This is a genomic window from Cryobacterium glucosi (genome assembly GCF_004402235.1).
Lineage (GTDB): Bacteria > Actinomycetota > Actinomycetes > Actinomycetales > Microbacteriaceae > Cryobacterium > Cryobacterium glucosi.
Genome location: NZ_SOFS01000021.1, coordinates 1 through 40807, shown reverse-complemented (window position 1 = coordinate 40807; position 40807 = coordinate 1). Strand labels below are relative to the sequence as shown.

Annotated in this window: 36 protein-coding genes, 2 tRNA genes and 1 pseudogene; 23 read left to right on the top strand and 16 right to left on the bottom strand. The window is 66.9% G+C overall.

Going from position 1 to position 40807, the window contains the following annotated elements; genetic code table 11:
- Positions 1–313: 313 nt before the first annotated feature.
- From E3O46_RS11285 to E3O46_RS11260, 6 genes are all read left to right on the top strand, one after another.
- Positions 314–1606: a glycosyltransferase gene (locus E3O46_RS11285; protein ID WP_134449682.1), complete on the top strand. Its 1293-nt coding sequence runs from the start codon at positions 314–316 to the stop codon at positions 1604–1606.
- A complete protein-coding gene (gene gmd, locus E3O46_RS11280) occupies positions 1603–2634 on the top strand; it encodes a GDP-mannose 4,6-dehydratase (protein WP_134561725.1) in 1032 nt (343 codons plus the stop codon). The genes E3O46_RS11285 and gmd overlap by 4 nt, the downstream gene beginning before the upstream one ends.
- 2 nt (positions 2635–2636) lie before the next feature.
- Complete coding sequence (locus tag E3O46_RS11275) at positions 2637–3620, top strand: GDP-L-fucose synthase family protein (protein ID WP_134449680.1); 984 nt, start codon at positions 2637–2639, stop codon at positions 3618–3620.
- 209 nt (positions 3621–3829) lie between these two features.
- Positions 3830–4366 carry a sortase gene (locus tag E3O46_RS11270; RefSeq protein WP_134449679.1) on the top strand — a complete coding sequence of 179 codons (537 nt, stop codon included), beginning with the start codon at positions 3830–3832 and terminating at the stop codon, positions 4364–4366.
- 195 nt (positions 4367–4561) lie between these two features.
- A complete protein-coding gene (locus E3O46_RS11265) occupies positions 4562–5875 on the top strand; it encodes a UDP-glucose dehydrogenase family protein (RefSeq protein ID WP_134449678.1) in 1314 nt (437 codons plus the stop codon).
- A gap of 51 nt (positions 5876–5926) precedes the next feature.
- Positions 5927–6700, top strand: a complete 774-nt coding sequence (locus tag E3O46_RS11260) for an HAD-IIB family hydrolase (RefSeq protein ID WP_134449677.1) — start codon at positions 5927–5929, stop codon at positions 6698–6700.
- A 7-nt stretch (positions 6701–6707) separates the two neighbouring features.
- Here E3O46_RS11260 and E3O46_RS11255 read toward each other — a convergent pair whose 3' ends face one another.
- The 4 genes from E3O46_RS11255 to galU all read right to left on the bottom strand — a co-directional run bounded on the left by E3O46_RS11255 (position 6708) and on the right by galU (position 10691).
- A complete protein-coding gene (locus E3O46_RS11255; protein WP_134449676.1) occupies positions 6708–7016 on the bottom strand; it encodes a hypothetical protein in 309 nt (102 codons plus the stop codon).
- A gap of 284 nt (positions 7017–7300) precedes the next feature.
- Positions 7301–8050 (bottom strand): ATP-binding protein, encoded by a 750-nt coding sequence (locus E3O46_RS11250; protein ID WP_134449675.1) that lies wholly within the window; start codon positions 8048–8050, stop codon positions 7301–7303.
- Entirely contained in the window at positions 8047–9597 is a 1551-nt protein-coding gene (gene istA, locus E3O46_RS11245; RefSeq protein WP_134561724.1) for an IS21 family transposase, read from the bottom strand. Before istA ends, E3O46_RS11250 begins: the two co-directional genes overlap by 4 nt.
- 200 nt (positions 9598–9797) lie before the next feature.
- The gene (galU, locus tag E3O46_RS11240; protein WP_134449673.1) at positions 9798–10691 is read right to left on the bottom strand and encodes a UTP--glucose-1-phosphate uridylyltransferase GalU; all 894 of its coding nucleotides are present in this window, start codon (positions 10689–10691) and stop codon (positions 9798–9800) included.
- Positions 10692–10908: 217 nt separating this feature from the next.
- On the opposite strand from galU, the gene E3O46_RS11235 reads away from it, so the two are divergent.
- Positions 10909–11919 (top strand): LCP family protein, encoded by a 1011-nt coding sequence (locus E3O46_RS11235; protein WP_134449672.1) that lies wholly within the window; start codon positions 10909–10911, stop codon positions 11917–11919.
- A gap of 425 nt (positions 11920–12344) precedes the next feature.
- A complete protein-coding gene (locus E3O46_RS11230) occupies positions 12345–13100 on the top strand; it encodes a GntR family transcriptional regulator (protein WP_134449671.1) in 756 nt (251 codons plus the stop codon).
- 36 nt (positions 13101–13136) lie between these two features.
- Here E3O46_RS11230 and E3O46_RS11225 read toward each other — a convergent pair whose 3' ends face one another.
- From E3O46_RS11225 to E3O46_RS11215, 3 genes are all read right to left on the bottom strand, one after another.
- Entirely contained in the window at positions 13137–13499 is a 363-nt protein-coding gene (locus tag E3O46_RS11225) for a hypothetical protein (protein ID WP_166787394.1), read from the bottom strand.
- Between the two features lie 171 nt (positions 13500–13670).
- Positions 13671–14180, bottom strand: coding sequence for a VanZ family protein (locus E3O46_RS11220; RefSeq protein WP_241975217.1), 510 nt, complete (start codon positions 14178–14180; stop codon positions 13671–13673).
- Between the two features lie 246 nt (positions 14181–14426).
- Complete coding sequence (locus tag E3O46_RS11215; protein WP_166788276.1) at positions 14427–15443, bottom strand: ATP-binding cassette domain-containing protein; 1017 nt, start codon at positions 15441–15443, stop codon at positions 14427–14429.
- A gap of 225 nt (positions 15444–15668) precedes the next feature.
- Here E3O46_RS11215 and E3O46_RS11210 point away from each other — a divergent pair, with 225 nt between their 5' ends.
- Positions 15669–16694, top strand: a complete 1026-nt coding sequence (locus E3O46_RS11210; RefSeq protein WP_134561723.1) for an LLM class flavin-dependent oxidoreductase — start codon at positions 15669–15671, stop codon at positions 16692–16694.
- 104 nt (positions 16695–16798) lie between these two features.
- Positions 16799–17770, top strand: coding sequence for a hypothetical protein (locus E3O46_RS18435; RefSeq protein WP_174774820.1), 972 nt, complete (start codon positions 16799–16801; stop codon positions 17768–17770).
- Positions 17771–17837: 67 nt separating this feature from the next.
- On the opposite strand, the gene E3O46_RS11200 is transcribed toward E3O46_RS18435, so the two are convergent.
- The 5 genes from E3O46_RS11200 to E3O46_RS11180 all read right to left on the bottom strand — a co-directional run bounded on the left by E3O46_RS11200 (position 17838) and on the right by E3O46_RS11180 (position 23741).
- A complete protein-coding gene (locus tag E3O46_RS11200; RefSeq protein ID WP_134449666.1) occupies positions 17838–19376 on the bottom strand; it encodes an MFS transporter in 1539 nt (512 codons plus the stop codon).
- Positions 19377–19378: 2 nt separating this feature from the next.
- Entirely contained in the window at positions 19379–19942 is a 564-nt protein-coding gene (locus E3O46_RS11195; protein ID WP_198413338.1) for a PadR family transcriptional regulator, read from the bottom strand.
- 135 nt (positions 19943–20077) lie between these two features.
- Positions 20078–20151: transfer RNA gene (locus E3O46_RS11190), tRNA-Pro, on the bottom strand.
- A gap of 81 nt (positions 20152–20232) precedes the next feature.
- Complete coding sequence (locus E3O46_RS11185; RefSeq protein ID WP_134449665.1) at positions 20233–21219, bottom strand: metallophosphoesterase; 987 nt, start codon at positions 21217–21219, stop codon at positions 20233–20235.
- Entirely contained in the window at positions 21216–23741 is a 2526-nt protein-coding gene (locus E3O46_RS11180; RefSeq protein WP_241987394.1) for a transglycosylase domain-containing protein, read from the bottom strand. Before E3O46_RS11180 ends, E3O46_RS11185 begins: the two co-directional genes overlap by 4 nt.
- A gap of 110 nt (positions 23742–23851) precedes the next feature.
- On the opposite strand from E3O46_RS11180, the gene E3O46_RS18285 reads away from it, so the two are divergent.
- Together E3O46_RS18285 and E3O46_RS11175 are read left to right on the top strand one after the other, a co-directional pair.
- Positions 23852–24013 (top strand): Sp36 family protein, encoded by a 162-nt coding sequence (locus tag E3O46_RS18285; RefSeq protein WP_166787392.1) that lies wholly within the window; start codon positions 23852–23854, stop codon positions 24011–24013.
- A gap of 2 nt (positions 24014–24015) precedes the next feature.
- Positions 24016–24486 (top strand): RidA family protein, encoded by a 471-nt coding sequence (locus E3O46_RS11175; protein ID WP_134449663.1) that lies wholly within the window; start codon positions 24016–24018, stop codon positions 24484–24486.
- Here E3O46_RS11175 and E3O46_RS11170 read toward each other — a convergent pair.
- Both E3O46_RS11170 and acs read right to left on the bottom strand, forming a co-directional pair.
- Entirely contained in the window at positions 24483–25754 is a 1272-nt protein-coding gene (locus E3O46_RS11170; RefSeq protein WP_134449662.1) for an acyltransferase family protein, read from the bottom strand. The genes E3O46_RS11175 and E3O46_RS11170 overlap by 4 nt on opposite strands.
- Before the next feature lie 63 nt (positions 25755–25817).
- Positions 25818–27773, bottom strand: a complete 1956-nt coding sequence (acs, locus tag E3O46_RS11165; RefSeq protein ID WP_134449661.1) for an acetate--CoA ligase — start codon at positions 27771–27773, stop codon at positions 25818–25820.
- Positions 27774–28242: 469 nt separating this feature from the next.
- Between acs and E3O46_RS11160 the strand changes: the two genes are divergently transcribed.
- The 5 genes and pseudogenes from E3O46_RS11160 to E3O46_RS19015 all read left to right on the top strand — a co-directional run.
- Complete coding sequence (locus tag E3O46_RS11160) at positions 28243–29325, top strand: TadA family conjugal transfer-associated ATPase (protein WP_134449660.1); 1083 nt, start codon at positions 28243–28245, stop codon at positions 29323–29325.
- A complete protein-coding gene (locus tag E3O46_RS11155; protein WP_134561721.1) occupies positions 29325–30467 on the top strand; it encodes a pilus assembly protein in 1143 nt (380 codons plus the stop codon). The genes E3O46_RS11160 and E3O46_RS11155 overlap by 1 nt, the downstream gene beginning before the upstream one ends.
- Before the next feature lie 567 nt (positions 30468–31034).
- Positions 31035–31241 carry a DUF4244 domain-containing protein gene (locus E3O46_RS11150; RefSeq protein WP_134449658.1) on the top strand — a complete coding sequence of 69 codons (207 nt, stop codon included), beginning with the start codon at positions 31035–31037 and terminating at the stop codon, positions 31239–31241.
- Positions 31222–31620: a TadE family type IV pilus minor pilin gene (locus E3O46_RS11145; protein ID WP_134449657.1), complete on the top strand. Its 399-nt coding sequence runs from the start codon at positions 31222–31224 to the stop codon at positions 31618–31620. Before E3O46_RS11150 ends, E3O46_RS11145 begins: the two co-directional genes overlap by 20 nt.
- A pseudogene (locus E3O46_RS19015) lies at positions 31617–31886 on the top strand (Rv3654c family TadE-like protein); the annotation flags it as partial. The gene E3O46_RS11145 and the pseudogene E3O46_RS19015, both read left to right, overlap by 4 nt.
- Before the next feature lie 126 nt (positions 31887–32012).
- Here E3O46_RS19015 and E3O46_RS11135 read toward each other — a convergent pair.
- Positions 32013–32255 (bottom strand): hypothetical protein, encoded by a 243-nt coding sequence (locus E3O46_RS11135; protein WP_134449656.1) that lies wholly within the window; start codon positions 32253–32255, stop codon positions 32013–32015.
- A gap of 141 nt (positions 32256–32396) precedes the next feature.
- Between E3O46_RS11135 and topA the strand changes: the two genes are divergently transcribed.
- From topA to E3O46_RS11105, 6 genes are all read left to right on the top strand, one after another.
- Positions 32397–35390, top strand: a complete 2994-nt coding sequence (gene topA / locus E3O46_RS11130; protein ID WP_134558207.1) for a type I DNA topoisomerase — start codon at positions 32397–32399, stop codon at positions 35388–35390.
- Positions 35387–36049, top strand: coding sequence for a dTMP kinase (gene tmk, locus E3O46_RS11125; RefSeq protein ID WP_241975214.1), 663 nt, complete (start codon positions 35387–35389; stop codon positions 36047–36049). The genes topA and tmk overlap by 4 nt, the downstream gene beginning before the upstream one ends.
- 50 nt (positions 36050–36099) lie before the next feature.
- Positions 36100–37359, top strand: a complete 1260-nt coding sequence (locus E3O46_RS11120) for a DNA polymerase III subunit delta' (protein WP_134449654.1) — start codon at positions 36100–36102, stop codon at positions 37357–37359.
- Between the two features lie 205 nt (positions 37360–37564).
- The gene (locus E3O46_RS11115) at positions 37565–39043 is read left to right on the top strand and encodes an alpha/beta hydrolase (protein WP_241987492.1); all 1479 of its coding nucleotides are present in this window, start codon (positions 37565–37567) and stop codon (positions 39041–39043) included.
- A 75-nt stretch (positions 39044–39118) separates the two neighbouring features.
- Positions 39119–39757 carry a TetR/AcrR family transcriptional regulator gene (locus E3O46_RS11110; protein ID WP_134449652.1) on the top strand — a complete coding sequence of 213 codons (639 nt, stop codon included), beginning with the start codon at positions 39119–39121 and terminating at the stop codon, positions 39755–39757.
- A 52-nt stretch (positions 39758–39809) separates the two neighbouring features.
- Positions 39810–39882: transfer RNA gene (locus E3O46_RS11105), tRNA-Thr, on the top strand.
- Positions 39883–39933: 51 nt separating this feature from the next.
- Here E3O46_RS11105 and E3O46_RS11100 read toward each other — a convergent pair.
- A complete protein-coding gene (locus E3O46_RS11100) occupies positions 39934–40506 on the bottom strand; it encodes a hypothetical protein (protein ID WP_134449651.1) in 573 nt (190 codons plus the stop codon).
- Between the last annotated feature and the right edge of the window lie 301 nt (positions 40507–40807).

The window sequence follows — 40807 nt, the reverse complement described above, 5'->3', positions numbered from 1 at the left end:
CGCCGAATCCTGGTGGGCAGATCTGTTGGCCATGAGTGGGCAGTTTTCATGGCCATCAGCGGGCATTTTCCGTGGCCGCCAGCGGGCAGTTCTTCATGGCCCTTGACAAACGGGTACGGAAGGTCGTTCGGATGATGCCCTTACGTCATGAGAATGAAATCAGGCTGTAACCCGAACGGGGGAGGCCCGAAACTGGACGACGCTAGGGTGTTAGTGGGTTGTGGAGCGCCTGTTTCGGGACCGGGCACACCTCCAGTTTTGATTAGTTGAACTGACTTTGAGCAAGTATCAAGAACCAGAAAGCAGATCGTCATTGACCAAGCAGACTCAGCTGAAGGTGCTCGTCATCGGCCTGAACTTCTCACCGGAGGTCACCGGGATAGCGCCATACACGAGTGGGCTTGTTCAGGGGCTTGTGGAACGCGGCTTCGCCGTCGATGTCATAACGGCACATCCTCACTACCCGGAGTGGAAAGTCCATGCCGGCTTTGGCGGTAGAAAGACGTCCGAATTTCTAGATGGCGTTCGCGTCACACGGTTGCCGCACTACGTTCCATCCAGCCCCGAAGGCCTAAAACGTTTGGCTTCTGAGATTTCCTTTGGAATAGGCGTCATGTTCGCGAAATGGGGTCGCCCAGACGTGATTGTGATGGTCTCGCCAGCGCTCTTTTCGACCGCCCTTGCGATGCTCAGAGCGCGGATGAGCCACCGAAAGCGCATTGTTAACATTTGGATACAGGACCTCTATAGCTTGGGGATGGCCGAAACTGGGACCGGTTCAGATTTCATCACCAGGGTAGTGACTTGGGTAGAGAAGGTCACGATCGCGGCAGCATCGGGCGTGGTTGTAATTCATTCCCGGTTCGCCGCCCACCTAGGTGAAAAGTTCGGCATCGGATCTGCGCAAATTGAGGTAATTCGAAACTGGACCCACCTCAAACCGACTCCGCCCTTCGATTTCACCGCCGTCCGTGCGACTCACGGCTGGAATCCAGATGAGACCGTTGTCCTACACGCTGGGAACATGGGGATTAAGCAGGCTCTCGGGAATGTGGTCGAAGCCGCACGACTTGCGGAAGCACAGGACCTCCCGGTCCGCTTCGTTTTATTGGGAAACGGAAGCCAACGAGACGCGCTCATGGCCCAGGGAAAAGGTATCTCTCGACTGCAGTTCATCGATTCTCTCGACGACTTTGGTTTCCAAAGGGCACTCGCATCTGCAGACATTTTGTTGGTCAACGAGAAGCTCGGTGTTTCCGAGATGGCCGTGCCCAGCAAACTGACGTCTTATTACAATGCAGGTCGGCCCGTGATCGCGGCAACCGATCGCAGAGGGGTGACTGCGGCCGAAATCGAGTCGGCGAGGGGTGGAGTCGTTGTGGACGCCGAAGACCCACAGGCAATAATCGATGAGGCAATTGGGCTCCGGGACGACCCAGCGCGGGCTGCTTTGTTCGGCGCGAATGGAATGCGCTACCGCGCAGACGTCCTAGGGCAAGAAGTGGCCATTGACCGATTTGCTCAATGGCTAAGGGGCTTGACGTCAATGCAGGACCATGTCGATGGTCACTCGCATTCGTTAGGCAAAGATGGAGGAAATTCATGACAAAGCGCGCTCTCATCACTGGAATTACCGGTCAGGATGGTTCGTACCTTGCCGAGCTCTTGCTCTCGAAGGGCTACGAGGTGCACGGGCTAGTTCGACGTGCTTCGACGTTCAATACGGCCCGAATTGATCACCTGTATGTTGACCCGCACGACCCCGAGGCCAAGTTGTTCCTTCACTATGGCGATCTCAGTGACGGCAGCCGCCTTGTCACTCTGCTCGCCGAGATTCAGCCGCACGAGGTCTACAACCTTGCTGCGCAATCGCATGTTCGTGTGTCCTTCGACGAGCCCGAGCACACCGGTGACACGACGGGTATGGGCACCATTCGCCTGCTCGAGGCCGTACGCATGTCTGGTATTGAGACACGCTTCTACCAGGCGTCAAGCTCGGAGATGTTTGGGGCTACTCCGCCACCTCAGAATGAGGAGACCCCGTTCTACCCCCGCTCGCCGTACGGCGCAGCCAAGGTTTACAGCTACTGGATCACTAAGAATTACCGCGAGGCATACGACATGTTTGCCGTGAACGGCATTCTCTTTAACCACGAATCTCCGCGCCGTGGCGAGACTTTTGTTACTCGAAAGATCACACGCGCCGTCGCAGCCATCAAGGCGGGTAGACAGGATCATGTCTACCTTGGCAACCTCGATTCGATCCGTGACTGGGGCTACGCCGCAGAATATGTGGAGGGCATGTGGCGCATGCTGCAGGTTGACGAGCCCGATGACTTCGTCCTTGCCACCGGCGGAAACTTCACGGTGCGGGACTTCGTGGAGACCTCATTCAGTCACGCCGGCCTCAAATGGGAAGATCACGTGCGCTTCGACGAGCGATACTTGCGCCCCACCGAGGTGGACGCTCTCGTTGGCGACGCCTCCAAGGCTGAGGCCAAGCTTGGCTGGAAGGCCACGGTCGACACCGCCGAACTCGCCCGCATCATGGTGGACGCCGACATCGTCGCGCTCGAGCATGCGGGTGGCCACTGGATCGATGAGGTCAAACTCGCGAGTTGGGGTACGAAGTAGTCATGGCGGACGACCGCGACCACGTCAAATTCGTGCCTGGAGTCCTGGACCGCTCAAGTCGGTTTTACGTCGCAGGTCATCGCGGCTTGGTCGGATCCGCGATCTGGCGCCGACTAGAGGCGGAGGGATTCACCGATCTGATCGGTCGGACCTCTGCTGAGCTGGATCTCAAGGACCGAGATGCCGTCTTCGCATTCTTTGAGGAAGCGAAGCCGCGTTACGCAGTATTGGCGGCCGCGAAGGTGGGCGGGATCCTGGCGAACAGCACGTTCCCGGTCGACTTCTTGAGCGACAACTTGCGGATACAGGTGAACGTGCTCGACGCAGCCCTAAAGTGTGGCGTCGAACGCCTCTTGTTTCTGGGATCGTCCTGCATCTATCCGCGGCTCGCCCCGCAACCAATACGAGAGGACACCCTTCTCACGGGGCACCTCGAACCGACAAACGACGCCTATGCGATCGCAAAGATCGCAGGGATCCTGCAGATTCAGGCCGTTCGGCGCCAATACGGGTTGCCGTGGATCTCAGCGATGCCGACAAACCTCTATGGTCCCGGCGACAACTTCTCGCCGAAAGGGTCGCACGTCCTTCCGGCGCTCATACGCCGATACGACGAGGGGGCGCAGTCTGGCGCCGCCACCGTTACTAACTGGGGGACAGGCACTCCACGCCGCGAGTTCCTGCACGTCGACGACATGGCTGCAGCGTGTTTGCACCTGATGGAGCACTACGACGGTCCCGAGCAGGTAAACGTAGGCACCGGGTCTGACGTGACCATTCGTGAAATTGCGGAGACAATCGCGCGGGTCGTGGGATTCACAGGAGAGACTCTCTGGGACACAGAGAAGCCCGACGGCACGCCCCAGAAACTCCTCGACGTCTCCAAGCTCGCAGACGCAGGCTGGACAGCTCAGATCGGGCTGGAAGACGGGCTTGTATCAACGGTGCAGTGGTATCGGAACCACGTCACTAGCATTCGACAGTAGGGGCGCTGAGTGAAAAGCGAGCGCACGCCCGCGAGGCGTGCGCTCGCTTTTGGCCTACTCGGGTGTATGCAATGCAACGAAATGTTCACCCGATAGAAACACGCGAACTGGAAACGGGCTGTGAATGTCCCCTAAAGTAGGGGGTAGCCTCACTCGAGGTCAGCCAGTGTCGGCGAAAAATCATTGTGATCCACAGCAGGGATAACACCATGGCAAAAAAGATCCTCGCGGTGATTGCGCTCGCAGTCCTCGCCGTTTTCGCAGTCCCGGCCGCAGCTAACGCTGCCGGCTACGTCCCGGCAGCAAACGTTGCCGTCTCCGACAGCACCCCGGTTCCTGGCCAGGCAGTGACGGTCTCGTTCGACGGCGCGTCCTTCACGCCCGGTGAGAGCGTCTCCTTCGCCGTCACCGGTTCGGGCGTCGCTACTCTCTCCGTCGTGAAGTCCGGAACGGCGACGCTCGTCAAGTCGGCCACCACCACCGGTGCGGCCAGCGTTTCCGTCACGCTTCCGACGGACGCGACCGGTTCCTACACCACCACGGCCACCGGCCTCACCTCCGGCACCGTCGGCACGGCGACACTCACCGTCGTGGCCGCTGACAACGGCGCGACCGGACAGACCCTCGCCAGCACCGGCTACAACACCCCGGTTCTTCTGATCTGGGCTGCCGCTGGTGCGCTCCTCCTCGGTATCGCCCTCGTGGTTGTGCTGAGCTTCGTTCGCCGCCGCCGCGTAGCCGCGTAGCGTTTACTCAAGAGGCAACTTCTTCCGACACTGTGTGAAGTTGATCGCCACGAAGTGACCCCCCCCAGGAAAGGCCCCGGACATCGTCCGGGGCCTTTCTTAACGCCGGAGGCAGATCCTTTGCCATCCGTTACCCCGAGGTGAGTTCGATTCTCGGTTCCGCCGCCGTTAGGCTTTTTGTATGGAGTTAGACGTATGAAGATTTCTGTCATTGGTTGTGGGTATCTCGGGGCCGTGCACGCGGCCGCGATGGTAGAGCTCGGGCATGAGGTCGTCGGTATCGACGTCGACGCGAAGAAGATCGCGCAGCTTGCCGTCGGGCTTCCGCCGTTCTTTGAACCTGGCCTTCCCGAGATCCTGACCTCGGCCATGGCCACAGGCCGGCTGCGCTTCAGCACGGACATTGCCGAAGTTGCTGGCTCCCGCGTGCATTTCGTCGCCGTCGGCACCCCGCAGAAGCCCGGCAGCTACGCCGCGGACCTCACCTACGTGGACGCTGCAGTACAGGCGCTCCTGCCGCACCTCGGCGCGGGGGACCTGGTTGTGGGCAAGAGTACTGTCCCCGTCGGGACCGCCACTCGTCTCGCGGGCATCGTGGAAGCATCGGGAACCGGTGCGACACTCGCCTGGAACCCTGAGTTCCTGCGCGAGGGCTTCGCCGTGAAAGACACCATCAGCCCGGACCGTCTGGTCTACGGTGTTGCCGCTGGAGAGCCCGGCGAGCACGCAACCGCGCTGCTCAACGAGATCTACGCCGCCGCACTTGCCGCGGAGACTCCTCTCGTGGTCACCGACTTCGCCACGGCCGAACTCGTGAAGGTCGCAGCGAACGCGTTCCTCGCCACCAAGATCAGCTTCATCAACGCCATGGCCGAAATTGCCGAGGTCACCGGAGCCGATGTGACGCAGCTTGCCGATGCGATCGGCTACGACAATCGCATCGGGCGCCGTTTCCTGGGCGCCGGCGTCGGCTTCGGCGGCGGTTGCCTGCCGAAGGACATCCGGGCGTTCACAGCCCGGGCCGAAGAACTCGGTCGTGGCGAATCCGTGGCTTTCCTCAAGGAAGTGGATTCGATCAACCTGCGTCGACGCCAGCGTGCGATCGACCTCACCGTCTCGGCACTCGGTGGTAGCGCGTACAACGCCAAGGTGGCCGTGCTTGGCCTCAGCTTCAAGCCGCACTCCGACGATGTGCGTGACTCGCCAGCACTCGACGTCGCCGTGCAACTGCATGGTCTCGGCGCCAACGTCGTTGCGACCGACCCGCAGGGCATCGAGAACTCGCGGGCGCGGCACCCCCAGCTCACCTATTCGACCGACCTGGAGGAGACCTTGCGCGGCGCGGACGCTGTCGTGCTCGTGACCGAATGGCCTGAATTTAGACACCTCGACCCGGCCTGGGTCGGTGCCCTGGTCAAGAACAAGATCGTCATCGACGGACGCAATTCCTTCGACGCCGCCGCGTGGCGTGCTGCCGGCTGGACCTACCATGGTCTGGGCCGTCCGTAACCGGGCCGACATCGGGCATTCTCAGTATTCAGTTAGGAAAACAGCACACTCATGACGACTCTTCCCCGCCTGGTGGCCTTTGACCTGGATGACACACTTGCGGCCTCCAAATCCCCGATCGACCCGCGGATGGCCGACCTGATGGTGCGCCTGCTCGGTGTTGTGGAGGTCTGCGTGATTTCCGGTGGCCAGATCGGTCAGTTCCACATGCAACTCATCGACAACCTCAACGACGTCGACGATGAGACCCTGGCCCGCCTGCACCTGATGCCCACCTGCGGTACGCAGTACTTCCTGCATAAGCGGGGTGGCTGGACGCAGATCTACGCGGAGTACCTCACCGATGACCAGAAGTCGCGGGCGCTCGTGGCTGTCGAGACCACGGCCCGAGAACTCGGTTATTGGGAAAGCAACACTTGGGGTCCGATCTTGGAAGACCGCGGTTCGCAAATTACGTTCTCGGCGCTCGGCCAGGCCGCTCCCGTGGCCTCCAAGGTCGCCTGGGACCCGACCGGGAGCAAGAAGAACACCCTGCGTGAAGCGGTGCAGATGCTGCTGCCCGACCTCGAGGTGCGCTCCGGAGGGTCGACCTCTGTCGATATCACCCGACAGGGCATCGACAAGGCCTACGGCATGAAGAAGCTCGCGCAGCTGACCGGGGTGCCCCTCGATGACATGCTTTTCGTCGGCGACCGTCTCGACGAGAACGGCAACGACTACCCGGTTCTCGCGCTCGGGGTCGAGTGCTTCGCTGTCGAGGGCTGGGAAGACACTGCCGCGTTCTTGGAGACGTTGATTCCTAAGCTCGCCGCCGCATCCGTCTGACGAGTCGTCAGCCCCGGTCGACCGGGAAGTCCAGGGTGCTCAGCGTGAACGTGCGCTCGAGCTTCCGCCATTTCGCGAGCACGAGGGTGGCCCCGTCGGAGCGGAGGTCGTGGACGAGCCCGATCGTGAGTACAGCGCGCTTCATCGAATTGTTCCAACCCTGCAGGGGGTAGTAGACCGAAACGATCTTCGGCACGGCCTTCGGGCTGTCGAACTTGTCGAAGACGAGCGGGTGGATCGATTTCAGGTCGACCTGCCAGGCGGCAGGTAATGAGTCGGGGGAGGGTGGCGATGTTTCGGGGCGCGGTGACGACATTGTGAATCCTCTGGTGACGATTGGCGGTGTCCGGGCGGAATCGTTAGTGCACTCTGGCCAGAATACGGCCGAAGAAGTACGAACGTGCTGAACTTTTACAAAGCGCAATGTCCGGGAAATGAACTCGTCACGCACTGCGGGTGTACCCATAAGAAGGGGCACGGAACCAGACTGAGTATTCGAGCCTTTGAGCCCCACCCGATCGTGCGGTTGAGCCCCACCGTTCGTGCGGAAGAGCACCAGTGGTGGTGTGGCTCAGCACCACCGGTGCTCCTCGTCACGGATTACGCGGTCGCGAGGGCGGCTTGTTCCCGCATGTTGTAGGTGCCTGTGTCGACCCAGGTGGTGTTGTGGATGATGCGGTCCATGATGGCGTCGGCGTGGACGCCGGCGCCGAGGCGCTGGTGCCAGTCCTTCTGTTGATATTGGGTGCAGAACACCGTCGAGGTCTCGCCGTAACGGCGCTCCATCAACTCCAGCAGCATCGTCCGCATCGATTCCGTCGGCCGGTCGAGTAGCCACTCGTCAATGACCAGCAGCGTGAACGCGGCATATTTGCGGAGGAACTTGCTCGCCCCGCCCGGGGCGTCCTGCGCGGCGACCCAGGCTTCCTCGAGGTCAGGCATCCGGATGTAGTGGGCGCGGATGCGATGCGCGCAGGCCCGTTTGGCGATCGCGCAGCCCAGATACGATTTCCCCGACCCGGTGAAGCCCTGGAAGACGACGTTTTGCTGCCGGGTGACGAATGAGCAGGTCCCGAGCTGGGTGAGCACCTGCCGGTTGAGGCCGCGCTCGTCGAGCAGGTCGATGCGCCGCAGATCCGCGTTCGGATAACGCAGTCCTGCCCGCCGGATCAGCCCGTCGACCTTGGAATGCATGAACGTCGAGTAGGCGTCGTCGACGGCCAGCCGGACCCGTTCCTCGAAGGCCAGGCCGATGCTGAGGGTGTCGTCCTGGGTGTCGATCGCCTGCAGCAGCTCGCTGGCGTTCATCTCGCGGAGCTTGCGTTTGGTCTCCCCGTCGAGGGCGCTCACCGGGTGCCTCCGGCGTAGTAGGCGCTGCCGCGGACATACCCGCCATCGTCGCTCTCGGGCTCGGGGGCCTGTCCTGTCTTGTCCTGCCCGGTGTCGAGGATCGGCCGCAGATGCGCATAGCGCGGGGATCGGACCGGACCCCGCAACGCGAGCGCGCAGGCGGCCTCGACCCGGGCCGGGGAGAACCGGCGCGACAGTTTCAGCACCGCCAACGCCGCATCGAAGCCGGCCTCGTCGATGAAGACGGTTTCGAAGATCTTGGCCGTCACGGTGACAGTTGCCGGCCCGATCCGCGTCGCCCATTCCTCGATCCGGGTCCGGTCCCAGGCCTGGAAACTGCGACCTTCGGGTAGGTCGGCCTCGTTGGTCCGATACTGGTTGCTGGTCGTTGCCGGCAGCAGCAGGTGGCTGGCCAGGCGCTCATCGCGGCGATAGACCTCCAGCATCGTCTCGGTGACGCGCAGGTCGACCAGCGCGCCGATCTGGTTGAAGGGAACGGAGTAGAAGTTCTTGGCCCAGACCACGTGGGCGTTGGTGTTGACCTTCCTTTTGTAGGACCAGGTGCTGATCTCGAACGGGACCGCCGGCAGCGCCTGCAGCAGCAGCTTCTCCTCGGTGGTGAATACGCTGAGGCGGGACCCGGTGCGTTTCTGGAAGGGTTCCCGGTTATAGGCGTCCATCTGTTCCCGGATCCGCTGGCGCAGTTGTGCCAGCGAGGTGAACGTCTCCTTCCTCAAACCGGCGATGACCCAGGTCGCGACATGGGCCACCGTGTTCTCAGTACTGCTCTTGTCGCGGGGGTGGCGAACTCTGCCGGGGAGCACTGCGGCCGAGTAGTGCGCCGCCATCTCCCGGTAGGAGTCGTTCAAAACGACCTCGCCTTCCTTCGGGTGAGAGATCACCCCGGTCTTCAAGTTGTCCGGCACCAGGCGTGGGACGCTGCCGCCGAAGAAGGCGAACATCGCCGTGTGGGCGCGCAACCACGACTCCTGCCGCATGTCCAGGGTGGCTTCCACGAAGGCGTAGCGGCTAAACGGCAGGCAGGCGACGAACAAATACACCCTCGACATCTCACCGGTCGTCGGATCCGCTAGTTGCATCGTGGGCCCGGACCAGTCGACCTCGATGCTGCGGCCGGCCTTGTGGCCGACCCTCGACGTCGCCCCAGAGACCGCGGCGTGCTCGGCATAGAGGCGGCAGAACCGGTCGTAGCTCATCGTCGCCTGCGCCATCGATGAGGCGTCGACATACTCCTGGTGCAACAGCTTCAGCGTCACCCCGACCCGGGCCAGCTCGGTGTGCACCCGCGCCCAGTCCGGCTGCGCGAACACACTCTCGTGGACGCCGCGGCCGGGGAACAACGTCGAATACACCATGGCCTCCGACAACTCCGCGACGTCGTCCCAGCCGACCCCGAGCCGCTCTGCTGCATCGAGCACAGCCCGAATGCTGTGCCGGGACATCCCCTGGGCGGACTCGATCGCCCGTCGCGACAAGCCCTGATTTCGCAGCTGCAGGATCTGCTTTGCTTTGATCTTCCGTACCATTACCGGTACTCCTTCCACCACGTGGCGCTCACATGGTGGGAGGAGCTTTTCAGGTGGTGCTCAACCACGCCGGCAGTGGGGCTGAACGATACGAATCACGCATCTGAACAGTGGGGCTCACCCGCACCACAGGTGGTGCCCATCGAAGCCAATATTCAACCAGACGGTTCCGTGCCCCTTCGGGGTGCTGTGTGCTCCCGCTATTCGAGGGTCGCGGCGAACTCCTGCAGCCAGACGCGCAGGTCCGGGCCGAGGTCGGGGCGGTCGACAGCGAGCTGCACGATGGCCTTGATGTAGTCGAGCCGGTCGCCGGTGTCGTAGCGGCGGCCGCGGAAGATGACGCCGTAGACGCCGCCGGTGAACTGCGGGTTGACCGCCATCACCTGCAGGGCATCGGTGAGCTGGATCTCGTTGCCCTTGCCGGGCTTGGTGTTCTGCAGAACCTCGAAGATCTCGGGGCGGAGTACGTAGCGACCGATGATAGCCAGGTTCGACGGGGCATCCGCTGCGGAAGGCTTCTCGACCAGGCCGGTCACCTTCACCACGTCGGGGTCGTCCGTGGTCTCGACGGCAGCGCAACCGTAGAGGTGGATGGTCTCCGGCTCGACCTCCATCAGGGCGATGATCGTGGCGTTGCGTTTGGTCTGCTCGGTGAGCATCTTGGACAGCAGCACATCACGGTCGTCGATGATGTCGTCGCCCAGGAGAACGGCGAAGGGCTCGAACCCGATGTGCATCTTTGCACGCAATACGGCGTGGCCGAGACCGAGCGGGTCGCCCTGGCGCACGTAGTGCACGTCGGCGAGTCCGGTGGCGAAACGCACCTTGGCGAGGCGGTCCTGGTCGCCCTTCTTCTCGAGGAGGTCCTCGAGCTCGGTCATCCGGTCGAAGTGGTTCTCGAGCGCGTTCTTGTTGCGGCCCGTGATCATGAGCACGTCGGTGAGGCCGGCGGCGACGGCTTCCTCGACGACGTACTGGATTGCCGGCTTGTCCACGACCGGGAGCATCTCCTTGGGCATGGCCTTCGTGGCAGGCAGGAAGCGCGTACCCAACCCGGCGGCGGGGATGACGGCTTTGGTTATCTTCGTGGTCATGCCACTCAGGTTATTGAAGAAAGGTTACGGCGTCATTACGCGGTGATAGACGGCGTGTCGCCCCCGTTTACGGGTGTTTTTGGGCCTTTGGCCCCCGGGACAGGGCTTGCGGCCCGAGCTATATTGTTTGCACCTGAAACGCACCGTTCTTGCACCGTGACTGCTGGAGGCCCACCGTGTCGAACCCGAATCGAGAATCGTGACGGAGTCGGCTGCTGTGCGCCAGCCGTCGGGGGTCTGGCGAATCACCTCCATCGTGCTCGTGCTCGTTCTGGCGGCGGCGGCCGATGTCGCGAGCATCGGGTCTATCGTCGGGCGGCTCTTCGACCTCCAGCTCCCCACCCTGTCCCAGCCGTTTCCGGCGGATGCCGCCCGGCCGCCGGTCTCGACCGGGCTCGCCGCAGGGGCGCAGAACATCCTGCTGCTGGGCTCGGACACCTGGGATCAAGTCAACGGTTCGCTCGTGAACATCAGTAAACAGCGCTCCGACACCATCATGGTTGTACACATTCCAGCAGACCGGCACCACGTCTACGTGATGTCGATCCTGCGGGACAGCTGGCTCGACCTGCCCGGCCACGGCTCGGACAAGATCAATGCGGCGCTCTCCTATGGCGGCGTTCCGCTCGCCGTGCAAACGATCGAGGGACTCATCGGCACCCGCATCGACCATGTCGCACTCGTGGACTACGCCGGGTACAAGGGCCTCACCGATGCGCTCGGCGGGGTGGGCATCCTGAACCCGGTCGGGTTCCAGTCCTCCGCGAGCGACCACTACTACCCGTCGGGGATGCAACACCTCACCGGCGACGAGACCCTCGCCTTCGCGCGCGAGTGGCGGGCGTTCCCCGACGGGGACTTCCAGCGGGTGCGCAACCAGCAGCTGGTGATGCGGGCCACCCTCACCAAGGCGATGCAGCCGGAGACGCTGACCGATCCCGGCAAGGTATCCGCCCTCTTGTCTGCGGTGCGTCCGTACATTGCCGTGGACGAAGGCCTCAACGTCGACTACCTGACGGCGCTCGCGGGGTCGCTGGCCAGCATCCGCTCGACGGATTTCACGTTCTTCACGGCGCCAACGAAGGGGATCGCGGTGTCGAGCAACGGGCAGTCGATCGTGAACCTCGACCTGGCGAAGCTTGCGACAGTGCAGCACGCGTTCCAGACGGATACCCTCGACACGTTCGAGCCGGAGTACCAGACCATGCAGACGGTCCCGGCGCAGTAGGTCCTGGGGCGGCAGTCGATCGGCGTGGCCTGGTCGTCGGGCCGGTTGCAAGGAAGTGACCTCTACCGCGGGGATGTGACACTGCGTGGCTGGCTCCTCAAGCCAGATTGTGCCTACGATGATCGCATGTTCATTCTATTGTGCCCGAACTGCGACAGCCCTGTCGTGCGCGGGCCGTATGCCATGCCGGCGGAGCTTGACGTGCGGTCCTGGCTGGATCGGTGTCCGCGAGAGGGCTGCGGGTGGGAAAACTCGGGGATGGACCTGATCTGAGGCGAGGTCGACACCGCAGCGGCGGGGGAGCGCTAACACCGAGCGTTAAAGTCGTTGCCCAGATGGCGCTTCTGGACGATAATCGTGTTCACCCGAAAGTGTTCTGCGCGTTGAGACGTTTTGCGCGCATGCTCGTAAGAAATGGATAGGCCATGACGTCAGTGCAGACAAACCAAGCCACACATGCTCCGGAGGGCGTGACGGGCGGGGAGGCCGCGTTCGAGTACCTCCGTCGTCGCATTCTGTCGGGCGAGATCCCCGCACGAGCGGTGATCAGGGAGCAGTCCCTTGCGGAAGAGCTGGGTCTCAGCCGCACCCCGGTTCGTGAGGCCCTCCGCCGCCTGCACGAGGCCGGGTTGGTGGAATTCACGCCCCATCGCGGTGCGACGGTCGTCTCCTGTACGAAGGAACAGGTGCGGGACACGTACGTGCTGCGCGGCGATCTGGAGAGTCGCGCCGCCGGCCTGGCTGCGGCCCGCATCGACGACGTCACGCTCGCTCGACTTGCTGACCTCATCGTGGCGATGGACGATTTTGTGCTGTCCACTGACGACGAGGGTGTCGCCCGCCTGGGCGAGCTCAACGCCGAATTCCACCACGTTGTCATAGCGGCATCGGGGGATCAGAAGCTGGTCCGGCTGATCAACTCCGTCGGCCGTGTGCCGATGATGGCGGAGGTCTTCCGCCGTGATGGCGGACATTTTCGGGCTATCAGCAACCACCACCATAGAGACCTCCTCGCCGCGCTCCGAACGCACGATGCGCTGTGGGCCGAAGCGACGATGCGCGCTCATATACTCGGCGCGCGAAACGCGATTCTGGGCTGGGACGGTGCAGAGCCCGGACCTGGTGATGGTGCGGGGTTCGAGGCGGATGCGGGTCGTGGTGCGGGTTTTGATACTGACTAGGGGTCGGGGAACGGTGCACGCCGGGCTCGGTCGGAGCTAGTAGACGTCGTCCCAGTGGTCTTCGGACGCCCAGTCGGCACTCGACGATGCGACCGCCCGTGTGGTGGTGATTCCGGTGTCGCGCTCGGAAGTGAGGACGTCGATTTGATCGCGCAGAACCGCCACGGCGCGGGACGTGTCACGTTCGGCCCCGTGGTCGTTCTCCGGAATGCTGATGAGTTCGCTGCCGGGGGCGACAAGAAGGTTGACGAGTATTTCGCTGCCGTCCTGGGCGAATGAGGGCACCACAAGCAGTTCCGAATTGTGCCCGTGCGTGAGCAGTGCTGTCAGCTCCAGCACCGCGTCGGCAACGGCATCCGTGGTGAGGAACGTCATGCCGCAGAATGACATTCTCTTCATGATTCCCCCGACCTGCGCAGCGCCGAGGCTGCCCGGCTGATGAGCCGGCTCATAAGCAAAATGCTAGGCCATTCCCCGGCCGACGGCCAGTAAGAAAATTCGGCTCACCGTTATCACTGCCGGTGCTGAACTTGCCCGGCGTTCTCGGCCGAGGTTCCTCGGGACGGTGAGTTAGACATCCGCGGCGTGGGTGCGCGGGCGGGCGATCTCGGCGAGGATCAGCAGCACGAGGCCGAGGAGGGCACCGACGACGGCCCCGCTCGTGTTAGCGATGACGTCGTTGAGGGTCGCGAAGCGGCTCGAGAGGAAGAGCAACTGGCAGAGCTCGATCGTGCAGCTCGCGGCGAACCCGACGAGTATCGCCCACCACCAGCGCCGGGCGCCGGCGAGCACCACGATGAACACCCCGACCGGGATGAAGAGCACGATGTTCGCGCCGAACTCGACCGTGCTGTAGCGGAACCAGCCCGGGGCGCCGTGCTGGTGCAGCCAGTTGATCAGGTGCAGCAGCGGGCCGTCGATGTTACGGTCGACCGGAACCGGCCAGAACGCGATCAGGGCGAGGGCGACCACATAGACGACGGCAAGGGCGATCACCCAGCGGCGCAGCAGCGGATGCCGGTGCCCGGTCCCCGCGGGGACGGGTCGTCCCTGCCGTTCAGCGATCGTGTCGAACACCACAGCACCTCCCCGGAACAGAGCGGATGAGCGACCGGTCCGACGGCGTCGGGTTGTGGACCACGTCACCATCGATCCTTCCACTGTATGCCTCCCGGCTGGTCGCCCGCTGGAGTCCGCGCGAACTAATTCCACTGAGTTTGTGGATTCTCAGCACGGGGGACGGCGGTTGAACCGGTGCAGAACGGAAGAAGTCCGTCGAATCGGTCAGGGACCGGGGGCGTCGCTGGGCGCCCGCTGGCGGCGGCGCTAGCCGGCGAGGGTGCCGGCGCCGTGGTAGAACGCGGAGGCGCCCACGGAGTGCAGCGCGACGACCTCCGGTACGCCGGACCTGGCCCCGGGTGCGAGGTCTGCGGGACTGAGGGTATACGGCTGGCGGGCGTCGAGCATCCGCTGGGTGTGCGGATGCTGCGGGGACTCGAGCAGCTCGTCGACCGAGCCTTGTTCGATGATGCGTCCGGCCTGCAGAACCGCGATGCGCTCGCAGCACTCGGCGGCGACGCCGACGTCGTCGGTGACCAGGATGAGCGCGAACTGGTGCTTGCTCTGCAGGGCGCGCACGAGGCGGAGCAGGTCGGCGAGCGGGCGGGCGTGCGCGGGGATCGCGGCGATGAGGAGCTCGGGGTCAAGGGACAGGGCCGCGGCGACGGCCACACGCTGGATGACGACGGGGGAGAGGTCGCCCGGGTAGGAGAGTGCGACGACCTCGGGGTTGTCCAGGCCCACGCGGGCGAGGGCCTTGAGGGTGCGCGCGCGGGCGGCGGGGCGGTCGAGTCCGAGGCGTCGCCTGAGCGGGGTCGCGAGCTGGCTGAGGATGGTGCGGGTGGGGTCGAGAAACCCCAGCAGGTCGGGGGGAAGGTATCCAATGTTCGCGCCGAGCAGGCGCGCTTGGGCGCGACGGCTCAGACCGACGAGTTCCTGGCCGTTGAACAGGATCGACCCGTTCGTCACGGTCATGGTCGGGGGCAGCAGGCCGGCGATGGCAAGCGCTGTGGCGGTCATGCCGCTGCCGGACTCGCCGACGAGGGCCAGCGACTCGCCCTGCATCAGGGTGAGCGCGACGCGGGACACTTCTTGTTCACCGGGCGTTGCGGCGCGGCCGCGAGTGCCCGGACGGGCGGTGGCCACTGTGAGTCCGCGCACGTCGAGCAATGCCATCGCTCGGAACGCGTGTGAGGGCATCGGGTCCTGGTCGGCGCGTTCGCGCTGCGAGAAGGAAGACTTGGAACCGGCATCAATGACGGTGTGGTCACGTAATTGGTTCATGGCCGGGCCTATCGTGTGCTGTTGGTGGTGATACTGTATCCAATCGAATGTGCCTTTGGTCAGATCCGGAGAGACTCTCAGGAACGGCATAACTCCTGCACATCCTCTCGAAACAGGCCCAAAGTGCCCACTTTGCGGGGTTTTCCGAGAGTTTGCAGGAGTTATGCACCGGAGGGGTGCGCAAAGCAGGGAATCTCGCACGTTCAAACGTTGTTTGAATAGAAGATGAAAACTTTGCCGATCAGCGTGCTCGATCTGGCCAGCCGCCCCGCGGGCGGCAGTAACGCGGAGGCCGTGGCCGGCAGCATCCGTCTGGCGCAGCGTGCGGAGGAGCTCGGCTACGACCGGTTCTGGGTGGCCGAGCACCACAACATGCCGGCGATCGCCTCGAGCGCGCCGCCCGTGCTGATCGCGGGAATCGCGGCGCGGACGACGCGGATCCGGGTCGGGTCTGGCGGCGTGATGCTGCCCAACCATGCCCCGCTTGTCGTCGCCGAGCAGTTCGGCACCCTGCGCGCCCTCTACGGCGACCGGATCGACCTCGGCATCGGGCGGGCGCCCGGCACCGACGGCGCGACGGCGCTCGCCCTGCGCCGGAGCGAATCCGGGCTGGGTGTCGACGATTTCCCGCAACAGCTTGTGGACCTGATCGGGTTCTTCCACGGCGGCATGGCGGCGGATAACCCACTGCGCGGCATCACGGCCTACCCGGGGCTCGGCGATGCCCCGGAGACGTGGCTGCTCGGCTCGAGCGGGTTCAGCGCGCAGCTCGCCGGGGTGCTCGGGCTGCCGTTCACGTTCGCGCACCACTTCGCGGGCGAGCACACCGAGGAAGCCCTGGACCTGTACCGGGCGCACTTCGAGCCGAGCGCGTTCCTGGCCGCCCCGCACGCGATGATCGCGGTCGGGCTGATCAGCGACGACGACCCCGAAGTGGTGCGCCGGGAGTCGCTGCCCGGGCTGATCATGTTCCTGCGGATGCGGCAGGGTAAGAAGCCCGCTCCGGTGTCGCTCGAGGAGGCGCTCGCCTACCGTTTCACCGAGTATGAGCTCTCGTTCGTGGCGTCCCGGAATCGCCGCCAGGCCGTGGGCACCCCGGCCGAGGTGGATGCCCGGCTCACGGCGCTCCTCGATGCCACAGGGGCCGACGAGCTCATGCTCAGTGCGCAGTCCGCAACGCTTGTGGGGCGCATCCGCTCGCTCGAGATCGTGGCCGACCTGCGTGCGGACCCCGCGGACGCCGCGGCATAATACCCCTGTTCGGGGAAGAAACTGAGGGGTAGTCACGTCCCGCTGACCGGGATTTACTGACTGGGCCGCCCCCATCCGAACAGGGGCGGCACGGGCAGGTTGCTATGGACGCGCCACAACACCGGTCGTGGTTTCGCCGAACGGTCGGCGGGTGTGCCCGCGTCGTCGGGGCCGTGAGCCTCGTGCTCGTCGCGGCGACGCCCACGTTCGCCGCGGCCCGCATTACAGCGGATGCCCCCGCGCCCGACCCCGCCTCCGCGTCCGCCGCTGTCGCGCCCGGCTCCTCCGGCTCCTCCGACTCGTCCGACTCGGCGGTCGGCGCCGTGGGGTCCGGCCGGTACGCGAACCTGCAGCGCACACCTTTCCGGTCGAGAGTGACCTTTGTGCCGGTCACTCTCGACCGGAAAGGTCCCTCTCGTGGTCTCGTCGACTGGCAGTCCCCTCGGCCGGGGTTCCCCGGGGCGGCGGCCCGGCTCGCGTTCGGCGCCACGCAGTCCACCGCCACGCAGTCCACCGCCGCGCAGACGGAACGGATCGCAGAAGCGGCGCGCATCGCCGAGGTCGCACGGGTCGCGGAAGTTGCCCGGGTTGCCGAAGTCGCCCGGGTCGCGGAGGTTGCCCGGGTTGCGGAGGAGGCGCGGGTCGCGGAAGCTGCGGCCGTTGCTGCCGAGGCGGCACGGGTCGCCGCGGCCGCGCAGGCCGTTGCGGAGGCGGAAGCGGCCGCATCCGCCGCCGCGCAGGGCGTGCCCACCTACACAAAATACGTCTGGACGAGCGGCTGGCAGGCCGAGATCGACAGCTGCCAGGGTGCCGTCGACCTCAGCGGCAACTACGGAGTCGCGGTGATCGCCGAGCACTGGTCGTGCGGCGGGTCGCACTTCCCGGCGGACGGCACTCTCATCGCGCTGACCGGGGTGCGGTCGGGCACCTACCGGGTCGGCGCGGTCGTCGCAGTTCTCAACGCGAACACCGATCGCACCGACTCCATCCCGCGCGGCTACGACCTGCTGTACCAAACCTGCATCAACGGTTCGAACGCGACCATGTCGTTCACCGAGCTCACCCGGGTCGGCTGACCCGCTGCATCCGATCGTCGAACGCCGACGCGATGCCGCGTGCGACGCGACGGGCGGATGCCGCGGGCTAGAAGTGCGCGTCGACCCGCTTCGGCAGCACGAAGACGAGCAGCAGCGCCAGCACGCTGAACGCGGCGCTGACGGCCATCGCATCCGTCGCGGCGGTCGTGAATGCGGACGCCAGCGCGTCCTTCCCCGGCCCGGCGACGACGAGGTTGCCGAAGAGCACACTGCCGATCACGGCGATGCCGACGGCGGCGCCGACCCGCTGCATCACGCCGACGACACCGCTCGCGGCACCGGCCTCTGCGCGGTCGACGGTCGCGACGATGAACTGCGCGTTCGGGGCGATGAAGAATCCGCTGCCGAGGCCTGCGATGAGAAGCGGCGGCAGCAGCTCCCAGTTGGTGATCGACGGGCCGATCAGGAGCAGGGCGAGGTAGATCCAGATCAGGCCGGTCGTGACGAGGGTCACGCCGATCACGAGCACCGTGCGGCCGAGGCGCTGCGCGAGCCGGTTGCTCTGCGAGGCGCCGACGATGTTGCCGATCGCGAAGGGGATCGAGACGAGCCCGGACTCGAGGGCGGTGTGGCCGAGGCCCGCCTGCCAGAGGATCGAGATCGTGAAGAAGATGCTTGTGAACGCCGCGAAGTAGACGAGCGCGAGCACGACTCCACCGGAGAAGGCCGGGTGCGAGAACAGGTGCGGCGGCACGAGCGGGCTCTTGCCGCGGCGGGCGTAGTTGACTTCCCAGGCCCCGAACGCGGCGAGGAGCAGCGCGCCGGCGACGAGGGTGAGGTAGGTCCATAGTGGCCAGCCCTGGTCCTGGCCCTCGATGAGCGGCACGAGGAGGGCGACGAGGCTGCCGGAGAGCAGCACGAGCCCGACGAAGTCGATGCCCGAGCTCGGCTTGTTCGGGTCGCGCTCGGCGCCGGCGGGGAGCATGAACACGGCGGCGATGAGCGCCGCGACGCCGATCGGGAGGTTGACCCAGAACACCAGGCGCCAGCCGTTCTCGTCGCCGAACGCCTGGATGATCAGGCCGCCGAGGATCGGGCCGAGCGCGGTCGAGACGCCGATGACCGAGCCCATGATGGCGAACGCCTTGCCGCGCGCCATCGGCGGGAACAGGAGCTGGATCACTGCGGTGACGGCGGGCACGAAGATACCGCCGGCGAGGCCCTGCACGACGCGAGCGATGATCATCTGCAGGTCGTTCTGCGCGAGGCCGCAGGCGAGGCTCGCGAGGGTGAAGAGCGCGAGCCCGGTGAAGAAGACCCACTTGTGGCCGATCCGGTCGCCGAGGCGCCCGGCGGGGATGAGCGCGAGCCCGAACGCGAGCGCATACCCGGAGATGATCCAGGACAGCGTCGCCTCTGAGGCGTTCAGGCTCTCCCGGATGGTCGGCAGGGCGACGTTCACGATCGTGGTGTCGAGCAGCGCCATGAACATGCCGGCCAGCAGCACGATCAGGGCCTGCCACGCGTGGCGGGGGATCACGACGGGCGGTCGGGTGCCGGGCGTGCCGTGGCTGTTGGTCGCGCCGGGCGTGCCGGGCGTGCCGGTGCCGGCCCCGGTGGAGGTCGGAGCGTTGGTGTCTGACATGGTCAGTCGGCCTTTCGGGCTAGTTCGTCCGCGACGATGTCGGGGAGGACGGTGACGAGGTGTTCGTGCCAGGCGATCTCGGCGCGCAGGCGGGCTGCCTTGTGCTGCATGACAAAACTCTCGCTGGCGGTGAGATAGGGGAGGGCGTGCGCCGTGGTGGCTTCGGAATCGGTGAGCATGGCGCGCAGGGCGAGCAGGCGTGCCTCGATCATCAGGGGGAGTTCATCGAGGCGGTCGGGGTCGAGCCGGGTCATCGCGAGGTCGAACGGGTCGGGCTTGAGCACGATCGTGCGCAACCCCTCGAGCCGGAGCGCGGCGAGGTCCCGGCGCCCGGCATCCGAAATCTCGTAGACCTGTCGCTCGGGGTAGTGGCCCTCGCGCTCGACGCGGGCCACGCTGATCAGCCCCTCGGTCGCGAGGCGTTTGATCGCCCCGTACACCGCGCCGACGGAGATGTCCGTCCACATGTGCACGTGCTCCTCCTCGGCGAGCAGGCGGAGCTGGTGGCCGTGCATCGGTCCGCGCTCGGCGAGGGAGCCGAGAATGAACAGGCGAATCGATGACATGCGTTTACTCTCGCACGAGTAGTCATGCGAGTCAAGGCCGAGGGTGATCGCATTCACCAAGCGGATGTCCGCCCTGCGCACAGCAGAAAACCCCCACTCTCGCGAGTGGGGGTTTTCCGTTTCTGTGTTTTGCTGTCGGGGTAACAGGATTTGAACCTGCGACCTCGTCGTCCCGAACGACGCGCGCTACCAAGCTGCGCCATACCCCGATGGCCCGTAAGCCTTGTCAAGTATAACCCCATGCACATGGATGCTCGGTGCAGCCCCCGAACGGATCCCGTGAGCGCCGCCTACGACGAGGCGGTCAGGGTCAGCAGGGTCGCCTCGGGCGGGCAGGCGAAGCGCACCGGGGCGTAGATCGACGTGCCGAGGCCGGCCGAAACGTTGAGGTATGCGCTGCGGAGTCCGGATCCCCAGAGGCTGAGCCCCTTGACCTGAGACCGCGGAATGTCGCAGTTCGTGACGAGGGCGCCGAAGCCGGGCACGCAGACCTGGCCGCCGTGGGTGTGCCCCGCGAGGATCAGCTGCGCGCCGTGGTTCACGAACGAGGTGAGCACCCGGCGGTACGGCGCGTGCGCGACGCCGATCGTGACCGTCGGCCGTGGCTCGCGGTGCTCCGCGGAGTCCGGCCAGGTCTCGTCGCCGAGCGGGTCGTCACCGCGGAGGTCGTCGACGGCCCGGGTGATCAGGTCGAGGCGATCGCGTCCGATGTGCGGGTCGTCCACGCCGAAGAGCTCGAGGTGGGTGCCGTTGATGTCGAGCGCCTCCGCGGCATTGTTGATGTCGTTCCAGCCGAGATTCGCGAAGATCCCGTGCAGACGGTCGGTGTCGAGCCGGTTCTGCGGGGCGGCCTTGAGCAGCGACGGTCCGCCGAAGTACCGGAACGGATTCTTCAGCTGCGGTCCCCAGAAATCGTTGGAACCGTTGACGAAGATCCCGGGGATCCCCGCGAACGGCTCGAGCGTGTACGCGAGGGCGTCGAAGGCATCCGTGTGGCCGAGGTTGTCTCCGGTGTCCACGACGAGGTCGGGCTTCAGCGCGGCGAGGCTGCGCACCCACTCCTGTTTGTCCTTCTGCCAGGGGGCGAGGTGCAGGTCCGAGATGTGCAGCACACGGATCGGTTTCGAGCCTGGGGCGAGCACGGGCACGGATGCCTCACGCAGGGTGAACATCCGACGTTCGAGCAGAGATCCCCAGGCGAACGCGCCGGCACCGGCCGCGGCTAGCGCGCCCGTGCCGACGAGGAGGGCCTTGGCCCCGGTGCCGAGGGTACTCATCCGCCAGCCTTGCCGTTGCCGTTGCCGTTGCCGTTGTTGGTGGCGGCGAGCCTTCCGATCACGATCGTGATGGTGTCACCGGGCTTGGCTCCGCCACCGGCGGCCGGGGACATCGAGATGACCTTGCCCACCTGTGTCGGATCGGTGGTGTCGCCGTCCGTCTTCGCGACGGCGAACTTGCCGAGCGTCGATCGAGCCTCACCCTCACTCTTGCCCACGACGTCGGGCACGACGATCTGCGAGGCGTTGCTGGTGTACACGGTCACGCTCGAGCCGCGGCTCGTGCTTGTTGCTCCTGCCGGGTCGGTCTTGGCGACAGTGCCGCCCGGGAGCTCCGAGTCAATCGGGCCGCCGTCGACGAACAGGAAGCCGGCCGCCTCAAGGGTGGACTGGGCCTCACTGATGCTCTTGCCGCGGAGGTCCGGGATGGGGATCTGAACCGCATTGACGATCGTTCCGGTCGCGGCGGGGAACGCGTCTCCGCCGTACTTGGCGTTGGCGACGCTCATTATGACAGGCCACATCCGGTGCCGGGCGGTGGCCGCCTGGCCGCTCGCGAAGGTGGTGTTGCGCTGGTCCTTGTCGCCGGTGACGCTCATCACTCCGACGATGGTAGCGACCTTGCTGCTTGCGCCGCCCATCCAGGTGTCCTTGTTGCCGTCGGTGGTACCGGTCTTACCGATCATCGGGACCTTCGGGCTCGTGGCCGAATTGGAGGCGATCGCGGTTCCGCTGGTCATGACCTGTTGCATGGCGGTCGTCATGCCGGCCGCGACGTTGGGGTCGACTGACTGGTGGCAGTCGCTTGTCGGCGCCGGGAGTGTGGTTCCGTCGGAGCCGGTGATGTGGTCGATCACGATCGGGCTGCAGGTCGTGCCCTTGTTGGCGATGCCGGCGAAGGCGACCGCCATGCTCAGGGGCGCGACCTCGTTGGTGCCGAGCACCGCGGAGGCACCCTGTTCGAGCGGGCCGCCGTCGGCGCGCGTGACGTCGAAGGCCTCCGCGGTCTTGCGGATGGCACACAGGTCGAGTTTCTTCGCCATGCCGATGAAGCCCGTGTTGATGGACCCGATCGTCGACTGCAGCGCACTGTAGTTGGCGCCGGTCTCGGACGACGAGTCGTTCTTCGGGTTGTAGCCCGGGAAGCTCACGGTGCCGCCGGTCGCGCAGCTGTCCCGGAAGGTGCCCCAGTTCGACTTGATACGGGAGTCGACCCGCTCATTGAGCGAGTGACCCTCGGTCAACCACTCGGCGAGGGTGAACACCTTGTACATCGAGCCGGGCTGGAACCCGTGCGAACCACCCTGGTCGACGTTGGTGTTGTAGTTGATCCCCGTGTAGTTCGCGCCGGTGGCTTGCACGGCCGGGTCCTGGCTGTAGTCCTTGTTCTGCGCCATGGCGAGCACCTTCCCGGTGCCCACACCGACGCTCACGGCCACGCCACCGACGTCCCAGCCGGGGAAGGTGTCGGGAACGTTGGCCTTCATCGTCGCCTCAGCGGCCTGCTGGAGGTCCAAGTCGAGGGTCGTGTAGACGTTGAACCCGCCGCGGCGGAAGTTGGCCATCCGGGTGGTGTCGTCGGCTCCGAAGACCGGGTTGTTCTGCAGAGTACTTACGACGAGGTCGCAGAAGTACGCGCTGCCGCCGGCGGTCTGGCAGCCGGTCGAGGGTTCGTGGATGCTGGGCTCGATGGCGGTGGCGATCGCGGCGTCATGGTCGGCCTGGTTGATTTTGCCGTACTTGAGCATCTGGTCGAGGATGTAGTCGCGGCGGTCCTTGTTCGCGGCGTAGCCGTTCGCGGCGCCGTTGGTCTCGCTGTCGGGCTGGTCGAGCTGGAACTTGACCGGGTTGTTCACGATCGCGACGAGGCTCGCGGCCTGCGGGAGCGTCAGCGTCGCCGCCGTCGCGCCGAAGTAGTACTCCGCGGCCGATTCGATGCCGTAGACGGTGCCGCCGAAGCCGGTGATGTTCAGGTACTGGCGGAGGATGTCGTCCTTCGCGTACTTCTTCTCCACGCCGATCGCGAGGCGCATCTCCTTGAGCTTGCGGTCGGGAGTGGTCGCGGTGGCCGCGTCATAACAGTCCGACTTCTTCTGCGCATCCGTGAGCACTTCGCACTTCTGCACGAGCACGTTCTTGACGTACTGCTGGGTGATCGAGGAACCACCGCGGGTGCCGCCGCCCGCGAGGGTCGAGACGAGGCCGCCGACGGTGCCCTGCAGGTCGACGCCGCCGTGGTCGTAGAACCGGGGGTCTTCACCGGAGGTCGCGGCGTCCTTGACGAACTGGTTGATCGCATCCGAGGCGACCTCGACGCGGTTCTGGTCGTAGAACGAGGCCAGGAGGTAGGGGGCGCCGGTGCTCGTGGTCGCGTAGATGTTGCTCTTCTGCGAGAGCTGGTCGATCTTCAGGTAGTCGGGCAGGTTCTCGAAGACGTTGATCGTGTTCGTGGCAGCCATGCCCGACAAAGCGAGAGCGGGAGTGACCGCGGCCGTCACGAGAACACCGACGATTGCACTCATTCCAACGAAACCCAGGAGACCGCCCAGGGAGCCGCTGACCGTTCGATTTTTGGCAGACATACAATTGAGCGTAAGGGACAAATCTGTAAAACCGCCTGAATCGGAGTCTTATGCCTGCCTGGGAGTACCTCACCACCCCGCTGATGATCCACAACACCGCCGCCATCCTGAACAGCTGGGGATCGGACGGCTGGGAGCTCGTCCAGGTCGTGCCGGGACCGGAGGGCGGCCTCGTTGCATACCTCAAGCGTCCCGTCGTGAAGGAGGCCTGATCGTGTCGATCATTGATGCGCGTCTCGCCGAACTGGGGATCGACCTGCCGAGTGTGGTTCCCCCGGTGGCGTCCTACGTTCCCGCTGTCGTCTCTGGCAACCTCGTCTTCACCTCCGGCCAGCTGCCGATGGTGTCCGGCGTGCTGCCGGAGACCGGAAAGGTCGGCGACGGCCACGGTCTCGTGCCCGCCGCGGACGCCCAGGAGTACGCCCGCCTGTGCGCGCTCAACGCCCTCGCCGCGATCAAGGCCGTGATCGGGTCGCTCGACCGCATCACGCAGGTGGTCAAGGTCACCGGGTTCGTCGCATCCGACCCCGGGTTCACCGGCCAGCCCGGCGTCGTCAACGGGGCGTCGCAGGTGCTCGGCGAGATCTTCGGCGACCGCGGCGTGCACGCCCGGTCGGCAGTCGGCGTCGCCGTGCTGCCGCTCGACTCGCCCGTCGAGGTGGAGCTCATCGTCTCGTTCGCTTAGGCGCTCGCGCGCTCGTTCTCGGGCACGGGAGAGGTGGGGGCGGCGGATGCCGCGGCATCCGTTCGCCTGCCGCCGCGCCTCCGTAGCGCACCGGCCGTCTCGCTCGCCCACCGGCCCGTCCAATTCGCGACGCGTTGCGAGGGCAGCTCGACCCACAGGTACATCAGCTGCGCGAGCGCGAGGCTGAGCGGCACAGAGACGAGCGCGCCGAGCCACCAGCGGCCAGGGCCGAACATCGTGCCGAAGGCGACGACGACCGGGAAGTGCACGAGGTACAGGCTGAAGCTCACCCGGCCGAGCCAGACCAGCGGCCGGGCGGAGAGCGGGCGCTGCAGCGGGGGCCAGAGCGCGACGACGGCGACGACGAGCACGGCGCCGGGCACCCGCAGCGCGAGCGTCAGGTCGCCCCAGAGCCCGCTGAGTTGCGGGCGCAGCAGCCAGTGCGACACGAGCAGCGCGGGGCCGAGGGCGGTGAGCTCGATCCAGATGGCGGTGCCGCCGCGTCGTGCGGCGACCCGGGCCGCCCAGACGCGGAGTGACTCGTGGTTCGCGGCGAGCAGGGCGCCGAGGCCGAACGCGGGCAGGTACATCAGCGGCTCGATGCCGGTGACGTACCCGGTCGCACTCACGGCGAGGAACGCCGCCGCCCAGAGCGCGGGCAGCCGGCGGGTCGCGACGGCGAGCAGCACGCAGATCGGCAGCAGAAGCGAGAACCACATCTCCCAGGTCAGCGACCAGAGCGGCGGGTTGACGTCCGGCCGGCCGGAGCCGCCGATGACGCTCGCCTCGCCGAGCAGGTTGGGGAGGCCGATGTCGGGATTGTCCTGCCGCTTGAGCCAACTGCCGCCGACGTCGATGCCCGCACGCGGCACGAGGAGGATCCACGCGGCGGCGAGGGCGACGGACACGACGACGGGGATCGCCAGGCGGATGATGCGGCGCGGGTAATAGGCCACCCAGTCGTAGCCGCGGGCGGCGAGCCCGTTCGCCGTGCTCGCGGCCCGGCTCGCGAGCGGTGAGCGTACGAGCACGAAACCGCTGAGGACGAAGAAGACCAGCACGAACTCGGGGCCGGCGACGAGGAACTTGAGCGGGGTCAGGGTCGACCACCAGCCCGCCGAACCGGTGTCGACGCCGACGGTCGACTGGTATGCGGCCGCGATGCCGGGAGCGGTCATCGAGACGTGGTGCACGAGCACAATGCCCGCGGCGACACCGCGGAGTGCGTCGAGCGCGACCAGGCGTCCGGACGAGGGAAGACGAGGCATTGTCCCCACGATAGGGGGGCCGCTTGTGAAAACCCTCACTGCCCCCTCGTCCGGCCGGCCCGGCTACCCCAGGGTGCTCTTGATCACCTGCATCACGGAGGTGTCGGCGAGGGTCGTCGTGTCGCCGATTTCGCGGCCCTCTGCGACGTCCTGCAACAGGCGGCGGATGATCTTGCCCGAGCGGGTCTTCGGCAGCTCGTTCACGATGAAGATCTGCCGGGGCCGGGCGATCGCGCCGATCTGCTGCGTCACGTGCGCACGCAGCACCGCCTGGATGTCCTCGTGCGAGGACTCCTCGAGGTGGCTGTACTTGATGATCACGAATGCGACGACAGCCTGGCCGGTCGTCTCGTCGTGCGCGCCGACCACGGCCGCCTCGGCCGTCATCGGGTGCGACACGAGCGAGGACTCGATCTCCGCGGTGGAGAGCCGGTGCCCGGAGACGTTCATCACGTCGTCGACCCGGCCGAGCAGCCAGATATCGCCGTCCTCGTCGAGGCGGGCGCCGTCGCCGGCGAAGTAGCGCGGGTTCGCCTCACCGAACTTCTCCCAGTACGTTTCGATGAACCGCTCCGGGTCGCCCCAGATGCCGCGGAGCATCGACGGCCAGGGCTCGGTGACGACGAGCAGCCCGCCGTTACCGTGGCCCACGTGCACGCCGGCCTCGTCGAGCACGTCGATCGACACCCCGGGGATCGGTACCTGCGCGGCGCCCGGCTTCGCGACGGTGACCCCGGGAAGCGCCGAAATCATGATCGCGCCGGTCTCGGTCTGCCACCAGGTGTCCACGACAGGGGCGACGTTGCCGCCGATCACCTCGCGGTACCACATCCACGCCTCAGGGTTGATCGGTTCGCCGACCGAGCCGAGCAGCCGCAGGCTCGACAGGTCGAAGCCCTGGGGAATCTGGCGGCCGAGCTTCATGAACGTGCGGATGGCGGTGGGCGCCGTGTAGAGGATGCTGACCTTGTACTTCTCGACGATCTCCCACCAGCGGCCCGGGTGCGGGGTGTCCGGGGTGCCCTCGAAGAGGACCTGCGTCGCCCCGTTGGCGAGCGGGCCGTAGGTCACGTAGCTGTGACCCGTGATCCAGCCGACGTCCGCGGTGCACCAATAGACATCCGTTTCGGGGTGCAGGTCGAAGACGTTCTTGTGGGTGAAGGCGACCTGGGTGAGGTACCCGCCGCTCGTGTGCAGGATGCCCTTGGGCTTACCGGTCGTGCCGGAGGTGTAGAGAATGAACAGCGGATTCTCGGCGGGGAAACCCTCGGCCTCGTGCTCGGCGTCGACGCTCGCGAGCTCGTCGTGCCACCACAGGTCGCGGTCGGTCCACTCCACGTCGTTGCCGGTGCGCTTGACGACGAGCACGTTGCGCACGGTCGTCGGCACACCGGTCAGCGCCATGTCGACCGCGGGCTTGAGGGGCGTGACGCGGCCCTTGCGGTAGCCGCCGTCCGCGGTGATCACGAGCACCGCGTTCGCGTCGTCGATTCGTGAGCGCAGGCTCTCAGCGCTGAAGCCGCCGAAGATGACCGAGTGCACAGCGCCGATCCGGGCGACGGCGAGCATCGAGATCACGGCCTCCGGGATCATCGGCAGGTAGATCGCGACCCGGTCCCCGGCCTGCACGCCGAGCTTTGTCAGCACATTCGCAGCGCGCTTCACCTCGGCCGTCAACTCGGCGTAGGTGATCGCGCGGGAGTCTCCTGGCTCGCCTTCGAAGTAGAGCGCGACCCGGTCGCCATTGCCCGCGAGCACGTGCCGGTCGAGGCAGTTCCAGGCCACATTGAGGTGCCCGTCCTCGAACCATTTCGCGAACGGCGGGTTGGTCCAGTCGAGCACGGTGGTGAACGGCTTGTGCCAGTGCAGCAGCTCGCGGGCCTGATCGGCCCAGAATCCGAGGCGATCGTTCGCGGCATCCGTGTAGAGCTGCGCGGTGCCGATGGCTTGGTCCGCGAACTCGGCAGTCGGTGCGAACCTGCGGGTTTCGTTGAGAAGGTGGTCGATCTGAACGCTCATAGCTTGTCGCTCCTTTGCGATGACGGCCGGGTGCGTAACAAGCCCCTCGTGCACCATACCCTGACGATCCGCGAACTCACGTTGCGGGGAATTGCGGAGCGGCTCTCTCCCCGGAGAACTCTCCGGGATCGCCCGAGGTCACCCCTGAACGGGGGCCGCGTCACCGTGTCCTCATTTATGAGGACACGGGGGACTTGCGCATCTTGATTTTCCTTATACACTTGGACTCGTCCGAACGAAAGTTTTGACCTGCATCACGTTTGGTTCCCCCCAATCAGCGTGATGCCGAGGCGGCACCTGTTCCCCCCAATAGGTGCCGCCCCCCTTTTTTTAGCGACCCGACGGGTTTCCGGCAGTTTTCCGGCGGTTCGGTGGCTCGTCCTCCACCGTCGTCGTCGTGCAGGGCGACGCGTCCCCAGCCTGGTGTTGTGGCCCCGTCCACGAGGTCATCGCCGGATACTTTCGGGTCATGGTGCAACCGTTCGTCGCCGCCCCGTCGCTCAACCGTGAGCGGATGCCCGAGGTCGCCGACCCGGGGGAGCGCGCGCCGGTGACGGGGCCGGGGTCGGTGACGGGGTTGGTGCCCGGGCGGAACCTGGCCAGACTGGGCCCGATCGCGCGGTACGCGGCATCCGCAGGTGTGACGGACCTGTTCGTCAACGGCGAGGCCGGCCTCTGGGTCGATGCGGGCCTCGGCCCGGTGCGGCAGTCGGGCTGGCGGTGTGCCGAGGCCGAGGTGCGGGCGCTCGCGGTGCGGCTGATCGCGCTCGGCGGCCGGCACATCGACGAGGCGAGCCCGTGCGTCGACGTGCGGCTCGCCGACGGCATCCGGGTGCACGCCGTGCTGCCGCCGGTGTCGAGCACGGGCACCCTGCTCTCGATCCGGCTGCCGCGGCCCGACCGGCCGCGACTGGACGCGCTCGCCGCTGGGGGCCTGTTCGGCTCGGGGACGGTGGGCCTCGCGCTCAGCGACCGGCTGCGTGCAGCGGTGCAGGGACGGGAGAACCTGCTCGTGACCGGGGCGGCGGGCAGCGGCAAGACCACCCTGCTGGCAGCACTTCTCGGCGAGGCGCCGCCGGGGGAGCGCATCGTCGTCATCGAGGACGTCGCCGAACTCCGCATCGACCACCCCCACGTCGTGGCGCTCGAATCGCGGCAGCCGAACCTCGAAGGCGCCGGGCGGGTCGGCCTGGACGCGTTGCTCCGCGAGGCCCTGCGGATGCGCCCGGACCGGCTGGTGCTCGGCGAATGCCGCGGCGGCGAACTGCGCGAACTGCTCGCCGCCCTCAACACCGGCCATGACGGCGGGGCGGGCACCCTGCACGCGAACTCCCTGGGCGACGTGCCCGCCCAGCTCGAGGCCCTCGGGGCGCTCGCCGGGATGAGCCAGGCGGCCGTCGCCCGGCAGGCCGTCAGCGCGATCGGCCTCGTGCTGCACCTCGAGCGCCGCGGCGGTGAGCGCAGGCTCGCGCAGCTCGGCCGGTTCGAGCTCGACGGCCGCGGGCTGCTGGTGGCCGTGCTGGTGGGCGTGCCGGCCGGGGGCATCCCGTGATGCGCCGTGGAGCGGTCAAGCAAGCCCGAGGGGACGCCGACATCGAGGATGCGGCCCGGATCGTGCAGCGGCTGGCCGTGCTCCTCTCGGCAGGGGTGTCGCCCGTGAACGCGTGGGGATACCTGGACGAGGACGCCGGCCCTGACGCCTCTCGCGCTGCCCAGAGGGGTGCGGATCGGAGGCGACCGCGGGTGAACCGGGCGGGTGGCGATTCGCCGGCCGTCGGCATCCGTGTCGTGCGCGCCGCCGGTCTCGCCGCGAGTCGCGGGGACAGCGTTGCGGAGGCCATTGCGGGGGAGGCGCGGGCCGTTGGCGGGCAGTCGGGCGAGGCCTGGTGCGCGGTCGCCGCCGCGTGGGAGGTGGCGACCCGGTCAGGGGCGCCGCTCGCCGCGTGCCTGCGTCAGCTCGCGGCCAGCCTGCGCGACCTCGGCCAGCTTCATGCGGACCTCGAGACGGCGCTCGCCGGCCCGGCCGCGACCGCCCGGCTGGTCGCCGTCCTGCCGCTCGTCGGGATCCTCTTCGGCGTGCTGCTCGGGTTCAACACCGTCGCGACGCTGTTCCTGACCGTACCGGGCTGGCTGTGCCTCGGCAGCGGTACCGGACTCATACTCGCGGGGAACCGGTGGAATCGCCGGCTGCTCCGGCGGGCCCGGGCTCGGGCGCCGACGCCGGGCCTCGATCTGGACCTGACCGCGATCGCGATGAGCGGCGGCGGTTCGGTCGACCGCGCCCAGGCCCTGGTGACCGAGGCGCTCGGCCGCTATCTCCCCGCCGCGCCAGACCCGCATCCGGAACGAGGCCGGCGGTCGGAGCCCGCGAAGCCCGGCCGCTCCGCCGCCCTCGGCCGCACCGCAAGACGCGGCCGCTCAACCGACCCCGGCTACTCGGCGGACCCCGGCCGCTCCGCCGCGGACCGGGTGCTGGACCTGGCCGTGCGCGCCGGCGTGCCCGCCGCCGAGCTCTTGCGCAGCGAAGCCGAGCAGCTGCGCCGCGACGCCCGGACAGCAGGCCAGCGGCGGGCGGTCACCCTCAGGATCGCCCTGCTGGTTCCCCTCGGCGTGTGTGTCCTGCCGGCCTTCATGCTGCTCGGCGTGGTGCCGCTCCTCGTGACGGTGCTGTCGACGACGCTCTCGGAGTTCTAGCCGCGGCAGCCGTGTACGAAGAGACCCGGGCACGAAAAGACCCGAGCACGAAAAAAGAGCCGGGCCCTTGGGCCCGACTCTTTCGAAGTCACGGTGAAACTGTCCAGTTGCTCTAGTCCTTGCGCTCCGGACGAGCTTTCTTGTCGGCGCGTTTTTCCTTCAGAGTCTTCGCTGCGGCAGTCTTGCCGGTGCTCTTCTTTGGGGATTTGTCTGCCATCAGCGCCTCGTTCCCCGGACCCTAGTGGGTGCCGTTGGGAAGACACTACGCTCATCTTTCGCCAAAGGTAACCCCTTTCTGAAATTGGTCGTCGTGGAGCAAAAATCGCCTCCTCTTTGCCGTCCTCGCCCGATCGCGAGAGCGCAGTTTTGGCCCTTAAACCGCGGTCTTAAGGGCCAAAAGTGTACTCTCGCGATCCCACGCGGGGCGGGCGTCCTCAACAGGGCCGGGTCGGGCGGCGTTTTCCACCGAATCCGGATCGGCCGCGGGATTCGGTGTCTGGCGGGCGAATCTGGAACCGATCGTGCCGCCGGACAACCGCGTCGATCGATGGGAGAGGAGAAGGACAGATGCCGAGCTCAACAGACACGGTGAAACGACGACCACGCCGGGCCGTCAGGCGCCTGCGGGAGGATGCGGGCGCCGCGACCGCCGAGTACGTGATCGCCACGATGGCGGCCGTCGGCTTCGCGGGATTGCTCATCCTCATCCTCCGGGGAGACGAAGTGCGCGGCATCCTCACCGAGCTGGTGCGCCATGCCCTCACGGTCGGGTAGCCGGAGGGCCGCATCCCGTGCCGCGGCCGGTGACGCGACCGGCACCGACGGGAGCACCGTCCCGGCCGAGCGCGGCAGCATCACGGCCGAATTCGCCGCCGTCATTCCGGCAGTGCTCCTCGTGCTGCTGCTCTGCCTCGGCGGGGTGCAGGTCGGCGGTCAGCAGGTCCGGCTGGCGGATGCCGCGGCCCAGGCGGCCCGGTCCCTCGCCCGGGGCGACGGGCTCGACCACGCGACCAGTCTGGCCCGGCAACTCGTCGGCGGCGCGGCCGTCTCAGTGGACCAGCGCGGCGACGCGGTCTGCGCCCGGCTGAGCGCTCCCGCAGCGCTCGGGATCACGGTGACGGCGGGCTCCTGCGCGCTCGGAGGCGCCACGTGACCCGCAACCGCGATCGTGGCTCCGGGTCGGTGCTCGCGGTGGGCATCCTCGGGGCGGTCGTGCTGTTGACCGCGCTCCTGCTCCCGTTCATCGCGGTGCTCGTCGTCGGCCAGACCGTGCGGGCGGCGGCGGATGCCACGGCGCTCGCCGCAGCGGACACGCTGTCGGGACTCGTGGCCGGGGTGCCCTGCGAGGCCGCGGCCGAGATCGCGGCCCTCGACGGGGCATCCGTGGCGCGCTGCACAACGGCCGGCCCGATCGCGAGCGTCACGGTCACCCGGGAATTTCTCGGCTGGAACCTGAGAGCGCGCGCCAGGGCCGGTCCACCGGGTTCGGCGGGTGCACCGGGAGGCGGAGCTTCGCCCGGGAACGGTCGGGGCGAAGCGGCCGGCTCAGTCGAAAATGGCCTCGAGGTAGCGGTAGTCGACGGCCGTCGGTCGCTCGGGGAACTCCGTGGAGTCGAACTCCAGGCCGGCGCCGCGGGTATAGACGTAGCGCTTGCCACCGGACTCCGCGGGAATCTCCAGACGAGGCCGGATATCGCCCGTCTCGAGGAACTCCGTGGTGATCGTCTTGCCTTCGAGGGGGCCGTCCGTAAGCTTCGCGGTGTACGTGCCCGTAGCTGCTGTACCCATGCCTCCATTGTCCTCACCCAGGCGAGGCTGGCAAGCCCCAAAGCCCTGTGTGACGTGTGGCCGATTAGGTGGGCACCATCTTTCTGTGTGTATGGTGTGCCTTGGCCCTTCAACGGGCCGATACCTATAAAGAGGAGTCTGGTGCCAGGCGCTAAGAAGCTGGTCATTGTCGAATCGCCGACAAAAATGAAGTCGATCGCCGCGTATCTCGGCGACGGCTACGAGGTCCTGTCCTCGGTCGGCCACATTCGGGACCTGATCGAGCCAAAAAACCTGCCCCCTGAACTGAAGAAGGGGCCCCTCGGCAAGTTCTCCGTCGACGTCGACAACGGCTTCGAGCCGTATTACGTCGTGTCCGACGCGAAGAAGAAGACCGTCGCCGAGCTCAAGCGGGCGATGAAGACGGCCGATGAACTCCTGCTCGCAACTGATGAGGACCGCGAAGGCGAGGCCATCGCCTGGCACCTCCTGCAGGTCCTCCAGCCCAAGGTCCCCGTGAAGCGCATGGTGTTCCACGAGATCACCAAGGAAGCGATCCTCAAGGCCAAGGACAACACCCGCGACCTCGACACGGCCCTCGTCGACGCGCAGGAGACCCGGCGCATCCTCGACCGCATCTACGGCTACGAGATTTCCCCCGTGCTCTGGCGCAAGGTCGGCCCTGGCCTCTCCGCCGGTCGCGTGCAGTCCGCCGCGACCCGCCTCGTCGTCGACCGCGAACGCGAACGCCTCGCGTTCGTCTCCGCCGGCTACTGGGACCTCTCGGCCCAGCTCGCCTCCGGTACGGCGCGCGAGGATGCCGCTTTCCAGGCCAAGCTCGTGCGCCTCAACGGCGAACGCATCGCCTCCGGCGGCGACTTCGACGATCTCGGCCGCCTCAAGCCCAAGGTCACGGCGACGACGCTCGATGAGGCATCCGCCCTCGCCGTCGCCGACGCGCTCAAGGAACCGAGCGTCGCGATCACCGTGACCAAGGTCGCCTCCAAGCCGTACCGTCGCAGCCCGGCCGCCCCGTTCACGACATCGACCCTGCAGCAGGAAGCCGCCCGCAAGCTGCGCTTCACCGCCCGGCAGACCATGAGCGTCGCCCAGTCGCTCTACGAAAACGGCTACATCACCTACATGCGTACAGACTCGCCGTCGCTCTCGCAGCAGGCAATCACCGCGGCCCGCAACCAGGCATCCTCTCTCTACGGCCCCGAAACGGTGCCGGCCCAGCCGCGCCTCTACAAGGGCAAGAGCAAGAACGCGCAGGAGGCCCACGAGGCCATCCGCCCGTCCGGCGATACCTTCCGCACGCCCTCCTCGCTCGCGAACACCATCCGCGGTAACGACTTCCGCCTCTACGACCTGATCTGGAAGCGCACGGTCGCCTCGCAGATGGCCGACGCGACCGGTTCGACCGCGTCCGTCACCATCGCGGCAGGCCCGACCGGCGTCTCGCCGCACCCCGCGGCGTCCGGCGTGCTCGCCGAGTTCTCCGCGAGCGGCACGGTGATCACCTTCCGCGGCTTCATGCTCGCCTACGAGGAATCCCGCGACGAAGAGCGCAACGCGCCCACCGACCCGACCGAGTCCAAGCTGCCGCCGCTCGAAGAGGGCCAGTCGCTGTCCCTGCTCGAGGTCGAGGCCAAGGGCCACGAGACCACCCCGGCCGCCCGGTACACCGAGGCGAGCCTCGTCAAGAAGCTCGAAGAGCTCGGCATCGGCCGCCCGTCGACGTACGCCTCGATCATCTCCACGATCACCGACCGCGGCTACGTCACCCCGCGCGGCCAGTCGCTCGTGCCGAACTGGATCGCCTTCTCCGTGGTGCGCCTGCTCGAGGAATACTTCACCGATCTCGTCGAATACGACTTCACCGCCGAGATGGAAGACGACCTCGACCGCATCGCCGACGGTAAGGCCGACCGCGTCGACTGGCTCAACAGCTTCTACTTCGGCTCCGAGAAGCACCGCGGTCTCCGCCAGGTCGTCGACAACCTCGGTGAGATCGACGCCCGGTCGATCAACTCGATGCCGATCGGTGACGACATCACCCTCCGCATCGGCAAGTACGGCCCCTACCTCGAGGTCATCGACCCTGCCGCCGCAGCGGATGCCCCGCCGCGCCGGGTGAACATCCCGCCGGACCTCGCACCCGACGAACTGACCCCCGCGAAAGCACGTCAGCTCATCGACGCGCCCGTCGTCATCGACCGCGTCATCGGGGTCAACCCGGAGACCGGCAAGAACATCGTCGCCAAGGACGGTCGTTTCGGCCCGTACGTGACCGAGCTCGACCCGGCGCCCGCCGAGCCCGCCGTCGTCGAACTCGTCGAGACCCAGACCGAGTCCGCCGGCGAGACCATCGACCCGCTCACCGGTGAAGTGACCCAGCTGGTCGACGCCGGCGCTCCCGCAGCGAAGCCCAAGCGCAAGCCGGCCGCGAAGAAGATCGCCCCCGCCGACAAGCCGCGCACCGCCTCGCTATTCAAGTCGATGGACCTCGCGACGATCGACCTCGAGACCGCGCTCCGGCTGCTCGCCCTCCCGCGCGTCGTCGGCCTCGACCCCGAAACGCAGACCGAGATCACCGCACAGAACGGCAAGTTCGGCCCGTACCTGAAGAAGGGCGTCGACACCCGCTCGCTCACGAGCGAGGACCAGATCTTCGAGATCGACCTGCCCGGAGCGGTCGAACTGTACAGCCAGCCCAAGTACGGTGCGCGGCGTGCGTCGAGCGCCCTCAAGGAATTCGAGACGCCCGACCCGGACAGCGGCAAGGCGATCAAGATCAAGGACGGCCGATTCGGCGCCTACGTCACCGACGGTGTCACGAATGCGACGATCCCGAAGGCCGAGACGGTCGAAGAGGTCGATTTCGACCGGGCCGTGCAGCTCCTCGCCGACAAGCGCGCCAAGGGACCGGCCGTCAAGAAGGCGCCCGCGAAGAAGGCCCCCGCCAAGAAGCCGGTCGCCAAGAAGCCCGCCGTGAAGAAGCCCGTCGTGAAGAAGGCCACCGCTACGAAGACCACGGTCATCAAGACCGCAGTCCGCAAGCCGGCCGTCACCAAGACAGGGACCTCCACCAAGACCGCGACGACCAGGACTGCAGCGACGAAGACTCCCGCGGGTTCGACCACCCAGTCGTGACCGCAGCAGACGTGACCGGGGCGGCCTCCACTGAGGCCGCCCCGACCGGCCTCTTCATTACCCTCGAGGGCGGCGACGGTTCGGGCAAGTCCACCCAGGCCCGGCTGCTCGCCGAGTGGCTCGGTGAGCAGGGCCGCACGGTGCTGCGCACCCGGGAGCCCGGCGGCACCGTCGTCGGCGTCGAAATCCGTGAGATCGTCCTGCACCACACCGGCGAGGTGTCCCCGCGCGCCGAGGCCCTGCTCTACGCGGCCGATCGCGCCCAGCACATCGCCACTGCCGTGCGTCCGGCGCTCGCCCGCGGGGACGTGGTGGTCCAGGACCGCTACCTCGACTCATCCGTCGCCTACCAGGGCGCGGGGCGGGTACTCGGCGCCTCGGAGATCCGCGAGCTGTCGCTCTGGGCCGCGGAAGGCCTGCTGCCCGAGCTCACCATCCTGCTCGACCTCGATGAGACCGTCGCGCGCGGCCGGCTCGACGCCGCCAACAAGCGTTTCGACCGCCTCGAGGCCGAGAAGGACGACTTCCACGGGCGGGTGCGTGCTGCGTTCCTCGACCTCGCCCGCGCCGAGCCCGACCGTTTCCTGGTCGTGGATGCCGCGCGCCCGGTCGACGAGATCGCCGCGGCGATCCGCGCCCGCGTAGCCCCCCTGCTCTGACCTCGCAGGCGTCTGGGCGGGATGTCAGCGGCGACCGGTACCCTGAGGGAATGAGCGTGTGGGACAACCTGACCGGCCAGGCGGATGCGATCGCGATCTTCCGCGCCGCCGCCGCGCCGCAGCAGAGCGCGGTTGACGCCCCCGCGAGCACCGCCGGCAGCACCGCCGGGAGCGCCGCCGGGAGCACCGCCGGCAGCACCGCCGGCAGCAGCGCCGTCGCCTCCGGCTCCTCGGCTTCGAGCACCTCCGCGTCCATGACGCACGCCTGGCTCATCACGGGCCCGCCTGGTTCGGGCCGGTCCAACCTGGCCTTCGCCTTCGCCGCCGCCCTCCTCAGCCCGGGAACGCCAGCCGAAGACGCGACCGCCGAACGGCTCGTGGAGGCCCGCACCCACCCCGACCTCGTCGTGCTCGCCACCGAGGGCGTCATCATCAAGATGGAATCCGTCAAGGAGGCCGTCAAACGCTCCCAGTATTCGCCCTCGGTCGGCCGATACCGGGTCATCGTCGTCGAAGACGCCGACCGCATGGTCGAGCGCACCTCCAATGTGCTGCTCAAGGCCCTCGAAGAGCCGCCGGAACGCACCGTGTGGATCCTCTGCGCCCCGAGTGAGGCCGACCTGTTGCCGACCATCCGGTCCCGGGTGCGCACGGTCAGGTTGCGCGTCCCGAGCGTCGCCGACGTCGCCGCGCTTCTTGTCGCGCGCGAGGGGGTCGACCCTGTCATCGCCGAGCGCTGCGCCCGCGAAGCACAGAGCCACATCGGCATGGCGCGGCGGCTGGCCACGAACCCCGAGGCCCGCGAACGGCGCGAGGAAACCCTGAAGGCCGCGCTCGGCATCCGTGGGGTGTCGCACGCAGTGAACGCCGCGGCGCGACTGCTCGCGATCGCCGGTGACGACGCGAAGGCGATCACCCTCGAGCGGGACGCCGCCGAACGCGAGGGTGTGCTCCGCTCCCTCGGCGTCGAGCCCGGCAAGTCGGTGCCGCCCGCGCTCCGCGGCCAGATCAAGGCGCTGGAAGACGACCAGAAACGGCGGGCCACCCGGAGCCTGCGCGACGGGCTCGACCGGATCCTCGTGGATCTGACCTCGCTGTACCGGGATGTGATCATGGTACAGTTCGGCCGCGAGAATGAAGTGATCAACCGCGAGCTCCTCGTCGGAGTGCGCGCCGCAGCGGCGGCGTGCGCGACCGTCACGACGCTCGCGACACTGGACGCCATCGCGATCGCGCGGCAGAGAATTGAATCCAATGTGGCACCGGCCCTGGCCCTCGAGGCAATGCTGGTGTCCGCCATCCGGCGATGAAGCGATGACTACGACGATGCCACCGCCCACGCGCGGCGCTCGTAAGAGCCTGAACCGCCTGCATGACCAGACCAGTAAAGAGGAACCGTTGACCACACGCATCCGCCAGCGCCCGGCGTCGAACGGCCCGGTGTCGAATGGCACCCGGACGCGCCACCCGGCCGCCCGCCGCTTCGCGATCCTGGCCGCCGCCGTCGTCGTCACGATGGGGCTCAGCGGATGCGTGCCCGCGTTCCTGCCGCAACCCTCGGCCTCGACGTCGTCCCCCACCGGGGAGAGCGTCAGCAGCGCCCTCGACCCGTTCTACAACCAGGTGCTCACCTGGACCGACTGCGGTAACAGCCTGCAGTGCACCACCGCGAAGGCCCCGCTCGAATGGAGCGCGCCCGGAACCGACACCGTCGACCTCGCCCTCGTGCGGCACGTCGCGACCGGCACCCGGGTCGGCTCGCTCCTGGTCAACCCCGGCGGTCCCGGCGGCTCCGGGTACGACTTCGTGAAGGGGTCCCTCGACTACGCCACGGATGCGAAGCTGCAGGCCGGATTCGACATCGTCGGGTTCGACCCGCGCGGCGTCGGGCGCTCGTCAGCGGTGAAGTGTTTCGGGGCTGCCGAGATGGACCAGTACCTGTACGCCATCCCGACAGCAGCCCGCGGCACGGATGCCTGGATCCAGGAGGTCGAGAAGTCCTCGACCGACTTCGGAGCCGCCTGCGCCACCAACACCGGCGCCCTCCTCGCCCACGTCGACACCGTGAGCGCTGCCCATGACCTCGACATGCTGCGTGCCGTGCTCGGCGATGCCCAGCTCAACTACCTCGGCTATTCCTACGGCACCTTCCTCGGCGCCACCTACGCCAACCTGTTCCCGGACAAGGTCGGCCGCCTCGTCCTCGATGGAGCCCTCGACCCGTCCACGAGCAATGCCGAGGTGACCCGGGTGCAGGCCGTCGGCTTCGAGAGCGCGCTACGCTCCTACCTCGCCGATTGCCTGGCTGGATCGAAGTGCCCGTTCAACGGCACCGTCGACCAGGCGATGACCACCATCTCCGCGCTGCTCGACTCGGTCGACCGGAGCCCGATCGCCGCGAGCGATGGCCGGATGCTCGGCGCCAACACGCTGCTGACCGCCATCATCTACCCGCTGTACCAGGCGTCGGCGTGGCCGAACCTGAGCGAGATGCTGTCGAGCGTGATGCAGGGCAACACCAAGATCGCGTTCCAGTTCGCGGATGCCTACAACGGCCGTAACTCCGACGGGACATACCTCGACAATTCGACCGAGGCCTTCCTGGCGATCAACTGCCTCGACTACAGCTACAACGACGACCCGGCCGTGATGCGCGCCGACGCCGCGGCCATCGAGGCCGCAGCGCCGGTCATCGGCAAGTACATGGCCTACGGCGACACCGGCTGTGCGAACTGGCCGGACAAGTTCACCGGAACCCGCGCCGAGATCCACGCGCCGGGAGCGGCGCCGATCCTCGTCGTCGGCACGACGAACGACCCGGCGACCCCGTACGTGTGGGCGCAGAGCCTGGCCAGGCAGCTCGACAGTGCGCAGCTCGTCACGTACGCGGGCGAGGGGCACACTGCGTACAACAAGTCCAATGCCTGCGTGAACAACGCGGTGGACTCATACCTGCTGCAGGGGACGGTGCCGGCCACCGACCCGAAGTGCTGATGTGCGGGGGCGGCCGTGCGGCATCCGGTGACGACTCGAGGACTGCACATTTGCGCGCCGTGTAAGAATGTGACCATGGTGGATGTTGCGGAAGAACCCGGCCTGCGTGAACGGAAACGTCTGGCGACCCACCGGGCCATCCAACTCGCTGTGCTCACGCTCGCGTCCGAGCGCGGGGTCGACAAGGTCACCGTCGAGGACATCAGCCGGATCGCCGATGTGTCCCCGCGCACCTTCTTCAACTACTTCCCGTCGAAGGACGCCGCCCTCGCCGGTGACGATCTCACCCTCGGTTCCGAGGCGGAGATCGAGGACTTCGTACACAGGAGCCCCTCCGGTGACATCCTCGCCGACCTCGCGGTGCTGCTCTCGACCAGCGTGCAGAATTCCCAGGATGACCGGGAGATTCACCATCTGCGGCGTCAGGTGATGAAGGAGAACCCCTACCTGTTCGGCATGCGGATGGCTACCCTCCGCAGCTTCGAGGGACACCTCGACGACGTGATCAGCCGGCGCCTCGCGGCGGACGATCCCGTGCTCGCCGCCGACCCGATCGCGTTGCACCAGCGCGCCCTGCTGCTCACGCTCGTCGCGGTCGCAGCCCTGCGACACGCCTGGCGCTGCTGGGCCGAGGGAGACGAGTCGGAGCCGCTCGCCGATCGGGTGCGGGCGTCGTTCGCGGGGCTGTACGAATTGACCCTCCGGACCAGCTAAGCTTTGTTGCTGTGTCACCGCGCGTTTCCGGAAAGAAGCATTCGGGCGTCACGCCGCCTTAGCTCAGTTGGTAGAGCATCTCACTCGTAATGAGAAGGTCGTCAGTTCGATTCTGACAGGCGGCTCCCTTTCCTCATCGCCCGGCCCACTCTCTTCGTGCTGCCCATGTGCTCGTGCTATCGGTCTGCGAGGAGCAGGTTGAGTCGCCTTCCCGCCGGCGCGGTTTCCTTGTTCGTGCCCATCAGCTGGGCATCGTTCAAATAGGTGAGGTCGTCGACGGTGATGCCGAATCGGGCGGCCACGTCGGCGCGGTATTCATTCGTTGCGGCGGTATAGCCCGCGGGCCTGCCGTCGATGACGTCGACCGTGCCCCGGGCGCCGGGCGTCGCACCGGAGTCCACGGGGTTGAGGTAGCCGCGGAGCGGCGCGAAGGTCCAACGGATGTCGGCGCGCGCGACGACGGCCTCACGGCAGTCCGGGTCGGTCGTGTCCGGTTGGGCGGGGGTTGTGACCAGAATGACCTGGTCGATTCCGCTGGGATCTCCGCTGAGGATGCTGAGGTCACCCCAGCCGTAGGCGCCGCTTCCGCTCGTGAACGGCCCGAAGTCCATGCGGAAGCCGCTGTCGTAGCAGGTTTGGTTCGCCGGTATGGGCTGGGTCGCGGTCACCGCGTCGACCGTTGCCGCTGCCGGAGTGACGAGGTCATCGATGTGGAGCGTGAGCTCGGTTCCGTGGAAATCGAACCTCACATTGCCGGTAGTACCGTTGTCGGACGTCAGCGTGCCCGTTCCGATGGTCCCGGTCGGGAGCGTCCCCGGAACGCCAGGTTGTGTTGCCGGTGAATCCGCGGATGCAGACGGCGTTGGGGCTGGCGTGCCGATGGCCCCGCCGCTCGAGCTGCCGTGAAATCAGCGTGGCGAGCCATCTCGTTGCCGCGACCTCCCTACGTGTCAGGGTGAGTTGAGGCGGGTAGCTCAGAGCAAGTTCGCCGTTTGACGTAGGGCGAGAATCAGGAAGTCCCACCATGTCCAGTCCCTCGTTGATCGCCGT

Excerpts from the sequence above, each read along its gene's own strand:
- gmd (WP_134561725.1), top strand. The coding sequence starts at position 1,603 with ATGACAAAGCGCGCTCTCATCACTGGAATTACCGGTCAGGATGGTTCG.
- E3O46_RS11275 (WP_134449680.1), top strand. The coding sequence starts at position 2,637 with ATGGCGGACGACCGCGACCACGTCAAATTCGTGCCTGGAGTCCTGGAC.
- E3O46_RS11270 (WP_134449679.1), top strand. The coding sequence starts at position 3,830 with ATGGCAAAAAAGATCCTCGCGGTGATTGCGCTCGCAGTCCTCGCCGTT.
- E3O46_RS11265 (WP_134449678.1), top strand. The coding sequence starts at position 4,562 with ATGAAGATTTCTGTCATTGGTTGTGGGTATCTCGGGGCCGTGCACGCG.
- E3O46_RS11260 (WP_134449677.1), top strand. The coding sequence starts at position 5,927 with ATGACGACTCTTCCCCGCCTGGTGGCCTTTGACCTGGATGACACACTT.
- E3O46_RS11255 (WP_134449676.1), bottom strand. The coding sequence starts at position 7,016 with ATGTCGTCACCGCGCCCCGAAACATCGCCACCCTCCCCCGACTCATTA.
- istA (WP_134561724.1), bottom strand. The coding sequence starts at position 9,597 with ATGGTACGGAAGATCAAAGCAAAGCAGATCCTGCAGCTGCGAAATCAG.
- galU (WP_134449673.1), bottom strand. The coding sequence starts at position 10,691 with ATGACCACGAAGATAACCAAAGCCGTCATCCCCGCCGCCGGGTTGGGT.
- E3O46_RS11230 (WP_134449671.1), top strand. The coding sequence starts at position 12,345 with ATGACGTCAGTGCAGACAAACCAAGCCACACATGCTCCGGAGGGCGTG.
- E3O46_RS11225 (WP_166787394.1), bottom strand. The coding sequence starts at position 13,499 with ATGAAGAGAATGTCATTCTGCGGCATGACGTTCCTCACCACGGATGCC.
- E3O46_RS11215 (WP_166788276.1), bottom strand. The coding sequence starts at position 15,443 with ATGAACCAATTACGTGACCACACCGTCATTGATGCCGGTTCCAAGTCT.
- E3O46_RS11210 (WP_134561723.1), top strand. The coding sequence starts at position 15,669 with ATGAAAACTTTGCCGATCAGCGTGCTCGATCTGGCCAGCCGCCCCGCG.
- E3O46_RS18435 (WP_174774820.1), top strand. The coding sequence starts at position 16,799 with ATGGACGCGCCACAACACCGGTCGTGGTTTCGCCGAACGGTCGGCGGG.
- E3O46_RS11200 (WP_134449666.1), bottom strand. The coding sequence starts at position 19,376 with ATGTCAGACACCAACGCTCCGACCTCCACCGGGGCCGGCACCGGCACG.
- E3O46_RS11195 (WP_198413338.1), bottom strand. The coding sequence starts at position 19,942 with ATGTCATCGATTCGCCTGTTCATTCTCGGCTCCCTCGCCGAGCGCGGA.
- E3O46_RS11185 (WP_134449665.1), bottom strand. The coding sequence starts at position 21,219 with ATGAGTACCCTCGGCACCGGGGCCAAGGCCCTCCTCGTCGGCACGGGC.
- E3O46_RS11180 (WP_241987394.1), bottom strand. The coding sequence starts at position 23,741 with ATGAGTGCAATCGTCGGTGTTCTCGTGACGGCCGCGGTCACTCCCGCT.
- E3O46_RS18285 (WP_166787392.1), top strand. The coding sequence starts at position 23,852 with ATGCCTGCCTGGGAGTACCTCACCACCCCGCTGATGATCCACAACACC.
- E3O46_RS11170 (WP_134449662.1), bottom strand. The coding sequence starts at position 25,754 with ATGCCTCGTCTTCCCTCGTCCGGACGCCTGGTCGCGCTCGACGCACTC.
- acs (WP_134449661.1), bottom strand. The coding sequence starts at position 27,773 with ATGAGCGTTCAGATCGACCACCTTCTCAACGAAACCCGCAGGTTCGCA.
- E3O46_RS11160 (WP_134449660.1), top strand. The coding sequence starts at position 28,243 with ATGGTGCAACCGTTCGTCGCCGCCCCGTCGCTCAACCGTGAGCGGATG.
- E3O46_RS11155 (WP_134561721.1), top strand. The coding sequence starts at position 29,325 with ATGCGCCGTGGAGCGGTCAAGCAAGCCCGAGGGGACGCCGACATCGAG.
- E3O46_RS11150 (WP_134449658.1), top strand. The coding sequence starts at position 31,035 with ATGCCGAGCTCAACAGACACGGTGAAACGACGACCACGCCGGGCCGTC.
- E3O46_RS11145 (WP_134449657.1), top strand. The coding sequence starts at position 31,222 with ATGCCCTCACGGTCGGGTAGCCGGAGGGCCGCATCCCGTGCCGCGGCC.
- E3O46_RS11135 (WP_134449656.1), bottom strand. The coding sequence starts at position 32,255 with ATGGGTACAGCAGCTACGGGCACGTACACCGCGAAGCTTACGGACGGC.
- E3O46_RS11120 (WP_134449654.1), top strand. The coding sequence starts at position 36,100 with ATGAGCGTGTGGGACAACCTGACCGGCCAGGCGGATGCGATCGCGATC.
- E3O46_RS11115 (WP_241987492.1), top strand. The coding sequence starts at position 37,565 with ATGGGGCTCAGCGGATGCGTGCCCGCGTTCCTGCCGCAACCCTCGGCC.
- E3O46_RS11110 (WP_134449652.1), top strand. The coding sequence starts at position 39,119 with ATGGTGGATGTTGCGGAAGAACCCGGCCTGCGTGAACGGAAACGTCTG.